The 56,695-nt window shown below is 73.2% G+C and carries 47 protein-coding genes and 1 pseudogene (1 of these 48 only partly in view); 23 read left to right on the forward strand and 25 right to left on the reverse strand.

What is annotated here, in order from left to right:
- Positions 1-48 precede the first annotated feature (48 nt).
- The 4 genes and pseudogenes from ACFY60_RS12560 (at position 49) to ACFY60_RS12575 (ending at position 8,895) form a co-directional block, all read left to right on the forward strand.
- Positions 49-1,143: a LacI family DNA-binding transcriptional regulator gene (locus ACFY60_RS12560; RefSeq protein WP_389458148.1), complete on the forward strand. Its 1,095-nt coding sequence runs from the start codon at positions 49-51 to the stop codon at positions 1,141-1,143.
- Between the two features lie 180 nt (positions 1,144-1,323).
- Positions 1,324-3,021, forward strand: a pseudogene (locus tag ACFY60_RS12565) (carbohydrate-binding module family 20 domain-containing protein).
- Positions 3,022-3,089: 68 nt separating this feature from the next.
- The gene (gene pulA, locus ACFY60_RS12570; RefSeq protein WP_388611127.1) at positions 3,090-8,384 is read left to right on the forward strand and encodes a pullulanase-type alpha-1,6-glucosidase; all 5,295 of its coding nucleotides are present in this window, start codon (positions 3,090-3,092) and stop codon (positions 8,382-8,384) included.
- A gap of 178 nt (positions 8,385-8,562) precedes the next feature.
- Positions 8,563-8,895 carry a 5-carboxymethyl-2-hydroxymuconate Delta-isomerase gene (locus ACFY60_RS12575; RefSeq protein WP_388611129.1) on the forward strand — a complete coding sequence of 111 codons (333 nt, stop codon included), beginning with the start codon at positions 8,563-8,565 and terminating at the stop codon, positions 8,893-8,895.
- Here ACFY60_RS12575 and ACFY60_RS12580 read toward each other — a convergent pair.
- On the reverse strand, positions 8,880-9,593 hold the full coding sequence (locus ACFY60_RS12580; protein ID WP_388611130.1) for a TetR/AcrR family transcriptional regulator: 714 nt from the start codon (positions 9,591-9,593) through the stop codon (positions 8,880-8,882). The two genes, ACFY60_RS12575 and ACFY60_RS12580, sit on opposite strands and share 16 nt — an antisense overlap.
- A gap of 37 nt (positions 9,594-9,630) precedes the next feature.
- Between ACFY60_RS12580 and ACFY60_RS12585 the strand changes: the two genes are divergently transcribed.
- Entirely contained in the window at positions 9,631-10,035 is a 405-nt protein-coding gene (locus tag ACFY60_RS12585; RefSeq protein ID WP_388611132.1) for a hypothetical protein, read from the forward strand.
- Between the two features lie 10 nt (positions 10,036-10,045).
- Here ACFY60_RS12585 and ACFY60_RS12590 read toward each other — a convergent pair whose 3' ends face one another.
- From ACFY60_RS12590 to ACFY60_RS12605, 4 genes are all read right to left on the reverse strand, one after another.
- Entirely contained in the window at positions 10,046-11,107 is a 1,062-nt protein-coding gene (locus tag ACFY60_RS12590) for a PDR/VanB family oxidoreductase (RefSeq protein ID WP_388611133.1), read from the reverse strand.
- On the reverse strand, positions 11,107-11,991 hold the full coding sequence (locus tag ACFY60_RS12595) for a metal-dependent hydrolase (RefSeq protein WP_388611135.1): 885 nt from the start codon (positions 11,989-11,991) through the stop codon (positions 11,107-11,109). The genes ACFY60_RS12590 and ACFY60_RS12595 overlap by 1 nt, the downstream gene beginning before the upstream one ends.
- Before the next feature lie 73 nt (positions 11,992-12,064).
- Positions 12,065-14,041, reverse strand: coding sequence for a hypothetical protein (locus ACFY60_RS12600; protein WP_388611136.1), 1,977 nt, complete (start codon positions 14,039-14,041; stop codon positions 12,065-12,067).
- 82 nt (positions 14,042-14,123) lie between these two features.
- On the reverse strand, positions 14,124-14,924 hold the full coding sequence (locus ACFY60_RS12605) for a tyrosine-protein phosphatase (RefSeq protein ID WP_388611137.1): 801 nt from the start codon (positions 14,922-14,924) through the stop codon (positions 14,124-14,126).
- Between the two features lie 187 nt (positions 14,925-15,111).
- On the opposite strand from ACFY60_RS12605, the gene ACFY60_RS12610 reads away from it, so the two are divergent.
- Both ACFY60_RS12610 and ACFY60_RS12615 read left to right on the forward strand, forming a co-directional pair.
- Positions 15,112-15,789 (forward strand): hypothetical protein, encoded by a 678-nt coding sequence (locus tag ACFY60_RS12610; RefSeq protein ID WP_388611139.1) that lies wholly within the window; start codon positions 15,112-15,114, stop codon positions 15,787-15,789.
- A gap of 92 nt (positions 15,790-15,881) precedes the next feature.
- Positions 15,882-17,366: a PepSY-associated TM helix domain-containing protein gene (locus ACFY60_RS12615; protein ID WP_388611140.1), complete on the forward strand. Its 1,485-nt coding sequence runs from the start codon at positions 15,882-15,884 to the stop codon at positions 17,364-17,366.
- Here the strand turns inward: ACFY60_RS12615 and ACFY60_RS12620 are convergent, their stop codons facing one another.
- From ACFY60_RS12620 to glnII, 3 genes are all read right to left on the reverse strand, one after another.
- Positions 17,367-18,020, reverse strand: a complete 654-nt coding sequence (locus ACFY60_RS12620; protein WP_388611142.1) for a winged helix-turn-helix domain-containing protein — start codon at positions 18,018-18,020, stop codon at positions 17,367-17,369.
- Between the two features lie 105 nt (positions 18,021-18,125).
- A complete protein-coding gene (locus ACFY60_RS12625) occupies positions 18,126-18,248 on the reverse strand; it encodes a hypothetical protein (RefSeq protein ID WP_309049667.1) in 123 nt (40 codons plus the stop codon).
- A 188-nt stretch (positions 18,249-18,436) separates the two neighbouring features.
- Positions 18,437-19,468 (reverse strand): glutamine synthetase, encoded by a 1,032-nt coding sequence (glnII, locus tag ACFY60_RS12630; protein ID WP_388611144.1) that lies wholly within the window; start codon positions 19,466-19,468, stop codon positions 18,437-18,439.
- A gap of 251 nt (positions 19,469-19,719) precedes the next feature.
- On the opposite strand from glnII, the gene ACFY60_RS12635 reads away from it, so the two are divergent.
- On the forward strand, positions 19,720-20,625 hold the full coding sequence (locus ACFY60_RS12635) for a Gfo/Idh/MocA family protein (protein ID WP_388611145.1): 906 nt from the start codon (positions 19,720-19,722) through the stop codon (positions 20,623-20,625).
- A gap of 25 nt (positions 20,626-20,650) precedes the next feature.
- On the opposite strand, the gene ACFY60_RS12640 is transcribed toward ACFY60_RS12635, so the two are convergent.
- The gene (locus ACFY60_RS12640) at positions 20,651-21,010 is read right to left on the reverse strand and encodes an ArsC/Spx/MgsR family protein (protein WP_388611147.1); all 360 of its coding nucleotides are present in this window, start codon (positions 21,008-21,010) and stop codon (positions 20,651-20,653) included.
- Positions 21,011-21,157: 147 nt separating this feature from the next.
- Here ACFY60_RS12640 and ACFY60_RS12645 point away from each other — a divergent pair, with 147 nt between their 5' ends.
- From ACFY60_RS12645 to ACFY60_RS12665, 5 genes are all read left to right on the forward strand, one after another.
- A complete protein-coding gene (locus ACFY60_RS12645) occupies positions 21,158-21,433 on the forward strand; it encodes a hypothetical protein (RefSeq protein WP_388611149.1) in 276 nt (91 codons plus the stop codon).
- A gap of 267 nt (positions 21,434-21,700) precedes the next feature.
- The gene (locus ACFY60_RS12650; RefSeq protein WP_388611150.1) at positions 21,701-22,399 is read left to right on the forward strand and encodes a Crp/Fnr family transcriptional regulator; all 699 of its coding nucleotides are present in this window, start codon (positions 21,701-21,703) and stop codon (positions 22,397-22,399) included.
- 111 nt (positions 22,400-22,510) lie between these two features.
- A complete protein-coding gene (locus ACFY60_RS12655) occupies positions 22,511-23,413 on the forward strand; it encodes a hypothetical protein (protein WP_388611152.1) in 903 nt (300 codons plus the stop codon).
- Positions 23,413-25,515, forward strand: coding sequence for a hypothetical protein (locus ACFY60_RS12660; RefSeq protein WP_388611153.1), 2,103 nt, complete (start codon positions 23,413-23,415; stop codon positions 25,513-25,515). Before ACFY60_RS12655 ends, ACFY60_RS12660 begins: the two co-directional genes overlap by 1 nt.
- Positions 25,512-26,327 (forward strand): hypothetical protein, encoded by an 816-nt coding sequence (locus ACFY60_RS12665; RefSeq protein WP_388611155.1) that lies wholly within the window; start codon positions 25,512-25,514, stop codon positions 26,325-26,327. The genes ACFY60_RS12660 and ACFY60_RS12665 overlap by 4 nt, the downstream gene beginning before the upstream one ends.
- A gap of 135 nt (positions 26,328-26,462) precedes the next feature.
- Here ACFY60_RS12665 and glnA read toward each other — a convergent pair whose 3' ends face one another.
- On the reverse strand, positions 26,463-27,884 hold the full coding sequence (gene glnA, locus ACFY60_RS12670; protein ID WP_388611157.1) for a type I glutamate--ammonia ligase: 1,422 nt from the start codon (positions 27,882-27,884) through the stop codon (positions 26,463-26,465).
- 223 nt (positions 27,885-28,107) lie between these two features.
- Between glnA and ACFY60_RS12675 the strand changes: the two genes are divergently transcribed.
- Complete coding sequence (locus ACFY60_RS12675) at positions 28,108-28,575, forward strand: RDD family protein (RefSeq protein ID WP_388611158.1); 468 nt, start codon at positions 28,108-28,110, stop codon at positions 28,573-28,575.
- Positions 28,576-28,659: 84 nt separating this feature from the next.
- Here ACFY60_RS12675 and ACFY60_RS12680 read toward each other — a convergent pair whose 3' ends face one another.
- From ACFY60_RS12680 to lipB, 4 genes are all read right to left on the reverse strand, one after another.
- On the reverse strand, positions 28,660-29,364 hold the full coding sequence (locus tag ACFY60_RS12680; RefSeq protein WP_345285834.1) for a DUF4191 domain-containing protein: 705 nt from the start codon (positions 29,362-29,364) through the stop codon (positions 28,660-28,662).
- Between the two features lie 10 nt (positions 29,365-29,374).
- Complete coding sequence (locus ACFY60_RS12685) at positions 29,375-29,590, reverse strand: hypothetical protein (RefSeq protein ID WP_309052907.1); 216 nt, start codon at positions 29,588-29,590, stop codon at positions 29,375-29,377.
- Between the two features lie 387 nt (positions 29,591-29,977).
- Positions 29,978-30,946, reverse strand: a complete 969-nt coding sequence (gene lipA / locus ACFY60_RS12690; RefSeq protein WP_309052908.1) for a lipoyl synthase — start codon at positions 30,944-30,946, stop codon at positions 29,978-29,980.
- Between the two features lie 175 nt (positions 30,947-31,121).
- On the reverse strand, positions 31,122-31,919 hold the full coding sequence (lipB, locus tag ACFY60_RS12695) for a lipoyl(octanoyl) transferase LipB (RefSeq protein ID WP_309057296.1): 798 nt from the start codon (positions 31,917-31,919) through the stop codon (positions 31,122-31,124).
- Positions 31,920-32,225: 306 nt separating this feature from the next.
- On the opposite strand from lipB, the gene ACFY60_RS12700 reads away from it, so the two are divergent.
- Complete coding sequence (locus ACFY60_RS12700) at positions 32,226-33,695, forward strand: regulator (protein ID WP_388611161.1); 1,470 nt, start codon at positions 32,226-32,228, stop codon at positions 33,693-33,695.
- A gap of 25 nt (positions 33,696-33,720) precedes the next feature.
- On the opposite strand, the gene ACFY60_RS12705 is transcribed toward ACFY60_RS12700, so the two are convergent.
- Together ACFY60_RS12705 and ACFY60_RS12710 are read right to left on the reverse strand one after the other, a co-directional pair.
- Positions 33,721-35,073, reverse strand: a complete 1,353-nt coding sequence (locus ACFY60_RS12705) for an NAD(P)/FAD-dependent oxidoreductase (RefSeq protein WP_388611163.1) — start codon at positions 35,071-35,073, stop codon at positions 33,721-33,723.
- A 245-nt stretch (positions 35,074-35,318) separates the two neighbouring features.
- Positions 35,319-36,245, reverse strand: coding sequence for a TIGR01777 family oxidoreductase (locus ACFY60_RS12710; RefSeq protein WP_388611165.1), 927 nt, complete (start codon positions 36,243-36,245; stop codon positions 35,319-35,321).
- A gap of 47 nt (positions 36,246-36,292) precedes the next feature.
- Here ACFY60_RS12710 and ACFY60_RS12715 point away from each other — a divergent pair, with 47 nt between their 5' ends.
- On the forward strand, positions 36,293-36,793 hold the full coding sequence (locus ACFY60_RS12715) for a GNAT family N-acetyltransferase (RefSeq protein WP_388611167.1): 501 nt from the start codon (positions 36,293-36,295) through the stop codon (positions 36,791-36,793).
- On the opposite strand, the gene ACFY60_RS12720 is transcribed toward ACFY60_RS12715, so the two are convergent.
- Entirely contained in the window at positions 36,790-37,464 is a 675-nt protein-coding gene (locus ACFY60_RS12720; protein ID WP_388611169.1) for a TetR family transcriptional regulator, read from the reverse strand. The genes ACFY60_RS12715 and ACFY60_RS12720 overlap by 4 nt on opposite strands.
- A gap of 85 nt (positions 37,465-37,549) precedes the next feature.
- On the opposite strand from ACFY60_RS12720, the gene ACFY60_RS12725 reads away from it, so the two are divergent.
- Entirely contained in the window at positions 37,550-38,344 is a 795-nt protein-coding gene (locus ACFY60_RS12725) for an SDR family NAD(P)-dependent oxidoreductase (protein ID WP_388611171.1), read from the forward strand.
- 34 nt (positions 38,345-38,378) lie between these two features.
- Here the strand turns inward: ACFY60_RS12725 and ACFY60_RS12730 are convergent, their stop codons facing one another.
- Positions 38,379-38,900 (reverse strand): DUF4240 domain-containing protein, encoded by a 522-nt coding sequence (locus ACFY60_RS12730; RefSeq protein WP_388611173.1) that lies wholly within the window; start codon positions 38,898-38,900, stop codon positions 38,379-38,381.
- A 99-nt stretch (positions 38,901-38,999) separates the two neighbouring features.
- Here ACFY60_RS12730 and ACFY60_RS12735 point away from each other — a divergent pair, with 99 nt between their 5' ends.
- Entirely contained in the window at positions 39,000-39,929 is a 930-nt protein-coding gene (locus ACFY60_RS12735) for an SDR family oxidoreductase (protein ID WP_388611175.1), read from the forward strand.
- On the opposite strand, the gene ACFY60_RS12740 is transcribed toward ACFY60_RS12735, so the two are convergent.
- The 6 genes from ACFY60_RS12740 to ACFY60_RS12765 all read right to left on the reverse strand — a co-directional run bounded on the left by ACFY60_RS12740 (position 39,920) and on the right by ACFY60_RS12765 (position 49,915).
- Complete coding sequence (locus ACFY60_RS12740; protein ID WP_388611176.1) at positions 39,920-40,885, reverse strand: helix-turn-helix transcriptional regulator; 966 nt, start codon at positions 40,883-40,885, stop codon at positions 39,920-39,922. The genes ACFY60_RS12735 and ACFY60_RS12740 overlap by 10 nt on opposite strands.
- Before the next feature lie 44 nt (positions 40,886-40,929).
- Positions 40,930-43,635 carry a pyruvate dehydrogenase (acetyl-transferring), homodimeric type gene (gene aceE, locus ACFY60_RS12745; RefSeq protein WP_388611178.1) on the reverse strand — a complete coding sequence of 902 codons (2,706 nt, stop codon included), beginning with the start codon at positions 43,633-43,635 and terminating at the stop codon, positions 40,930-40,932.
- A 438-nt stretch (positions 43,636-44,073) separates the two neighbouring features.
- A complete protein-coding gene (locus tag ACFY60_RS12750; protein ID WP_345285809.1) occupies positions 44,074-44,697 on the reverse strand; it encodes a GntR family transcriptional regulator in 624 nt (207 codons plus the stop codon).
- 120 nt (positions 44,698-44,817) lie between these two features.
- Positions 44,818-46,647 (reverse strand): 2-oxoglutarate dehydrogenase, E2 component, dihydrolipoamide succinyltransferase, encoded by a 1,830-nt coding sequence (gene sucB, locus ACFY60_RS12755; protein ID WP_388611180.1) that lies wholly within the window; start codon positions 46,645-46,647, stop codon positions 44,818-44,820.
- Between the two features lie 62 nt (positions 46,648-46,709).
- Positions 46,710-48,098: a dihydrolipoyl dehydrogenase gene (gene lpdA, locus ACFY60_RS12760; RefSeq protein WP_388611182.1), complete on the reverse strand. Its 1,389-nt coding sequence runs from the start codon at positions 48,096-48,098 to the stop codon at positions 46,710-46,712.
- A 302-nt stretch (positions 48,099-48,400) separates the two neighbouring features.
- Complete coding sequence (locus tag ACFY60_RS12765) at positions 48,401-49,915, reverse strand: leucyl aminopeptidase (protein WP_388611184.1); 1,515 nt, start codon at positions 49,913-49,915, stop codon at positions 48,401-48,403.
- A 306-nt stretch (positions 49,916-50,221) separates the two neighbouring features.
- Between ACFY60_RS12765 and ACFY60_RS12770 the strand changes: the two genes are divergently transcribed.
- The 5 genes from ACFY60_RS12770 to ACFY60_RS12790 are packed head-to-tail and all read left to right on the forward strand — an operon-like array spanning position 50,222 to position 56,352.
- Positions 50,222-52,318 (forward strand): hypothetical protein, encoded by a 2,097-nt coding sequence (locus ACFY60_RS12770; protein WP_388611186.1) that lies wholly within the window; start codon positions 50,222-50,224, stop codon positions 52,316-52,318.
- A gap of 26 nt (positions 52,319-52,344) precedes the next feature.
- Positions 52,345-53,892, forward strand: coding sequence for a GT4 family glycosyltransferase PelF (pelF, locus tag ACFY60_RS12775; RefSeq protein ID WP_388611188.1), 1,548 nt, complete (start codon positions 52,345-52,347; stop codon positions 53,890-53,892).
- Entirely contained in the window at positions 53,889-55,313 is a 1,425-nt protein-coding gene (locus ACFY60_RS12780) for a hypothetical protein (RefSeq protein WP_388611189.1), read from the forward strand. Before pelF ends, ACFY60_RS12780 begins: the two co-directional genes overlap by 4 nt.
- 23 nt (positions 55,314-55,336) lie before the next feature.
- Positions 55,337-55,567 carry a hypothetical protein gene (locus ACFY60_RS12785; protein ID WP_388611760.1) on the forward strand — a complete coding sequence of 77 codons (231 nt, stop codon included), beginning with the start codon at positions 55,337-55,339 and terminating at the stop codon, positions 55,565-55,567.
- The gene (locus ACFY60_RS12790; RefSeq protein ID WP_388611191.1) at positions 55,564-56,352 is read left to right on the forward strand and encodes an endo alpha-1,4 polygalactosaminidase; all 789 of its coding nucleotides are present in this window, start codon (positions 55,564-55,566) and stop codon (positions 56,350-56,352) included. Before ACFY60_RS12785 ends, ACFY60_RS12790 begins: the two co-directional genes overlap by 4 nt.
- Positions 56,353-56,557: 205 nt before the next feature.
- Here the strand turns inward: ACFY60_RS12790 and ACFY60_RS12795 are convergent, their stop codons facing one another.
- A protein-coding gene (locus ACFY60_RS12795; RefSeq protein WP_388611193.1) for an adenosylcobinamide-GDP ribazoletransferase crosses the window boundary here: on the reverse strand, positions 56,558-56,695 show its 3' end. Its footprint extends 627 nt past the window's final position; 138 of the gene's 765 nt are visible here — the last part of the coding sequence; the start codon falls outside the window, past its right edge; its stop codon occupies positions 56,558-56,560.

A 56,695-nucleotide genomic window follows, 5' to 3' on the forward strand; every position in this document is an offset into this window, starting at 1 on the left:
TCGCCTCTCCCGCGGGTTGGTCCTTCTCGCCCCGGCGGGGCCCCCGGGGTGGGCCCGCGCCCACCCCGCGGGGGGGGGGGGGGGTTCCCCCCCCCCCCGCGGGGGGGCGCGGGCCCCGGCCCCCCGCGGCTCGCGGACATCGCGGCCCAGTCCGGCGTCAGCGAGGCCACCGTCAGCCGCGTCCTCAACGGCAAGGCGGGCGTGGCCGGCGCGACCCGGCACAAGGTGCTCGCCGCGCTCGACGTGCTCGGCTACGAGCGTCCCGTACGGCTCAGACGCCGCAGCGCCGGGCTCGTCGGCCTCGTCGTGCCCGAGCTGACCAACCCGATCTTCCCGGCCTTCGCGCAGGTCGTCGAGCAGGTCCTGGCCGGGCACGGCTACACCCCCGTGCTCTGCACGCAGATGCCCGGCGGCGCCACCGAGGACGAGCTGGTCGACCAGCTCGTCGAGCGCGGCGTGGCCGGCATCGTCTTCCTCTCCGGGCTCCACGCCGACGCCTCCGCCGACCCCACCCGCTACGCGCGGCTGACCGAGCGGGGCGTGCCGTTCGTCCTCATCAACGGCTACAACGAGCGCATCGACGCCAACTTCGTCTCGCCCGACGACCGGGCCGCCGCCCGCATGGCCGTACGGCACCTGGTCGAACTCGGCCACGAGCGGATCGGGCTCGCCGTCGGCCCCACACGGTACGTGCCCTCGCGCCGCAAGGCCGAGGGTTTCACGGCCGAACTCCACGAACTCCTCGGCATCGAACGGAACGAGGCCGAACGGTTCATCCGGCCCACCCTGTTCGGCGTCGAGGGCGGCCACGCCGCCGCCGACATCCTGCTGCGCGAGGGCTGCACGGGCATCGTCTGCGGCTCCGACCTGATGGCGCTCGGGGTCATCCGGGCGGTCCGGGCCCGCGGCCTCGACGTGCCCCGCGACGTCTCCGTCGTCGGCTTCGACGACTCGCCGCTCATCGCCTTCACCAGCCCGCCGCTCTCCACCGTCCGCCAGCCGGTGCAGGCGATGGCCACGGCCGCCGTCGGCGCGCTCCTGGAGGAGATCGAGGGCAACCCGGTGCAGCGCACGGAGTTCGTGTTCCAGCCGGAGCTGGTGGTGCGCGGGTCCACGGCGCAGCCGCCGCAGCCCGCCGCCTGACGGGGCGTCCGTTCGTAACTCCTTGCGCAACCTTTTGCGTTCGGTTGTTCGATGTATTGACCGCACGCCTGTGCACCCCTACGGTCACGGCTGAAAACAGTTGCTGTCTCTTGCGGCAACTTCTTGCGAACCGCTCCGGCGGATCCGCTCTTGCGACAGGGACGTCGTACAGGAGGAAACATGGCAAGGAAGACCGTGGCCGCTGCCCTCGCCCTTGTGGCAGGAGCCGCTGTGGCCGTCACGGCACCGCCCGCCGCGCAGGCGGCCGCGCCCGGCCCCAAGGACGTCACCGCCGTGATGTTCGAATGGAACTTCGCCTCCGTGGCCAAGGCGTGCACCGACCAGCTGGGCCCCGCCGGCTACGGCTACGTCCAGGTCTCCCCGCCCCAGGAGCGCATCCAGGGCGCCCAGTGGTGGACCGCGTACCAGCCCGTCAGCTACAAGATCGCCGGCCCGCTCGGCGACCGCGCCGCCTTCAAGAGCATGGTCGACACCTGTCACGCCGCCGGCGTGAAGGTGGTCGCCGACACCGTCATCAACCACATGGCGAACGCCTCGGGCACGGGAACGGGCGGGACCTCGTTCTCCAAGTACGCCTACCCGGGCCTCTACTCCGGCGCCGACATGGACGACTGCCGCACGGTCATCTCGAACTACCAGGACCGGGCCAACGTCCAGAACTGCGAGCTGGTCGGCCTGCCCGACCTCGACACCGGCGAGGACTGGGTGCGCGGCCGGATAGCCGCGTACATGAACGACCTCCTGACGCTCGGCGTCGACGGCTTCCGCGTCGACGCCGCCAAGCACATGCCGGCCGCCGACCTCGCCGCCATCAAGTCCCGGCTGACGAACCCTTCCGTCTACTGAAAGCAGGAGGCCATCTTCGGCGCGGGCGAGGCCGTCTCGCCGAGCGAGTACCTCGGCAACGGCGACGTCCAGGAGTTCCGCTACGCCCGCGACCTCAAGCGGGTCCTGCAGAACGAGAAGCTCGCCCACCTCAAGAACTTCGGCGAGGCCTGGGGCTACATGCCCTCCGGCCAGGCCGGCGTCTTCGTCGACAACCACGACACCGAGCGCGGCGGCGACACCCTCACCTACAAGGACGGCGCGAACTACACCCTCGCCTCCGTCTTCATGCTCGCCTGGCCGTACGGCTCCCCGGACGTCCACTCCGGCTACGAGTGGACCGACAAGGACGCCGGCGCCCCGAACGGCAACCGGGTCGACGCCTGCTACAGCAACGGCTGGAAGTGCCAGCACGCCTGGCGCGAGATCGCCTCCATGGTCGGCTTCCGCAACACCGCCCGCGGCCAGGGCGTCATCGACTGGTGGGACAACGGCAACAACGCGATCGCGTTCGGCCGCGGCTCCAAGGCGTACGTGGTGATCAACCGCGAGTCCTCGGCCCTCGGCCGCACCTTCCAGACCTCGCTGCCCGCCGGCACCTACTGCGACGTCCAGTCCGGCAACCCCGTCACGGTGAACGCCGCCGGCCAGTTCACCGCCACCCTCGGCGCCCACACCGCGCTCGCCCTGCACACCGGCGCCACCGGCTGCGGCAGCGGCACCACCCCGCCCCCGGCCACCGCCGGAGCCTCCTTCAACGTCACCGCCACCACGGTGCCCGGCCAGAACATCCACGTCACCGGCAACCGTGCCGAGCTCGGCAACTGGAACCCGGCCGCCGCCCCGAAGCTCGACCCGGCCGCGTACCCCGTGTGGAAGCTCGCCGTGAACCTGCCCGCCGGCACGGTCTTCGAGTACAAGTACGTCCGCAAGGACGCGGCCGGGAACGTGACCTGGGAGTCCGGTGCCAACCGCACCGCGACCGTCCCCGCCTCCGGCCAGGTCGTCCTGAACGACACCTTCCGCAACTGAGCCGTCCACCCCAGGGGCCGCCCCGCCGGGGCGGCCCCCCTCTTCCCGTACCTCCAGGGAGCTTCCCCGTGATACGCAAGAGAACGGCGGTCGCCCTGGCCGCCGCCCTGTGCGCGGCCCTCGTGCCCGCCCTCCCGGCCGGCGCGGCCCCCCGCCCGCCCGCCCCGCCCTCCGACCGGGCCCTCGCGGCGCAGCCCGCCCGCCAGGACCTCACCCGCGAGCAGTTCTACTTCGTCCTGCCCGACCGCTTCGCCAACGGCTCCACCGCCAACGACCGCGGCGGACTGACCGGCGGACGCCTGGAGACCGGCTTCGACCCGTCCGACAAGGGCTTCTACCAGGGCGGCGACCTCAAGGGCCTCACCCGGCGCCTCGACTACATCAAGGGCCTGGGCACCACCGCCATCTGGATGGCGCCGATCTTCAAGAACCGGCCCGTGCAGGGCACCGGCAAGGACGCCTCGGCCGGCTACCACGGCTACTGGATCACCGACTTCACCCAGGTCGACCCGCACTTCGGCACCAACGAGGACCTGGAGAGGCTGATCGAGGCCGCCCACGCCAAGGGCATGAAGGTCTTCTTCGACGTCATCACCAACCACACCGCCGACACCGTCGACTACGCCGAGAAGAAGTACGGCTACCGGCCCAAGGGCGCCTACCCGTACCTCGACGAGGACGGCCGCCCCTTCGACGACCGCACGGCCGTCGGCCGGGTCGACGCCGACTCCTTCCCCTACACCCCGGTCGAGAAGGCGAACACCAAGGTCCCGGCCTGGCTCAACGACCCCGCGATGTACCACAACCGGGGCGACTCCACCTGGGCCGGCGAATCCGCCGAGTACGGCGACTTCGTCGGCCTGGACGACCTGTGGACCGAGCGCCCCGAGGTCGTCGAGGGCATGAAGCGGATCTACGAGAAGTGGGTCCACGACTTCAAGATCGACGGTTTCCGCATCGACACCGTCAAACACGTGGACCTGGACTTCTGGACCCAGTGGGCCACCGCGCTCGACGCCTACGCGAAGAAGCGGGGCCGCGAGGACTTCTTCATGTTCGGCGAGGTCTACTCCGCCGACCCCGCCGTCACCGCCCCCTACGTCACCCGCGGCCGGCTCGACTCCACCCTGGACTTCCCCTTCCAGGACGCCGCCCGCGCCTTCGCCTCCCAGGGCGCCGGCGCCGACCGGCTCGCCCGGGTCTTCGCCCAGGACTACCGCTACACCACCGACAAGGCCAACGCCTACGAGCAGGTCACCTTCCTCGGCAACCACGACATGGGCCGCTTCGGAGGCTTCCTCGAACAGGACAACCCGAACGCCTCCGACGCCGAACTCGTCCGCAGGGCCACCCTCGCCAACGAGCTGATGTTCTTCTCGCGCGGCAACCCGGTGATCTACTACGGCGACGAGCAGGGCTTCACCGGACCCGGCGGTGACAAGGACGCCCGCCAGACCCTCTTCGCCTCGAAGACCGCCGACTACCTCGACGACGACCAGCTCGGCACCGACCGCACGCACGCCACCGACGCGTACGACACCGGACACCCCCTCTACCGGTCCATCGCCGCCCTGTCGAAGCTCACCAAGGCGCACCCCGCCCTGCGCGACGGCATCCAGCGGGAGCGGTACGCCGAGGGCTCCGTGTACGCCTTCACCCGCACCGACGCCGGGGACCGCACCGAGTACCTGGTCGCCGCCAACAGCTCCACCGCGCCCAGGACCGTCACCGTCCCCGTCGACGCCACCGCCTTCACCACCCTGTACGGCGGCCGGGGCGCCGTCACCACGAAGGACGGGGCGGTCACCGTCACCGTCCCCGCCCTCTCCTCCCTGGTCCTGCGGGCCGACGCCCCGCTCCCGGCCCCGGCCACCGGCCCGTCGGTCGCCCTCAAGGCCCCGGCCGCCGGCGCCACCGGCACCGTCGAGGTCACCGCCGACGTCGACGGCGGCGGCCTCAACCGGGTCGTCTTCGCCGCGCAGACCGGAGACGGCCGCTGGCAGACGCTCGGCACCGCCGACCACGCCCCCTACAAGGTCACCCACCACGTCACCGCGCCCGCCGGCACCCCGCTCCGCTACAAGGCCGTCGCCGTCGACGCCGCCGGACGCACCGCGAGCGCCACCGCCGCCACCACGGCCGGCGCGCCCCCCGCCCCCGAGAAGCCCGTGGCCGTCGAGCGGCCCTACGCCGTCGTCCACTACCAGCGGCCGGACGGCGACTACGACGGCTGGAAGCTGAAGGCGGCCGGCCAGGAAGCCGCCTTCACCGGACGGGACGCCCACGGCGCCTTCGCCTGGGTGAAGGTCCCCGAGGGCGCCTCCTCGATCCCGTACACCGTCGAGAAGGACGGCACCGCCGACGGCCCGCAGCGCAGCATCACCCTCGGCCGCACCGGCGAGGTCTGGATCACGCAGGGCCGCGACGGCCAGTCCGACACCGCCCCCGCCCCGGCGCCCCAGGACAGGACCAAGGCCGTCCTCCACTACCAGCGGCCCGACGGGAACTACGACGGCTGGGGCCTCCACACCTGGACCGGCGCCGCCCGGCCCACCGACTGGTCCAAGCCCCTCATGCCCACCCGTGTCGACACCTACGGCGCCGTCTTCGAGGTCCCGCTCGCCGAGGGCGCGCGCTCCCTCTCGTACATCCTCCACAAGGGCGACGAGAAGGACCTCCCCACCGACCAGTCCCTCGACCTCGCCACCCACGGCCACGAGGTCTGGCTGCTCGGCGGACAGCAGCAGTACCTCCTGCCGATGGCCGGCGGCACCCCGAACCTCGACCTCACCAAGGCCGAGGCCCAGTGGATCGACCGGGACACCGTCGTGTGGAAGGTCAAGGCCACCGACGCCACCAGCCAGCAGCTCGTGTACGCGAAGGACGGCGGGATCACCGTCACCGACGGGGCCCTGAGCACCGAGGGCCAGTGGCTCCGGCTCACCCCCTCCGCTCTCAGCGACGCCCAGAAGGCGAAGTTCCCGCACCTCAAGGAGTACCCGGCCTTCACCGTCGACCCGCGGGACAGGGACCGGGTCCGCTCCTCCCTGCGCGGCCAGCTCGTCGCCACCCAGCGGGCCGCCAACGGCGCCCTGCTCGCCGCCACCGGCGTGCAGACCGCGGGCGTCCTCGACGACCTGTACGCGCCGAAGGCGACGAGGACCGCCCTCGGCCCCGTCTTCCGCGACGGCCGCGTCACCCTCTCCGTCTGGGCCCCCACCGCCCAGTCCGTCGCCCTCGAACTCGACGGCAGGACCGTGCCCATGCGGCGCGACGAGGCCGCCGGCGTCTGGTCCGTCACCGGCCCGAAGTCCTGGTCCGGCAAGCCGTACCGGTACGCGGTGAAGGTCTGGGCGCCCACCGTCGGGAAGGTCGTCCTCAACAAGGTCACCGACCCCTACTCCACCGCCCTCACCACCGACTCCACCCACAGCCTCGCCGTCGACCTCACCTCCCCGGCGCTGGCCCCCCAGGGCTGGAAGGACCTGCGCAAGCCGGCCCCCGTGCCGCTGCGCGACGCCCAGATCCAGGAGCTGCACGTCCGCGACTTCTCGATCGCGGACCGTACGGCGAACCCGGCGCACCGCGGCACCTACCTGGCCTTCACCGACAAGGACAGCAAGGGCTCGAAGCACCTCAAGGCGCTCGCCGACTCCGGCACCTCCCACGTCCACCTGCTGCCGGTCTTCGACATCGGCACCGTCCCCGAGAAGAAGTCCGCGCAGACCGCCCCCGCCTGCGACCTGAAGGTCTACGCCCCCGACTCCGAGGAGCAGCAGGCCTGCGTGGCCGCCGCCGCGGCCAAGGACGCCTACAACTGGGGCTACGACCCGCTGCACTACACGGTCCCCGAGGGCTCCTACGCCACCGACCCGAACGGCACCCGCCGCACGGTCGAGTTCCGGCGGATGGTCCAGGCCCTCAACGGCCAGGGCCTGCGCACCGTCATGGACGTCGTCTACAACCACACCGTCGCCGCCGGGCAGTCGGACAAGTCCGTCCTCGACCGGATCGTGCCCGGTTACTACCAGCGCCTCCAGGCCGACGGCACCGTCGCCACCTCCACCTGCTGCGCCAACACCGCGCCCGAGAACGCGATGATGGGCAAGCTCGTCGTCGACTCGGTCGTCACCTGGGCCAGGCAGTACAAGGTCGACGGCTTCCGCTTCGACCTCATGGGTCACCACCCGAAGGAGAACATCCTCGCCGTCCGCAAGGCGCTCGACGCGCTCACCGTCGAGAAGGACGGCGTCGACGGCAAGGCGATCATCCTCTACGGCGAGGGCTGGAACTTCGGCGAGATCGCCGACGACGCCCGCTTCGTCCAGGCCACCCAGAAGAACATGGCCGGCACCGGCATCGCCACCTTCTCCGACCGGGCCCGCGACGCCGTCCGCGGCGGCGGCCCCTTCGACGAGGACCCCGGCGTCCAGGGCTTCGCCTCCGGCCTCTTCACCGACCCCAACCCCTCGGCGGCCAACGGCTCCCCGGAGCAGCAGAAGGCCCGCCTCCTGCACTACCAGGACCTCATCAAGGTCGGCCTGGCCGGCAACCTCGCCTCCTACACCTTCACCGACACCTCCGGGCGTACGGTCAAGGGCTCCGAGGTCGACTACAACGGCGCCCCGGCCGGCTACGCCGCCGCCCCCGGGGAGGCCCTCGCCTACGCCGACGCGCACGACAACGAGACCCTGTACGACGCGCTCGCCTTCAAGCTCCCGGCGGACACCTCCCCGGCGGAGCGGGCCCGCGCCCAGGTCCTCGCCATGGCGACGGCCACTCTCTCGCAGGGCCCGGCGCTCTCCCAGGCCGGTTCGGACCTGCTGCGCTCCAAGTCCCTCGACCGCAACTCCTACGACAGCGGCGACTGGTTCAACGCCGTCCACTGGGACTGCCGGGACGGCAACGGCTTCGGCCGCGGCCTCCCGCCGGCCGCCGACAACAAGGCCAAGTGGCCCTACGGCAAGCCGCTGCTCACCCACCCGTCCCTGACGGTCGGCTGCGCCGAGATCGACGGCGCCTCCGCCGCCTACCGGGACCTCCAGAAGATCCGTACCGGCGAGCCGGCGTTCTCCCTGGCCACGGCGGACCAGGTGCAGGAGTCCCTGTCCTTCCCGCTCTCCGGGCCCGCCGAGACCCCGGGCGTGATCACCATGCGCCTCGGTGACCTCGTGGTCGTCCTCAACGCCGCCCCGCGGGCCCATGCGCAGACGGTCCCCGGCCTCGCCGGGAAGGCGTACGCGCTCCACCCGGTCCAGGCGAACGGCTCCGACCCGGTGGTCAGGTCCGCCTCGTACGCGGCCGGTTCCGGCACCTTCACGGTCCCGGCCCGGACGGTCGCGGTCTTCAAGGCCACGGGCTGACCGGCACCCCGCCCGAGACCGCCGCCCCGGCACCGGAACCCTCCGGTGCCGGGGCGGCGGAGCGCCGGGCGGGCGCCCCGGGCCCCCGCGGGTGTCCGTCCGTCGGAAGGTCACTTGTGCGGTCGGGGCGATCCCCGTCAGGGTGTGGCCCGACACCGACCTCACCCGGGAGTGACCCATGCCGCAGATCACCGTCGACTACTCCGCGCCCCTCGACCGGCGCGGCTTCGCGCTCGCCCTGCACCCGCTCGTCGTGGAGACCGTCGACACGAAGCCCGAGGCCTGCAAGACCCGCTTCCGCGAGGTGGAGGAGGCGGTCGTCGGGGACGGCTCCACCGAGGACGCCGTCGTCCACGTCGAGATCGCCCTGCTGGCCGGCCGCACGGACGAGGTCAAGGCACGGCTCTCGGAGGCCGTGCTCGACCTGCTGCCCCGCCACGTGAAGACGACCGACGGGGTACGGCTCTCGGTCGAGGTCCGCGACCTCGAACCGTCCTATCGCAAGCGCTGATCCGGCACCCGGGGCAGCAGCGCGGAGAGCCGCGTCACCAGGTCCGCGAAGGGCCCGTCGGCCGGCTCCCCGGCGAGGATGCCGATCAGGAGGTCCGCCACCTCCGCGTCGTACGCGGCGCTCACCGCGGCCAGCGCCGCGAAGTCGTGCACGAGCTGGAGCTCCAGCTCCTCGCGCGGCACCCGGCGGCCGTCCAGCCACAGCAGGGCCGTCGACTCGGCGAGCGACACCCAGGAGCGGACGACCAGTTCGAGCCGGGGCGAGGGGTCGCCGACCTCCAGGTGCGCGAGGATCTGCTCGTAGGCGGCCTGCCGCACCTCGTCGATCATCGCGTTCGTCGTGGACGAGCCCACGGCCGGGCCGCCGCGCATCAGCGCCGCGAACCCCGGCCCGTGGTCGTCCACGAAGTCGAAGAACCGGCCCATCACCCGCAGCAGCCGCGCCCCCAGCGGGCCCTGCGGGGGCTCCAGGAAGCGGGCGGCGAGCTCGTCGGCCGCGCGCCGCAGCGCCGCCTCGTACAGGCTCTGCTTGCCGGGGAAGTAGTGGTACACCAGGGGGCGCGAGATGCCGGCGGCCGCCGCGATCTCGTCGATGGACACCTCGTCGGGGGAGCGGTGGCTGAAGAGTTCGAGGGCCACCCCGATCAGCTGCTGCTTGCGCTCCTCGACGCCCATCCTGCGGCGTACCCCGGTCGTCATGCGAACAGCCTAACGGGGTCCGTTACGCTCCTGGTCCATGAGCGCTTCCGAGCAGGACACCCCGGCAGCCGAGGCCCCGGAGGACGACGACCGGAGCCGGAGCCGGGGCGAGGACCAGGACCGGGAACCGGAGCGGGACGAGGTTCAGGACCCGGAGCGGGGCGCGGACGCGGCCGGCGCGGGCGGCGGGCTCACCCCGAAGCAGGCCCGGCGGCTGCGCGTCGCCGCCGCCTCGGTCCTGCTGGTCGCGATGGCCGTCGTCCTGGCCGTCCGGCTGGCGAGCCGCACCTCCGTGCTGGTCGTCGGCGTGTACGGCCTGGCGATGATCCTCTGCGGTGTGGTGATCGAGCTCTCCCGCAACGGGCGTACGCGTCTGGGCACCTGGCTCCTGGTCGGCGGCCTCCTCGCCGCGCTCGCCTTCGACTGGCTGATACTCCCGTAGGGCAGCGGGGCTACAGGTCGAGCACGAGTCGCCCGCCCGCCGACCGGGACACGCAGATCAGCATCGAGTCCTTCCGCTCCGCGTCGGTGAGCAGCTCGTCCCGGTGGTCGACCTCGCCCGCCAGGACCCGCTGCCGGCAGCTGCCGCAGAAGCCCTGCCGGCAGGAGTACGCCACGTCCGGCAGCTCCTCCCGCACCGCCGCCAGGACCGACCGGTCCGCCGGCACGGTCACCGTCCGCCCGGAGCGCCGCAGTTCGACCTCGAAGGCGCTGCCGCCGGCCGGCGCGGAGGCCGTGAAGCGCTCCAGGCGCGGCTCCCGGCCCTCCGGCATCGCCGCCGCCACGGCCGCCATCAGCCCGTCGGGCCCGCAGCAGTACACGGCCGTCTCGGGCGGCAGCTGGGCGAGGAACGCGAGATCGGGCCGGCCCGACTCGTCCTCGGCCGCCACCGTCACCCGGTCGCCGCCGAGCCGTTCGAGCTCCGCCAGGTACGGCATGGTGGCCCGGCTCCGGCCGCCGTACACCAGCCGCCAGTCCGCCCCCGCCGCCTCGGCGGCGCGCACCATCGGCAGGAGCGGGGTGATGCCGATGCCGCCGGCGACGAAGACGTACGAGGGGGCGGCGGCGAGCGGGAAGCGGTCGCGGGGCCCCCGGATCTCGACCTCCGCGCCCGGGTGCAGCTGCTCGTGCACCTCGCGCGAGCCGCCCCGGCCGCCCTGTTCCTCCGCGACGAGCCGGGTCGCGATCGTGTACGCGCCGCTGTCGGCCGGGTCGCCGCAGAGCGAGTACTGCCGGACGAGCCCGGAGGGCAGCACCAGGTCGACATGGGCGCCCGGCTGCCAGGAGGGCAGCCGCTCGCCTTCGAGGCGGAGCTCCACGACCCCCTCGGCGGGCGTGGCACGGCCGGTGACCAGGACGCGCCGGGGGACGGTGGCACCGCGCCCGTACCCGGACACCGGCTCGTCCAGGGCCGGCATCGGCCACAGCGGGGCGGTGCCCATCCGGCGGCGCACCGCGCGGCGGACCAGCAGCGCGGCCCCGGCGGCCAGGGCGACGGTGGTGAACCGGGGCATCAGCGGCCTCCGTTGGCGCCGGGGGAGGAGGCGAGGTAGGCCAGGGCCTGCGCGGTGTCGCCCTCCTGGGACGGGTGGTAGGAGCGGCTGAGGTACCGGGGGATCGAGCGCAGCATGGCCGGGGTGGAGGGCAGCACGCCCTCGCGGCCCCGGCGGACGAAGTCCGCGAAGGAGGCCTTCGGGTCGAGCAGGCTCGGGTCGTTCTCCAGGAAGAAGCGGACGCCGCGCTGCCAGAGGAAGACGAGCGCGGAGAAGGCCAGCGCCCAGGTGCGGGCGCGGCGCCGGTAACCGCCGTCCAGGTGCAGGAAGAGTTCGAAGGCGACCGCGCGGTGCTCGACCTCCTCCGCGCCGTGCCAGCGCAGCAGGTCCAGCATCACCGGGTCGGCGCCGCGCCGGTCCAGTTCGTCGGCGTTGAGGACCCAGTCGCCGAGGAAGGCCGTGTAGTGCTCGATGGCGGCGATGAGGGCGACCCGCTCCTTCAGCCACCAGCGGCGCGGCCGGCCGGGCGGCAGCGTGCGGTCGCCGAGGAGCTTCTCGAAGAACCAGTCCACCTGCGCGGTGTACGGGGTGGGGTCGAGGCCCAGCTTCCGCAGGTGCGGGAGGACGTCGTCGTGGGCCTGGGAGTGCACCGCCTCCTGCCCGATGAAGCCGATGACGTCCTCGCGGAGCCGGTCGTCGGTGATGTACGGCAGCGCCTGCTTGTACACGTGCATGAACCACCGCTCCCCGGCCGGGAGCAGCAGGTGCAGCACGTTGATGGTGTGGGTGGTGAAGGGGTCGCCGGGAACCCAGTGCAGCGGGGTCTCCCGCCAGTCGAAGGCGACCTTGCGGGCCTTGAGTCCGACGTGTTCCGACGCCACCGGTGCGGGCTGCGTATTAGACATGGCGTCAATGTACTGAGGGGTAGACGGGCGGCCAAGGGGCGTGCGCGCCCTTTCTGCCCCCCGGCCCCGCCGCTCACCGCAGCGCCGTCACCCGCGTCCCGTCCTCCAGCGTCCCCGTCACCTCCGCCCGGCTCCCCTGCTCCGCCCGTACGGCGAGGAGGTGCCCCTCCGCGTGCCCCCGGACCCCGCCCGACAGGTCCAGCGACGCGATGTCCTCCGTACCCGCCGCCAGCACGTGCCAGGTCCCGCTCGGGGCGCGCCACAGGACGCCGGCCAGCACGCGCGGGTCCCGCACGCCGCAGGCCGGGGAGCCGTCGGAGCGGGCCACCGTCACGGCCGGCGCCCCGGACGGTTTCGCCCCGGCCGGCAGCGGAGGCGCGAACTGGGCCAGGACCCGGGTGCCCGTACCCCGCCACGTCTCCGCCCGGGTGCACACCCAGGACGCCCGCCCCGCTCCCTCCGGCAGCGGCTGCCGGGCGAACCGCCAGGCCTGCACCGACCGCACCCCGTGGCCCCGGACCGCCGCCAGGGCGCAGGCCGTCCGCGCCCACTCCCGCCGCGCCTCCGCACCCGTCGCGTCCACGGGCGCGGCCGGCGGACCCCACAGGAGCCGGGCCGGTGCCACCTCACCCAGGTCCGTGAGGATCCGCCGCCCCGAACCGTCCCCCACCTGAAGGGTGTTCCAGCGGACGCACCCCTGTGCCCGTGCCGGACTCGGCATCGGCTCGGTCACCCCGGACGCGTCCCGCGCGAGCGGCCACGGCTCCTTCGCCGGCATCAGCAGATCCCGTACCGCCGTCTCCCGTACCCACGGCGCCGTCAGATAGCGGACGTCGTCCGCCGTGCGCGAGACGACCAGCGCCGCCGCGCCGACCGCGTCCGCCGCGTCCGTCCGCGCGAAGTCCAGCGCCGCGCCCGCCGTCCCCTCCACCGGCTCCGCGTACCGCACCACCCGCAGCCCGTCGTGGAACAGCACCACCCGGACCCCGTCCAGCACCCCCGCGAACAGCAGCTGCGGAGGCCCCATCGGCGGCCCCACCGGAGTGCCCGGCGTCGCCGCGGAACGGACCGCGCCGCTCGGCCGCGCCCACACGGCGAGGGCGCGCCGCAGCAGCGCCCGGTCCCCGGCCAGCGGGCCCCGCGCGGGCCACACCGAGAAGTCCCGCCGCGTGGAGTCCCGCCAGAGCACCGCCGGGACCCGCTTCACCTGGCCCGGATCGAGTGCCGCCTCCGCCGCCGGGTTGCGGGCGTACGAGGGCGCGGCGGCCCCGTTCCTGCCCCAGCCGTCACCGGGCGGCCCCAGCAGCGTCCCGCACACCACCAGCGCCGCCGCCGCGACCAGCGCCGCCCGGCCGTGCTGGCGCCGCCGCATCAGGTCCGTCGGCCGGGCCTGGAGCGAACACGGGTCGAACTCGGGGGACTCCAGGAGCGCCGCCCCGCCGGCCCGGTCCGCCGCGCCCGTGGCCTGCGCCTCCCCGGCCACCGCGGCGTCCACCCCGTCCGCCTCCGCGAGCGCCGCCGCCGGGTCCGCCACGCCCGCCGCCGCCAGCACCCGCAGCACCTCCGCGTCCCCCTGCCGCTCCAGACCGCGCAGCACGTACGCGGCCCGCCCCGGCCCGGACACCGCCGACAGCAGCTGGTCCAGGGCGAGTTCGTCCGCGCCGCCCACCCGGGGGAAGAGACGGAGCCCCCACACCTGCGGCAGCAGCGGCGGGAACTGCGCCCGGCGCGGCAGGGCCCGCCGCCGCAGCGGCAGTCCGGCCACCAGCGCCTGCCGCAGCACCTCCCCCCGTACGTACGCGTACCCGGGATCGACCGCGTCCTCCGGGCGCCGGGGGCCGGGCACCGCCCCACCCGGCACCCGCCGGCGCGGCAGCGCGCGCTGGACGAGCGCGTGCGCCGTCACCACCCGGCGGTTGCGCCCGAGCGTCGGCGGCAGGACCAGATAGGCGATGCGGACGAGACGCGGATAGCGCTCCACGAGCGCGGCCTCGGCCTGCTCCACGTCGACGGGGCCGATGGACGAGGGGGCGACATCCTGGATGCTCACCTTCAGCAGAACGAGCGATTCTTGCGATGGTCACCTTGGGCGCCCGCCACCGCGGAGCCCCGGGCCGCCGCCCGGCCGTCCCTCAGGCGGCGTGGACCGTGAGCCGCTCCCGGATCAGCTCCGTCACCTCGTCCGGCACGCCGAGCCCGTCCCGTACGTACGCCTCCATCGAGCCGTGCCGCACCGCCACCTCGTCCAGGGCCGCGTCCAGGTACTCCGGCAGCACCCCGATCAGCTCCAGGGCCAGCTCCGGATCGCCGCCCTGGGCGATGAACCCCTCGATCATCGGCGCGAACGCCTGCCGCACCGCCGTGTTCACCGCCAGGTACTCGCCCCGGACGGTCTCCTCGTCCGCGCCGAGGAGCGACAGCAGCACCACCGCCGCCCACCCCGTACGGTCCTTGCCCGCCGTGCAGTGGAACAGCAGCGGCCCGGCGCCGGGCCGGCCCAGCTCACCCAGCAGCGCGCGGTACGAGGCACGCGCCGACGCCCCCGACACGAAGGTCCGGTAGGTGCGCGCGAAGGCCTCGCGGGCCCGGCCCCCGCCGAGGTGCTCCTCCGCGAGGGCGGGATCGGCGAGCAGCTCCTTGAGCCGCGCGGCGGGCGGCAGGCCACTGGTGGCCAGCCGGTCCGCCAGCACGTCCGCGACGAGCAGCCGCGCCCCCTCCGGCAGCCGGTCGGGCCGCTCGGCGCGCTCCGCGTCCGTCCGGAAGTCCACGACGGTACGGATGCCGAGCGCGGCCACCACCGGCTCGGCCGCGTCCAGCCGGTCGAGCTGCGCCGAGCGGAGGGCGAGCCCGGGGCGGACGCTGCGGCCCGGGCCGAGCGGCAGGCCGCCGAGATCGCGGAGATTGGCCACGGAGACGGCGGGAAGGGCGGGCATGGCGTCGGCTCCTCGGGGCGGTGCGTTCGGACGCGTCTCCGCCGACCGTAGTGGACGGAGCGGGTTCGGGCAGGTCAGCGGGACCGGCCGGTGGTGGTCGCCGTTCCCCGGGGGCGGCCCGTCGGGGAGGGATTTCCCGGGGAGGCGGTCTTCAGGGGCCGGCGGCCGGGTGACACCATGGCGGGCGATGACGGATGCCCGGTCGCCGCTGCGCGCCCTGCGAGCCGCACTCTTCGCGGTGGTGTGCGTGGCACTGTCCGCCGTGGGGCATTCGTCCATGTCTGCCCACCCCCTGCCGCCGCTCGCCCTGCTCGCCGCCTTCGCGGTGACCACGGGCGCCGCCTGGGCCGCGGCGGGCCGCCGCCGGGGGCCGGTGACCATCGCCGGCGCGCTGCTCGTCCTCCAGGGCGCGCTGCACCTGACCTTCTCGGCCGTGGGCGGCCACGCGCCGGCCCAGGCCGCCACTCCCACCGCCCACGGCGGTCACGCGCCCGGCCACGGCCACGGCGCGCACACCACCATGGACCTGGCGCACACCGTCCCCGGCGCCGCGCCCGGCCCGGGCGCCGGCATGCTCGCCGCCCACCTCCTCGCCGCGCTCCTCTGCGGCCTCTGGCTCGCCCGGGGCGAGGCCGCCCTCTTCACCCTCGCCCGCGCCGCCCTCGCGTACGCCTTCACCCCGCTGCGCCTGCCGCTCGCCCTCGTCCCGGTGCCGGACGCCCCGCGCGGGCCGGTGCGCCGGACCCGGCGCGACGCGCACCAGCCGCACTCCGTCCTCCTCGCCCACGCCCTCTCGCGGCGCGGCCCGCCCCGGCCGCCGGCACCCCGCGCCACGGCCCTCGGAGCACGCACAGCACACGTCTGACCGGGGGTCGCCCACCCCTGCCGGCGATCACGCCGGCGTCGGACCACCGCACGCGTCGTACACCGACGCGCGCCTGTCTCCAAGGACCGTTCATGACCCTCGACGACCTCGCGCGCCCGGAAACCCCCGGCACGCCACCTCCGGCGGACCCGCACCCGGCCGACGGGCCCGACACCCCCGCCGCCGGGCCCGGGAACCGGCCGGGAACCTGGGCCGCCCTGCGCCCCCTCGTCCTCCGTGTCCACTTCTACGCCGGCGTCCTCATCGCCCCCTTCCTCCTCGTCGCCGCCGTCAGCGGCCTCCTCTACGCCCTCTCGTTCCAGGCCGAGAAGGTGGTGTACGCCCACGAGTTGAAGGTCCCCGTCGGCGCCACCACCCTGCCGCTCGAACAGCAGGCGCACCTCGCCCGCAAGGTCAACCCGAACGGCACCGTCACCGCCGTCCGCCCCGGCGCCGAACCCGGCGCGACCACCCGCGTCCTGATGGCCGACCCCGACGTCCCCGAGGGGACCTCGCTCGCCGTCTTCGTGGACCCGTACACCGGTGACATCCGCGGACAGCTCCCCAGCTACGGCAGCTCCGGCGCGCTCCCGCTGAGGACCTGGATCGACGGACTGCACCGCGATCTGCACCTCGGGGACCTCGGCCGGAACTACAGCGAGCTCGCCGCGAGCTGGCTGTGGGTGGTCGTCCTCGGCGGACTGTTCCTCTGGTTCGGCCGGCGCCGCGCGAAGCGCCGCGCCCTGGTCCTGCCCGAGCGGGGTCCGAAGTCCCGTCGCCGCACCCTCTCCTGGCACGGCTCGGTCGGCCTGTGGGCCGCCCTCGGCCTGCTCCTGCTCTCCGCCACCGGACTGACCTGGTCGCGGTACGCGGGGGAGAACATCGGCTCCGTCCAGGACCGGCTCGGCGGCGCCACCCCCACCCTCGCGGCGGAACTCGCGCCCGCCCGGAGCGCCGGCGGTCCCACGGGGCACGAGGGCCACGAGGGACACGAAGGCCACGGCACGGGCTCGGAAGACCAGGCCCCGGCCACGGACATCGGCATCGACCGGGCGGTCGCCGCGGCCCGCGCCGCCGGCATCGACAGTCCCTCGATATCGGTCGCCCCGCCGGCGGACGGCAAGGGCTACGTCGTCAAGGAGACCGACACGCAGTTCCCGGTCGAGCTGGACGCGGTGGCCCTGGACCCGGCCGACGGCAGGGTCGTCGACCGCCTCCGCTTCGCGGAGTACCCCGTCCTCGCCCAGCTGACCCGGATCGGCATCGACGCCCACACCGGCGTCTTCCTCGGCCTCTTCAACCAACTGGCCCTGGCCGCCCTCGCGCTGGCCCTGATCCTGCTCATCCTGTGGGGCTACCGCATGTGGTGGCTGCGCCGCCCGGGCCGCCCGGTCGCGCGCGGCACCTGGCGGCGGATCCCCGTCACCCTGCTGCTGCCCTGCGCGGCGGCCACCGCCCTGGTGGCCTGGTTCGTCCCGCTGCTCGGCGTCAGCCTGCTGCTGTTCCTCGCCGTCGACCTCGGCCTCGCCCTGAAGGCGAGGCTGAGGTCCCGGTACCGGGCCCGGCGAACGGCCTGATCAGGGCACGTACTTGTAGCCGACCCGCCGTACGGTCTGGATCGTACGGCGGTGCTCGGCGCCCAGCTTGCGGCGCAGCCGCGCCACGTGGACGTCGACCGTACGGCCGTCGCCGACGTGTCCGTACCCCCACACCGTGGTGACCAGCCGGTCCCGGCTGTGCACGCGGTGGGGGTGCGCCACCAGGTGGGCGAGCAGCTCGAACTCCAGGTACGTGAGGTCGAGCGCCCGCCCGTCCACGAGGGCGATCCGCCGCTCGCCGTCGATGACGACGGGGCCCGCCGCCTCCGCCGCCGGGGGCGCGGCCGGCACCGGCCCGGGCTGCGGACGGGCCCCGTACGCCTGCGCGGACGGGAACTCCGCCTTCAGCGGAGCCTGTTCGTCGGCCGGGACGAGGACGAGGTAGCCGACCATCGGCGGGCGGCCCGGCAGGACCGGCAGCGCGTGCGGCGGCGCGGGCAGCAACTGGGCGCCCGGCGGCAGGAAGTCGGCGACCCGGGCGAACCCGGCGGCCTCGTCGGGGTCGACGGCCCGCAGCCGGTGCCGGCCCGGCCGGAGCCCGGCGGACAGCGGGGAACCGGGCAGGGGAGCGGCGGTCGGGGAGGAGGCGACGGGCACGGAGGCGGGGGCGGGTGCGGTCTGGGTGGGGACCATGGGATTCTCAGCTCTTTCGCGCGAAATGACGGACGGTCAGACGTCGTACGTGTCATGCGCGGCGGCCGAAGGCCGAAGGATCGGACCGTTTCCGATCGAAGGCTTTCAGAGGGCCGGCGCGTTCGTCGCGCGGCAACACACCCGGTCGAAATCGTGGTGCTGGCGGGAGGGCCAGAACGGCTGGAGGTCGTAGCGACCCGTCGCGGTGTCGTTCTTCGTGGCGGCCATATCCCTACTCTACTACTGGGGAACCGGATCGGTCCCGGACCGTCCGAAGGACAAGACGCCGAAGGCCACGCGGCGGACACACGGCCGCAACGGACCGGCCACGTACGCCGCCACCCGGCCCCGCGCACGGCGAGAGGGCGCCCGCCGTCACGAACGGCGGACGCCCTCTCCCGTCGGGCGGGTGCGGATCAGACCTGTCCGGCCTTCTCCAGGGCCTCGCAGCAGGTGTCCACCATGAGGCGGGTCACCACGTACGGGTCCACGTTCGCGTTCGGACGGCGGTCCTCGATGTAACCCTTGCCGTCCTGCTCGACCTGCCACGGGATGCGGACCGAGGCACCGCGGTCCGAGACGCCGTAGGAGTACTGGTCCCACGGAGCGGTCTCGTGCAGACCCGTCAGACGGTCGTCGATGCCCGCGCCGTAGTTCTTGACGTGGTCGAGCGGCTTCGAGCCCTCACCGAGTGCCTCGCAGGCGGTGATGATCGCGTCGTAACCCTCGCGCATGGCCTTGGTGGAGAAGTTGGTGTGCGCGCCCGCGCCGTTCCAGTCGCCCTTCACCGGCTTCGGGTCGAGCGTCGCGGCCACGTCGAAGTCCTCGGCCGTGCGGTAGAGCAGCCAGCGGGCCACCCACAGCTGGTCGGCGACCTCCAGCGGCGCCAGCGGACCCACCTGGAACTCCCACTGGCCGGGCATGACCTCGGCGTTGATGCCGGAGATGCCGAGACCGGCCTTCAGGCAGTTCTCCAGGTGCGCCTCGACGACCGGACGGCCGTGGATCTCGTCCACGCCGACGCCGCAGTAGTAGCCGCCCTGCGGGGCCGGGAAGCCGTTGACCGGGAAGCCGAGCGGACGGGTGCCCTCGAAGAAGGTGTACTCCTGCTCGATGCCGAAGATCGGCTCCTGCGCGGCGTAACGGGCGTACGTCTCCGCCAGCGCGGCGCGCGTGTTGGAGGAGTGCGGCGTCATGTCCGTGTTGAGGACCTCGCACAGCACCAGGATGTCGTTGCCGCCGCGGATCGGGTCCGGGCAGGAGAAGACCGGCTTGAGCACGCGGTCCGAGGCGTGGCCCTCGGCCTGGTTCGTGCTGGAACCGTCGAAGCCCCAGATCGGCAGCTCCTCCAGGGCGAGACCCTCACCGGCGATGATCTTCGTCTTCGAGCGAAGCTTGGCGGTCGGCTCGGTGCCGTCGATCCAGATGTACTCAGCCTTGAAGGTCACGGGTCTCATCCTTTGGCGTGCTGCTGCGGGTTCTCGTACTCGCGGCGGCTCGCTGCGCTGCGAGAAGCTGCGGTCTCGTTCTGCGCGCAGCTTGGCAACACCGGATTTCCCTTCGGTTGCCCGTTTGTGAACCCCGTGTTACTCGGCCCTGCCGGCGCCGGCGGCCCCGGAGCGCCGCCGGCGGCCCGCCGGGGGACCCGGGCGCCGACGGCCCCGCGTCCGCTGTCGGCGGGGCACGGCAGACTGGGGGCATGGCGGATCACCTGGGCGCGAAGCCCCGCATCGGACTCCTCGGCACCGGCCCCTGGGCCGCCCGCACCCACGCCCCGGCGCTCGCCGCCCACGAGGGCGTCACCTTCGCGGGCGTGTGGGGCAGACGCCCGGAGGCGGCCCGTGAGCTCGCCGCGGCCTCCGGCACGCGCGCGTACGAGGACGTGGACGCGCTCATCGAGGCCTGCGACGCCGTCGCGCTCGCCCTCCCGCCGGACGTGCAGGCCCCGCTGGCGGCCCGGGCCGCGCGGGCCGGCCGGCACGTCCTCCTCGACAAGCCGGTCGCGACGACGGTGCCGGCGGCCCGCGAGGTCGCCGGGGCGGTGGAGGCCGCCGGGGTCGCCTCGGTGGTCTTCTGCACCCTCCGCTTCGCCGAGCCCACCGCCCGCTGGATCGACGCGCAGGCACGGGCCGGCGGCTGGTTCCTGGGCGAGGCGCACTGGCTCGGCTCCCTCTTCGGGCCGGGGTCCGCGAGCCCGTACGCGGCCTCGCCCTGGCGCCGGACCAGGGGCGGCCTGTGGGACGTGGGCCCGCACGTCCTCTCCGTCCTCCTGCCGGTCCTCGGCGACGTCACCGGTCTCACCGCCGTCCGGGGTCCCGGCGACCTCCACCACCTGGTCCTGCGGCACGCCTCGGGCGCGAGCAGCACCGCCACGCTCACGCTCGGCGCCCCGCCGGAGGCGGCGGAGGCCTCGCTCACCCTGCACGGCACCCGGGGCCGCGCCGAACTGCCCGGCTGGAACGGGGCGGTGGACGCCTTCGGCGCGGCCGTCGACGCCCTCGTCACCTCCGCCCGCACCGGCGTCCCGCACGCCTGCGACGCCCGTTTCGGCCTGCGCCTCACCGAGATCCTGGCCGAGGCGGAGAACGCGGCCCCCGCCCCCTGACCTCGGGCCGGGGCCGGACCGGGCCTCAGCGGGAGAGGGCGTCCCGCACGGCCTCCTCCGACCGGCCGACGACCGCCGTCCCGTCGTCCGCGGTGATGATCGGCCGCTGGATGAGCTTGGGGTGCGCGGACAGCGCCTCCACCCACCGGTCGCGGTGCTCCGCGTCCCGAGGCCACCCCTTCACCCCGAGCTCCTTGGCGACCGGCTCCTGGGTGCGCGTGATGTCCCACGGTTCGAGCCCGAGCCGGTCCAGGACCTCCCGGATCTCGTCGGGCGTCGGTACGTCCTCCAGGTAGCGCCGCACGGTGTACCGGGCGCCCTCCGCGTCGAGCAGACCGAGCGCGCCACGGCACTTGGAACAGGCGGGATTGATCCAGATCTCCATGGGCGTACGGTACCCCCCCGACCGCCTTCCACCACCCCCCCAAACACCCTCTGGCCAGGGGCGATTGTCAGTGGGGGCCACTAAAATGGGGGGTGAGAGCGAGGGCCCCGGGGAGGGCCCCGCCCACCGTTCGCCAGGAGGTAGCCCATGGCTCTCGCCGTGATCCGGACACCGTCCCCCGAACCCTGGACGCCCCCGCACAAGAAGCCGCTTCCCCCGGGCCGCCCCCGCGAGTGGTACGTGACGCACAACCGGCGTCTGAAGGCGATGCGCCTCGCCATCGCCCTGCTGGACTCCGGTGTGTACATCCCGTCGAAGGCGACCGACGCGACCATACGGAACACCGCGCACAGCCTGGGCATCCACCCGCCGTCCGACACCACCTGCCGCATGGTCCGCGCGCTGATCCGCTACGGCCGCTGACCGGGCGCCTCGCCCGACACCGCCCCACGAAGGGGCGGGTCACATCCATGACGCGCTCGTCCGGGCCGTACGCCATTCGGGACGACCCGGCACGGGGCCGCCCCCGCGCGGCGACGGCGGCATGGGCGGCGGCCACCGACGCGTGGTCGCCGCCCCAGTGCTCCAGCACGGCGTGCCAGGTGGCTCGTTGCCGTGCAAGCGGGCTACATCAAGCCAACCAATTCGGATTACCGAGGGGCGGGCGCCGCACAGCGGTAGAACCGGGCCATGACGGTTGATCCCGGGAAACGGCCGGCACGCACCGAGCGGCTTTCCGATGAAGTGTGGCGCGAGTTGTGCGGCCTGGGGGTGGAGCGTCACTTCCGTGCCGGAAGCACGTTGCTGCGCCAGGGCGAAGCGGGCACCTACCTGCTGGCACTTACCCAAGGGCTGGTCAAAGTCATACGTCGGGAGGAGAACGGCGAAACGACGTTGCTCGCTTTTCGAGGCCCGGGGGACCTGCTGGGGGAGGTGGCAGTCTTTGATCTTCAGAAGCGGATCGCGGATGTCGTCGCGCTTCGGCCCTGCAGGGCGGTGAGACTCGAGGCCGAGACGTTCCGTACCTACGTGGAGCGCCGAGGCATGGTCATGGCCTTGATGCGGCAGACCCTTGCTCGCCTTCGTGAGTCCGACATGAGACTTGCCGAACTTCAGCGGCTTCCCGTGCTCACACGTCTTGCCCGCACGCTGGTACGCCTCGCAGACCTGACCGGTCCGGTACCCCCGGGAACGGCCGAGTGGGGGCTGACCGGGCTGACGCAGGAGGAGATTGCGCAGGCCATCGGGGTGACACGTAACGCGGTGGTGACCGGTCTGCAGGAGTTGCGTCAGACCGGAGCCGTGGAGACCGGACGCAGAGTGATCGAGATCCGTGACATGGAGGCTCTACGGGTATGGGCGAAGACGGAGCACGTGGAGGGAATGTGACCGCCGCCACCATGCGGGTGACCACTGGTGGGCATTCGACTCCGCGGCTTCCGCCGACTCTGGGACCACGCCGCGAACCTGCGGTCGCCACCGTTCCGGAGGATCACCCCGATGACCGAGAACCCGCCCGCCCCGTACGCCGAGAGTCGTCCTCTCCCGCCCTACACGGCCCTGCTGGCCGTCGACGCCAAGAACTTCACCGGCCTCCCGGCTGTTCTGCACGCCCCTGTCAGCCAGATGATCCCCGATCTCGTCGACCGGGCTCTGTCCAAGGCCGGCCTTGAGGAGGTCCGGGACGACAAGCGTTTCCCCGCGCATACGGGAGACGGCATCGTGTTCGGCTTCGATCCGGTGCGCCTACCGTTCGTCCTGTGGCCCTTCCTCCCTGCTTTGGACGATGTACTCGCGGAGTACAACACGCTCTCGGTCGGCCCTCGTATCCGTCTCCGCGTCAGCCTGCACCTCGGCCCGCTGCCCGACGCCGGCCAGGCGGGCGACGGAAACGGCACGCCTCGGAACGACACCCATCGCCTGCTGGACTCCCGCCCGGTCAAGGCGGTGCTCGCAGCATCCAGTGAAAGCACCACGCACGTGGCGGCGATCATCTCCGATCGGGTGTACGAGGACGTGGTGCTCGGTGGATACAGTGGGCTGCACCCGGACCGCTGTGTCGAGGTGCCTGCGACGGTCGAGGGCAAGACGTTCGCGCAGCGGGCCTGGCTGTTCATCCCTTCGCCCTCGGGCAATCTCCTGAACTCCGGAATTCTCGCCTCTGACGCCACACCCGATTCCCCTGTGACGGCCGTGCCGCCCGGGGAGACGGACACCGCCCCAAGAGATCGGTACCAGGGCAATACGCAGCACGTGCGGGACGGAATGGCCGTCATGGGTGGCGTCGGTGGGGACATCAGCTATACCGGCGGGGCCACTCACTACAGCGGGACCAATCAGCACTGGGGCAGCGGTGACAACGTCTCCGGAAGCAAGTCCACCGGTGCGGCGAAGGAGCGCTGATGTCCTCCACGGCAACCGACTCGCTCCGCGAAGCGGCCCCGATTCTCGAGCCACCGCCCCAGGAAGACATGACCGTTCCCGCTCCGCCCTCGGCGCCGTCCTGGGCTGCGGTCGCGACCCCGCAGATGTCATTCGATGGCAACCAGCAACGCGTGGACCGCGGGGTCGCGATTCTGGGACCCGCGTACGGCAACATCACCACGTACAACCTCGTCACGGTCGATGACGGTGAAGCCGAGGGAAAGATCGTCAAGCCTCGCTTCCGCGAAGGTCCGTACCCTCCGGACGAGGTCAGGGACCGGCTACGAGGCTTCGTCGAACCGCGGGCACACGCGGTCTGCCGCGAGAAGCTCACCGGGCGACGAGTGCTGCTGTTGCGCGGCGAGGCGGCCAGCGGAACCAGCACCGCCGCGTTCGCGCTGCTTCACGAGGTCACCGCAGGTGGCAGGATCATCGGTCTCAACGCGGCGGAGGATCTGACCCGCTGGGAGCCGTCCTCACCTGGCGGCTACATGGTGCAGGGCATCGTTCCTCAGGCCGCCGACATGCTCGACGAGGTGGCGCTGAACAGCCTCGCAGGTCGACTGGCCGAGACCGATGCCTATGTGGTCGTGATCGTGGACCAGTCGACCCTGCTTCCCCGTTCGCTCTCGCCGTGGTGCCAACAACACATCGCGCCCCTGCCCCGCGACGTGGCCACCGCCCTTCTCAAACGCATGGCGGACGAGGGCGCTCTCGATGCCGAGCAGCTCGACAAGGCCCTGGGATCACTGGACCTTCCGCCCTTCAAGGAATATCTGGCGATCAGCAGGTCGCCCGGCACGGGTGTCGAGGTGGCCGAGGAATTGCGTGAAGTGGCGACCCGACGCCGCACGCCCGAGGCTGCTGCGGACAACCTCCGCCTCGGAACCGTCGAAGCGGCCGGCGAATTGTTGACGCGTGTGGGCGGGGACATCGACGCGCTGGCGTGGACGGCGGCCCTTGCCCTGTTCGAGGAACAGGACCGATCGGTCGTCGAGCAATTCGCCGGCTGCTTGAAGCCGTTGCTGGCGGCGTCGCCCTCCCCCCAGGCGTCCTTGCCGCAGAGTGGCTACCTGCTTGGTCGGGCGATCGAGGACCGGATCGACCAGGTGCAGGCCCGGTTGCTGCCCCGTAGGGCCGAAGCGGCTCGCGGATATCGCTACTGGGTCGAGCCGGTGGCCTTTCGACGGAAACACCTCGCAGAAGAGGTTCTGAGGAGGCTCTGGCTCGATTATGAGGGTTTCTCCGGTGTTCTCCTGACATGGATGCGTGGACTCCCTTACAAGCCCGGGGTGGACAGACTCGCGGGGCGGCGGATCGGCCAGGTCTTATGCCAGGCATCGGGGCCCGACGTGCTGCGTCAGTTGTCCGTGTTCGCGAGCTCCCCCCGGGCCTGGCATCGACGGTTGGCCGCCCATGCTCTTGGCGAAGTGGTCCAGGACTCGGTGTTGTCTGCCGCAGTCCGTTCACAGTTGCGCCAGTGGAGCGATGCGAAGGGCCCTGAGGTCCGCTGCACCGTGGCGGAAACTTGTGCGGGCAGTCTGGGGCTCGCTCTGCCCGACTTCGCGCTCGGTCTGCTCCACACCGTCCTGGGCGGCGGAGAGGATGCGCTGGACGACAACATTCGCAAGGCTGTGTCGACAGCGCTGGGCGTGCTGCTCACCGAGGACGTCAACCGGAGTCCGGTGCTTGCGCAGATCGTCAAGTGGTTGGCGGAGCCCCGAGGTTCCGGCCGGCACATGTACGCCGTTCAATCGGTCCGCGATCTGTGTGCGGAAGGGTTTCCGGCCGTCGGGCGGGCGGGCATCCGCAAGGTGGTGGTCGCTGATCTGTTCGCCGACTCATGGGATCCCCTCGTGCCCCTGGTGCTGGCGGCGCTCGATCATCAGGAATTGCACGACACCATGAAGGCGGCGCTGCTCCGCTTGGACCTTGCTGCGGGGCCGGAGAGCCATGAGCGAATGGTGGCCTTCCTCCAGACCCTTTCGGAGGTGGCCGGAGGGCACCGAGGGCTTCGGTTGCTCCTCATCGCCCGGTTCCGTGACCGACCTCTCGCCCCGGAGGGGGAGGAGGCACGGTGAGCGACGCGCTGGCTTCCGCACTCACCTCTTCGCCGCTGCTCAGTCTGTTCCAGGTGCGATGGGGCAGCCGGGTGGATCGCGCTCTGGTCTTTCTCCGGGAAGATGGTGAAGCCTGCCTCGAGCATCCGCGACGAGGCCAGGCGCCCGTATATCCGTCTCCGCGCTTTGCCGCGGTAGGGCGCAGGATGTTCGACAGTGCGTGGTGGGTCTCACTGGTGGAAAGGAAGGCCGTCGTCCACCTCGCCGCCCCTGGCTCGGCCCACCGTGAGCCGGACCGGGTGATGGTCACCTGGTGGGTATGTGACCCCGTGATCGTCGCCCGGGAACGCCTGTCGGCGCCGGATGCAGCGGCTTGGGTGGCACACGACATCTCCCGGCGTGGCATGCACCCCGTCGTGAACCGGGGTGAGTACGGAGTCCCGGAAGCAGGAATCAGTTACCGGATCGGGCGGTCGGTGCCCCCACCTGAACCCCGGCCGTCGCCGGGCGCGGACATCCCACCGGCATGGGGCGAGGATCGCCGGATCACCTACCGCTTCTACCGAGAGGCACTAGCCGAAGGCCCCCTGAGCCTCGCAGCTCTCTGGCTGCTGCACTACCCGGAGCAGGCGCGTGATGTGCTCGACTGGACGATGGCGAACCGCGGCGCACTCGACCAGCACGCTGAATGGGAGCACTCGCTGGTGACGCTTCTGCAAGGGTTGAGCGCCGAGGAACGGGGCTTCATCGGGGTCAAGATGGCTGAGCTTCTCAGCGGCATGGGTATTCCACACGCCGACGATGCGCTGCATCGTGTGCGAGCGGCTACGTGACCTGAGGGCGTCACCATCCCTGAGTAAGGGCTCCGCGCCGATCCGGTCGCGACACGGCGAAGGCCGCCACCCCCGACTGCGGGGTGGCGGCCTTCGGCGGCTTCAGCGGCCTGCGGCGCGGCTCGGCGGCACGGCTTAGAGGTCGAAGTAGAGCTCGAACTCGTGCGGGTGCGGGCGGAGCTGGATCGGGGCGATCTCGTGGGTGCGCTTGTAGTCGATCCAGGTCTCGATGAGGTCGGAGGTGAAGACACCGCCGGCCTGGAGGTACTCGTTGTCCTCCTCCAGGGCCTTGAGGACGGCCTCGAGGTTGGTCGGGACCTGCGGGACGCTCGCGTGCTCCTCGGGGGCCAGCTCGTAGAGGTCCTTGTCGATCGGCTCCATCGGCTCGATCTTGTTCTTGACGCCGTCGAGGCCCGCGAGGAGCAGGGCGGAGAAGGCGAGGTACGGGTTCGAGGACGGGTCCGGCGCGCGGAACTCGACGCGCTTGGCCTTCGGGTTCGAGCCCGTGATCGGGATGCGCATGGCGGCGGAGCGGTTGCGCTGCGAGTAGACCAGGTTGACCGGCGCCTCGAAGCCCGGGACCAGACGGTGGTAGGAGTTCACCGTCGGGTTGGTGAAGGCGAGCAGCGACGGGGCGTGCTTGAGGATGCCGCCGATGTAGTACCGGGCGGTGTCCGACAGGCCCGCGTAACCGGACTCGTCGTAGAACAGCGGGTCGCCGTTCGACCACAGCGACTGGTGGACGTGCATGCCCGAGCCGTTGTCACCGAAGATCGGCTTCGGCATGAAGGTCGCGGTCTTGCCGTTGCGCCAGGCGACGTTCTTGATGATGTACTTGAACAGCATCAGGTCGTCGGCCGCCGCGAGCAGCGTGTTGAACTTGTAGTTGATCTCCGCCTGACCGGCGGTGCCCACCTCGTGGTGCTGGCGCTCGACCTGCAGGCCGACCTTCTCCAGCTCCAGGGACATCTCCGAGCGCAGGTCGGCGAAGTGGTCGACCGGCGGGGCCGGGAAGTAGCCGCCCTTGTAGCGGACCTTGTAACCCCGGTTGTCCTCCTCCTTGCCGGTGTTCCAGGCGCCGGCCTCGGAGTCGATGTGGTAGAAGCCCTGGTTCGCGGAGGTCTCGAAGCGGACCGAGTCGAACACGTAGAACTCGGCCTCGGGGCCGAAGTAGGCGGTGTCGGCGATGCCGGTGGAGGCCAGGTACGCCTCCGCCTTCTTCGCGATGTTCCGCGGGTCACGGCTGTACTGCTCGCCCGTGATCGGGTCGTGGATGAAGAAGTTGATGTTGAGCGTCTTGTCCCGGCGGAACGGGTCGAGGCGGGCCGTCGACAGGTCGGCGCGCAGCGCCATGTCGGACTCGTGGATGGCCTGGAAGCCGCGGATCGACGAGCCGTCGAAGGCCAGCTCCTCGGACGGGTCGAAGGCGGTCGCCGGGATCGAGAAGTGCTGCATCACGCCGGGCAGGTCGCAGAAGCGGACGTCGACCATCTTGACGTCCTCGTCCTTGATGAACTTTGCGACCTCGTCGGCGTTCTGGAACCCGTGCTTGGACATCCAACTCCTCCTACTCCCGGCCCGGGGAGGGGCGGGGGTTGCAGCTCGGTCGTGCGGCCGGTGCGGTGGCACACGCTCGATCCCGACCATAGGCAGACGGGATTTCTCCAGCATGACCCATTTGTTTCGTCGAAGTTAACCGGGACGGCTCGTACCCCGCCGTGTCGGGTCCCATCCCCACCCGGACCGAAGTGATCGAAAAGGGGCGCAGTACCGTGGTCGGGTGGACAACAGGCAAGCACTCGGATCGTGGCTCTCCGGCCCCCGCGCCGCGGCGGAGCAAGCAGGCGTGGACTTCGGGTACCGGGGGCAGCAGCTCGGCCTGCCCGAGGAGGGATCCGGTTCGATTGCCCGCCCCGGGCGGCGGCTCGGCGCCCTCGCCGTGGACTGGGGCCTGTGCCTCCTGATCGCATACGGTCTGATCACCGACGGCTACAGCCAGGCCACCGGCAACTGGGCGCTCGGCATCCTGCTCGTCCTGAGCGTGCTGACCGTCGGCACCATCGGCTCCACCCCGGGAAAGCGGATCTTCGGCCTGCGGGTGGCGTCGGTGCACGGCGGCCGGCTGAGCCTCCCGCGCGTGGCGCTCCGCTCGCTGCTGGTCTGCCTGGCGATCCCCGCCCTCATCTGGGACCGCGACGGACGCGGCCTGCACGACCGCCTCTCCGGCGCCGTCCAGGTCCGCATCTGAGCGACGCCGCCCACGTACCGCACACGCGGAACGGCCCCGGACCTCAGTGGTCCGGGGCCGTTCTCCGTCCGTCCTCCGGGCGGGTCAGCGCATCTTTCCGCCGCGCGGCATCCGCATGCCCTTCGGCATCGGACCCTTGGGCAGGGGCATGTTGCTCATGAGGTCGCCCATCGCGCGCAGCCGGTCGTTGGCCGCGGTGACCTGCGGGCCGGTGAGCACGCGGGGGAGCTTGAGCATGGTGGTGCGGACCTTCTTCAGGGGGACCTGGCCCTCACCGTCACCGACGATGATGTCGTGCACCGGCACGTCCACCACGATGCGGTTCATCTTCTTCTTCTCGGCCGCCAGCAGGCTCTTGACCCGGTTCGGGTTGCCCTCGGCGACGAGCACGATGCCCGCGCGGCCCACCGCGCGGTGCACCACGTCCTGGCTGCGGTTCATCGCGACGGCCGGGGTGGTGGTCCAGCCCCGTCCGACGTTCTGCAGTACCGCCGCCGCCGCGCCCGGCTGGCCCTCCATCTGCCCGAAGGCGGCGCTCTCCGCGCGCCGCCCGAAGACGATGGCCATCGCCAGGAGCGCCAGGACGAAGCCCAGGATGCCCAGGTAGACCGGGTGTCCGATCAGGAAGCCGATACCGAGGAGGACACCGAGAACGACGATGCCCACGCCCGCGACGACGAGTCCGACCTTCGGGTCGGCCTTCCGGGTCATCTGGTACGTGAGGGCGATCTGCTTCAGTCGCCCGGGGTTCGCGGCGTCAGCGCCGCCCGTGTTTGCCTTCCTCGCCATGTCCTGAAGTTTACGTGGCCCGGGACGTCCGGCCCGACACGGCCTCCAGCACGTGCTGGGCCTCCACGCGGTCCTTGGCGCGCCGGCGGTCCTCCAGGACGGAGGTCCAGGCGTTGCGCCGGGCGGTGCGCTGTCCCGCGCCGAGGAGAAGGGACTCCACGGCCTTCAGGGCGTCGGTGACGGACGGGATCGCGGTGACGCGAAGATGCGTCGGTGCGGCCGGCATCTCGGGGTCCTCCCTCGATAGGGGTGAGAGACGGGAAGGGGGGTAGGAGCGGTGGTGGCGGTGCGTGAAACCAGGCTCACTCACTGGTGTTACCAGGGCATGGCCGGGCGGTCAAACACTGATGAAACGCCGATGCGGCCATGCGGCCCAGCCCCCGGAACGGCCGCGCGGCCCGCACGCCCCGCTGAGCTGCGGAGGGCGTGCGGGCCGCGCGGAACCGGCCCTGAGCGGCCGGTCGGGACGTGTGCGGCGACTCACACGGTCACCGGGCCGGCCTCGTACGGCGCTCAAGCGCGCCTCAAGCGGAAGCGCGCTCCGGGGCGGGGCCGCGTGCCGCCCCGGAGGGCCGTACGGACCCGGCCCCGGCGAGGGGGGACCGGACGGGCGTCAGACCGCCTGCGAGGCGTCGACCGCCGTGCCGCGCTTCTCGATCGCCTGCTGGTAGAGGCGGCCCGCGCGGTACGAGGAGCGGACCAGCGGGCCCGACATGACGCCGGAGAAGCCGATCTCGTCGGCCTCCTCCTTCAGCTCCACGAACTCCTGCGGCTTGACCCAGCGCTCCACGGGGTGGTGCCGGACCGAGGGGCGCAGGTACTGCGTGATGGTGATGAGCTCGCAGCCCGCGTCGTGCAGCTGCTGGAGCGCCTCGCTGATCTCCTCGCGGGTCTCGCCCATGCCGAGGATCAGGTTCGACTTCGTGACCAGACCGTAGTCACGGGCCTTGGTGATGACGTCGAGCGAGCGCTCGTAGCGGAAGCCCGGGCGGATCCGCTTGAAGATCCGCGGCACGGTCTCGACGTTGTGCGCGAAGACCTCGGGGCGGGAGGCGAAGACCTCCTCCAGGAGCTCCGGCACCGCGTTGAAGTCGGGGGCGAGCAGCTCGACCTTGGTACGGCCGTCGGCGCGGCCGGCGGTCTGCTGGTGGATCTGGCGCACGGTCTCGGCGTACAGCCAGGCGCCGCCGTCCTCCAGGTCGTCGCGGGCGACGCCGGTGATCGTGGCGTAGTTCAGGTCCATCGTGACGACGGACTCGCCCACGCGGCGCGGCTCGTCACGGTCGAGGGCCTGCGGCTTGCCGGTGTCGATCTGGCAGAAGTCGCAGCGCCGGGTGCACTGGTCACCGCCGATGAGGAAGGTCGCCTCGCGGTCCTCCCAGCACTCGAAGATGTTGGGACAGCCCGCCTCCTGGCAGACCGTGTGCAGGCCCTCGCTCTTCACGAGTCCCTGCATCTTCGTGTACTCGGGCCCCATCTTCGCCCGGGTCTTGATCCACTCGGGCTTGCGCTCGATGGGGGTCTGGGCGTTCCGGACCTCCAGGCGCAGCATCTTGCGTCCGTCGGGTGCGACTGCGGACACATCGGCTCCTGTAGCTTCGATTCTTCGGCGCACACCAGGGTACGCCCGTTGCTTCTCATGCCTCACCTGTGGCCAACCCATGGCCAAGGCCCTGCATTCCTGAGGCGCCGGTGGTGTGTCGGTGCCCCGTCCCCGGGGCGGTGGGCGCCGTCCGGCGACCGCCGCCCGCGCTCCGTCAGGCGGAGGCGGTCTCGATCTCGCGCGGCTTGAGTTCCGCGTTCTCCAGCACGTCCCGCAGGTGCCGCTCCACGACCGGGAGGACCTCCCCGACCGTGACGTCGCGGCCCAGCTCGTTGGCGAAGGAGGTCACGCCCGCGTCGCGGATGCCGCACGGGATGATCCGGTCGAACCAGGCGTTGTCCGGGTTCACGTTGAGCGAGAAGCCGTGCATGGTGACGCCCTTGGCGACCCGGATGCCGATCGCCGCGAGCTTGCGGTCCTCGCGGCGCTGGCCGGCGTTGGAGGGCGCGTACTCGGGCCCGTTCAGGCGGGGGTCGAACTCCTCGTCCTGGAGGCGGGGGTCGAAGTCCAGCGACAGGCCGCCGATCCGGGGGCGCTGCTCGACCGGGTCGCCCAGCACCCACACACCGCTGCGGCCCTCGATCCGGGTGGTCTCCAGGCCGAAGTCGGCGGCGGTGCGGATGAGGGCCTCCTCCAGCCGGCGCACGTGCGCGACCACGTCGACCGGGCGGGGCAGCTTCATGATCGGGTAGCCGACCAGCTGGCCGGGCCCGTGCCAGGTGATCTTGCCGCCGCGGTCCACGTCGACCACCGGCGTCCCGTCGAGCGGGCGCTCGCTGTCCAGGGTGCGCCGGCCGGCCGTGTAGACCGGCGGGTGCTCCAGGAGCAGACAGGTGTCGGGGATCTCGTCGGCGAACCGTGCGGAGTGCACCTCGCGCTGCTTGTCCCAGGCCACCTGGTAGTCGACGGCGTCCGCGCCGAATCCCAGGCGGACGAATCGCAGCTCACTCACGGCCATGCCTCCTCCTGGGTGCCGCGAGCCGGGTTCCGGGGATCGTCCCGGGGTGGGAGCCGGCCCGGCACCCTGCGTTGTACGCGCCCATGCCACTGTACGGCGGAGCCGCCAAAGTCCTTCCGGCAGGTGGACGGGGGCCTCGGCGGGGCGGCGCGTCAGCAGCGCCTGCCAATCCTCACACGATCGGATGAATGTGGGGCGAAGCCGACGGTGCGGGCCGTGCGGACCGCTACATTCACGCCGTCCCTTGAGGGTCCGAACGGGCTGCCACGTGGGCCCGGAAGCCAGGAGACCGCACAGCCGATGACGGAACGACCACCGCAGCGCATCCCGAACCGCCGGCTCGCCGCGCTCATCGCCGAAGCCGGGTTCTCCCATGCCGGCCTCGCCCGACGCGTCGACCAGCTCGGCCTCGAGCACGGCCTCGACCTGCGGTACGACAAGACCTCCGTGACCCGCTGGCTGCGCGGCCAGCAGCCGCGCGGCACCACTCCCGCCCTCATCGCCGAGGTCTTCACCCGCCGCCTCGGCCGCCGCCTCTCCGCCCAGGACCTCGGCCTGGACGCCTGCGCGCCGGTCTACGCGGGCCTGGAGTTCGCCGCCACCCCCGAGGAGGCCGTCGACATCGTCAGCGGCCTCTGGCGCAAGGACTCCGGCAGCCACGCCGAGCTGCGCAAGATCGCCTTCACCCCGGCGGGCCTCGTCGTGCCCAGCCGGGACTGGCTCATCGGCCGCTCCGACGAGCGGGTCGCCCGGGGCGAGCCGCCGCACGGCCCCCCGCTGCGGGGGACGGCCGCGCGGGACCCGAGGGTCCCGCCCCAGGGCCGCTTCACCGTCCCGCGCCAGCGCGGTACCGACCGGGGGCCCGGCCAGCGGGTCTCCGGCGGCGACATCGCCGCGCTCCGCTCCGTCGGCGAACTCTTCCGCACCCTCGACCACGCCTACGGCGGCGGCCACGCACGCCAGGCCCTCGTCCGCTACCTGGAGCACGAGACCGAGCCCATGCTCCGCGGCACCTACGGGGAGGCCACCGGGCGCCGCCTCTTCGCCGCCGCCGCCGACCTCACCCGGCTCGCCGGCTGGACCTCGTACGACATCGCCGCGCACGGCCTCGCCCAGCGGTACTTCGTCCAGGCACTGCGGCTCGCCCAGGCCGCGGGGGACCGGGCCTACGGCTCGTACGTGCTCCTCACCATGAGCTGCCAGGCCGTCTATCTCGGCCACGGGCGGGAGGCCGTGCAGCTCGCCCGGGTCGCCCAGCAGGGCGTCGGCCCCGCCGCGCCGCCCGTCGTCCAGGCGATGCTCCACGCCGTCGAGGCCCGCGGCCACGCCGTCCTCGGCGAGGCACGGGCGTGCAGCGCCTCCCTGATGCGCGCCGAGCGCGCGCTCGACGGCGCCCGGCCCGGCGACGAGGTGCCCTACTGGGCCCGCACCTTCGACGAGGCGCAGCTCGCCGACGAGCTCGGCCACTGCCACCGCGACCTCCAGCAGTACCGGCCCGCCGCCCAGCACGCCGAGCGCGCCCTCCAGCTGCGCGCCCCCGGCTTCGCCCGCAGCCGCCTCTTCTGCCGGGTCGTGCTCGCCACCGCCCGGCTCGCCCTCGGCGAGCTGGAGCAGGCCTGCGCACTGGGTGCCGAGGCGGCCCAGCAGGCCTCGGAGATGCGTTCCGCCCGGGCCCTGGAGTACGTCAGGGACTTCGAGCGCCGCCTGGAGCCGTACCGCGACGCCGCTCCCGTCCGCACCTACCGGGACCGCGTCTCCGCGCTCCTCTGACCTCGCCCCCGGCCCGACCGCCCGGTCAGGCCGCCTCCTCCTCCGTCGTCCGGGCCCCGCCCGGGAGGCGGACACCCAGGTCCGACAGGAGGGCGTCGGCCGCCCGGTGGGCCGAGGCGAGCGCGCCCTGCGGGGTCGCGGTGGCCCGGTGGTCACCGCACACGTACAGCCCCGCCAGCAGCCGGACCGAGCGGCGCACGTCGTGCGGCGGGCGCATCGCCGGCGCCGCGTCGGGGGTGTGGTGCAGGGCCAGCAGCTCCCACTCGTCGGTGGACGTGCCGTACAGCGTCGCCAGGTGCTTGCGCACCCGGCGCTCCGCGTCGTCCGGCGGCGTACCGAGCACCGTCGAGGTGATCAGCGGCCGACCGGCGGGCGCGCGGCTCGGGTCGACCGCGCTCATCACCACGGTGTGGGCCACCGGTCCGCCCGGGTCGGACTCCAGGAGCAGCGTCGGGTCCTCGGTGGGCGCCGCGGGCGCCGTGTGGTGCAGGACCGTGACCGCGTGGAAGTCCGGCACCCGCAGCCCCGGCAGCAGCTCCGCCGCCGTCCGCGCCCCGGTCGCCAGCAGCACCGAGCGGCAGCCGAAGACCCCGTGCTCCGCCGTGGCGACCCGGGCGACGGACACGTCCGTGACGCGGACGCCGGTACGGACCGTGCCGGGCGGCAACGCGTCCACGAGCCGCTCCGGCAGCGCGGCCGACCCGCCCTCCGGCACCGCGAGCCGTCCCCGGGCGAAGGCCCGCAGGGCCAGGTCCGCCTGCCGGCTCGACATGCCGAGGTCCGGGTCGGACAGGAGCGCGGCGAGCAGGGGCCGCAGCACGCCCTGCACGGTCCGGGCGGGCAGCCGGGCGTTCAGCGCCTCCCGCGCGGTCCGCTCGGGCCGGGCCAGCAGCCGGGGCGACGGGGTGGTGGCGAGCCGGACCAGGGAGGCGCCGAGCCGTGCCTGGTCGAGCGAGACGGCCGGATTTCGCGGGGCGCTCGCGAGGGCGCGCGCCATGCTGAACGCTCCCCCCACGCTCCGGTGCCCGCCGCTCCGGCGCGGATGGGGGGCGCCCCACCGCCCGTAGCGCCCGTCGCTGTGGACGAGCACCCCGGGCGCGAAGGACCGCAGCGGGAGGCCGTCCAGGCCGGGTGTGGCGCGCAGCTGTCCCGGCGAGAGGGTGAGCGGCGAACCCACCCGGTCGAGCCGGAAGCCGTCGACCGTGTCGGTGGCCAGCCGTCCGCCGGCCCTCGGCTCCGCCTCCAGGACGGCGACGGTGAGCCCGGCGCCGGTCAGCCGGCGGGCCGCCGCGAGACCGGCGATCCCGGCCCCCACGACGACGACGTCGACCTCCTCCACGACGTCCCCCCGCTGTGCGCTGTTCGCGGTACTGAGCACGTGCCCCTCCCCAGGTCGCGGCCACCGGTGGGAGGCCTTATGCCCTCAACGGGCCTGCGGAATGCCCGCGTTCGCCGTCGTTTCGAGCGGTGGACGCCGGGCGGTGGGCATCGAGCCTAGGCAGCGCTCCCACGGCCGGCGCCCGCGCGTGCCGGGGTGCGCGGTGCACGGGGGAGCACACGGCGCGCGCCGGGGGAGCACGGGGCGGGCGGCGCCGGGGCCGGCTCCCGCCGCGGGCCGCCGGATCAGTGCGCGGCTGCCCGGATCGCGTCGTCGATCGACGGGAAGGCGAAGGCGAAGCCGGACTCCACCAGGCGCCCGGGCAGCACCCGCTGACTGCCCAGCACGTCCCCCGCGAAGTCGCCGAGGACCAGCCTCAGCGCCGGGGCCGGAACGGTGAGGAGGGCGGGCCGCTTCAGAACGCGGCTCATCGCCGCCGTCACCTCGCGGTTGGTGACCGGGTCGGGGGCGGTGAGGTTCACCGGGCCCGACAGGGACGGGGTGTCGACGAGGTGGCGCAGGGCGGCCACCTCGTCGTGCAGGGAGATGAAGGACCAGTACTGCCGGCCGTCGCCCATCCGGCCGCCGAGTCCGGCGCGGAAGATCGGGAACAGCCGCCCCCACGCCCCGCCCTCGCGCGCCACCACCAGTCCGGTACGGGCGTACGCGACGCGGATGCCGGCCTCCTCGGCGGGGGCCGCCGCGGCCTCCCACTCCACGCACACCGAGGGCAGGAAGCCGCTGCCCGCCGGGGCGCTCTCGTCCACCGCCCGGCTGCCGGTGTCCCCGTACCAGCCGAGCGCCGTCCCGCAGACCAGCACCTCCGGCGGGTCCGCGAGCGAGGCGAGGGCCTGGGAGATCGCCCTCGTACCGAGGACCCGGCTGTCGCGGATCTCCTTCTTGTACGCCTCGTTCCACCGGCGCTCGCCGACCCCGGCGCCCGCCAGGTGCACCACGGCGTCCACGCCGACGAGGCCGGCGGCGTCCACGTACAGCCGCTTCGGGTCCCACTCCACCTCGTCGGCGGTCCGGGCGGGCCGCCGGACCAGGCGGAGGACGTCGTGGCCGTCGGCGCGCAGGGAGCGGACCAGGGCCGAACCGATGAGACCGGAGGCGCCGGTGACGGCGACGCGCCTGCGGGTGGCGGGGGTGCGGGGAGCGGATCGCTGCATGCGCCCATCCTGCCCCTCCCGCCCCGGACCGTGGCACAGTGACCGGCATGATCACGCAGGAAACGCGGATACGCCCCGCCGTCGACGCGGACGGCGACGCCCTCGGCCGGCTGGACCGGGACACCTGGTCCCCCCTCCACGCGGTGCTGCCCCGGCCCACGGAGCCGTACGCACCCTTCTTCGACGAGCGGTACCGGCCCGAGGACCACCTCGTCGCCGTGCGCGGGGAGGAGATCCTCGGCTACGTGCGGGTGGTGCCGCCGACCCGGCTGCCCTCCAACGCCCACGTCCGCCAGATCCAGGGCCTCGCCGTCGCCGACGCGGCCCGCGGGCAGGGCGTGGCCCGGGCACTGCTGCGGGCCGCCATGGACCGGGCGCGCGCGGAGGGCGCCGTCCGCCTCACCCTGCGCGTCCTCGGCCACAACGCGCCGGCCCGCGCCCTGTACGCCTCCGAGGGCTTCGCGGTGGAGGGCGTGCTGCCGGGGGAGTTCCTGATCGACGGGAACTCGATCGACGACGTCCTGATGGGCCGCTCGCTGGCTTCCTAAGGGGTGTCCTGCCGCCGCCCCAAAAGGAGCGTGCCGCCGGTCAGTTCGCGCAGGCAGCGGACGGCGAGGGCGGCCGGGGAGCCCTCGCCGCGCAGGGGAGCGTCCGTCTCGGCCCAGGTCTCCAGGGCGATCCGGATGGCGTCGGTGGCGGCGGCCGCCGTCAGGCGGACCTCCAAGAGGTCGGCGTCCGGCCCGGCGAGCCCGGCGACGGTGTCGCGCAGCCGCTCCTCCGACTCCTGGTTGACCCGGTACCAGACCGCCCGCAGGGCCGGGTCCCCGGCGGCGGCCCGCAGCAGGCCCCGGGTCCGGCGCAGCCCCTCCTCGTCCGCCTCGGTCGCGGGGGTCAGCGACTCGGCGACCGAACGCTCCAGGGCCTCGGGCACGGCGGTGCCGGGCCGGGTCTCCGCGAGCCGTTCGCGCCAGCGGTCGGCGCCGGCCGACAGGAGGGGGGCCACCGCGTCCTGCTTGGAGCGGAAGTAGCGGTAGAAGGTGCGCAGGGCGACCCCGGCCCGTTCGGCGATGTCCTCGGCCGTGGTCCCGTCGGGGCCGTGCTCGGTGAAGAGTTCGGCGGCGGCGCGGGCGATGTCCAGCTGCGTGGCCGCCTTGCGGCGCTCGGTCAGGGAGGGCTTGGTGCTCACCGTACGAAGCGTACGCCTGCGGGCGCCGCGCATGCATGCTCTGTCATGGTGGCAAAACGTGCCATCCGGGCGTACGGTGGCAGGCGCCCCGCCCCGTCCGCCATCGAGAGGTCTCACCATGAACCAGCTGACCCGCTACACCGGCCGCCGCGCCCTCGTCACCGGCGGCGGCTCCGGCATCGGTCAGGCCACCGTCCTGCGCATGCTCGCCGAGGGCGGCCGCGTCGTCGCCGCCGACATCAGCGAAGAGGGCCTGAAGGACACCGCCGCCCGCGCCGGAGCGGCCGCCGACCGCCTCACCACCGTGGTCCTGGACGTCTCCGACGAGGCCTCCGTACGGAGCGGGGTCGCCGCCGCCGTCGAGGCGCTCGGCGGCCTGGACGTCCTGGTCAACGCCGCCGGCGTGCTGCGTTCCTCGCACACCCACGAGACGACCCTCGACGCCTTCGAGCAGATCCTCCGGATCAACCTCACCGGCACGTTCCTCGTCATCCGCGAGGCGATACCCGCCCTCCTGGAGGGCCACGGCCCCGCCGTCGTGAACTTCTCGTCCACCTCCGCGATGTTCGCCCACCCCTACATGGCGGCCTACGCGGCCAGCAAGGGCGGCATCCAGTCCATGACCCACGCGCTCGCCGCCGAGTACGCCGGGCGGGGCATCCGCTTCACCGCGGTCCAGCCGGGCTCCATCTCCTCCGGCATGACGGACGGCAGCGGCGTCAGCCGCCGGTCGGTCGGCCCCGGCCTGCCCGCCGACGCCGACATGTCCCTCTTCGTGAAGCTCGCCCCGGCCCTCGGTCAGGGCTTCGCCGGGCCCGAGACCGTCGCGGGCGTCGTCGCGATGCTCGCCTCCGAGGACGGCGCGTTCATCACCGGCACCGAGATCCGTGTCGACGGCGGCACCCACTTCTGACGGACACGGCGCGCCGGCCGGCGCGCCCGGTTCCTCAGGCGCCGCCGAAGCGGGCCCACAGCCGGGGGAAGCGGGAGGCCAGGACCGCGTCGTCCGACAGGTCGAACGGGGAGCCCAGGGGCTCCCCGCCCGGCATGGGGACACCCAGGTCCGGCGTCTCGGCGCCGGTCAGCGTCTCGTACGCCTCGTCCGCCGCGAAGCCGATCTCCTCGCCGTCCCCGTCGATCTCCGGATCGAACTCGTCGAGCAGCTCGGCCAGCGCGTCCGGGTCGTGCACCGCACCCTCGTACACCTCCCGGCCCTGCCCGATCAGCCAGCACCGGAAGGAGTCGAAGGTCTCCTCGCCCGCCCCGTCGAACAGCACGGCCGCGGCCCCCCACAGGTCCCAGAGGTACGCGCGGTTGAAGCGGGCCTCGAAGTGGCGCGCGTAATCGAGCACGGAGTCGGGGTCCAGCCGGGTCAGCCGCTCCACGAGCAGCTCCGCCTGCTCCTCGGGGTCGCCCTCGGCCTCCGCGCGGGTGGCGTCGATGATCTCCCAGAACTCGGTCTCGTCCATCACCGCTCCAGCATCACGGTTCGGCCGGTGCGACGCACCCGGAATGCCCGCTGTGAAACCGGACAGAAGATGTCGCCTTTCCCTGTCAGCCTGGGGACCATGACGACAGAGAACACACCCCTGCGCGGACGCGTCTGCCTGGTGGCCGGGGCCACCCGCGGCGCCGGACGGGCCATCGCCGTCCAGCTCGGGACCGCCGGAGCCACCGTCTACGTCACCGGCCGCACCACCCGCGACCGGATCAGCGAGGTCGGCCGGTCCACCGAGACCATCGAGGAGACCGCCGAACTGGTGACGGCCGCCGGCGGCGAGGGCATCGCGGTCCCCACCGACCACCTGGAACCCGCCCAGGTGCGGGCCCTGGTCGAGCGGATCGACCGGGACCACGGCCGCCTCGACGTCCTCGTCAACGACGTGTGGGGCGGCGAACACCTCCTCGTCGCGACCTTCGGCAGGAAGACCTGGGACATCGACCTCGCCGACGGCCTGCGCATGCTGGAACTCGGGGTCCGCACCCACCTCGTCACCGCGCACGCGGCCCTGCCGCTTCTCGCCCGCCACCCCGGCGGCCTCGTCGTGGAGGTCACCGACGGCACCACCGCCTACAACGGCACCCACTACCGGGAGAACCTCTTCTACGACCTGGCGAAGAACGCCCCGATCCGGATCGCCTTCGGCCTCGCCCGCGAACTCGCCGACGCCGGCGGCACCGCCGTCTCCGTCAGCCCCGGCTGGCTCCGGTCCGAGCAGATGCTCGCCCACTTCGGCGTCACCGAGGAGAACTGGCGCGACGCGACGGAGCAGCTCCCCGACTTCGCCGTCTCGGAGTCGCCGGTGTACGTCGGCCGGGCGATCGCCGCCCTCGCCGCCGACCCCGAGCGGGCCCGCTGGAACGGGCAATCGCTCGACAGCGGGCAGCTCGCCCGGGAGTACGGCTTCACCGACGCCGACGGCTCCCGCCCCGACTCCTGGGGGTTCATGGCGGCCAAGGAGGCCGACCCGGACACCCGCCCGGAGGGCTACCGGTAGAGCTCCGCCAGGCCCCGGGCCGCCGCCGCGAACCGGGCGCGCAGCGACTCCGGGGCCAGCACCTCGGCCTCGGGGCCCAGACCGAGCAGCTGGCCGAAGGCCACGTCCTCGTTCTCGGTCCTGAGCGTCACCGTCAGCCGGCCGCCGACGTCCCGTTCCCCGGCCGCCAGGGCCTCCTCGGCCGCCACCCGGTCCGTCACGTACGGCAGCCGGCGCGCCCCCGCCTCGGTCAGCCGCAGCACGACCTCCGCGCGCAGCAGCGAGCGCGCGAACTCGGCCGCGCGCTCGGTCCAGAACGCCGCCAGGTCGAACTCCGGATCCCGTACGAAACGCTCCTCGCCGACCGCCACCCCGGTGAACCGGTCCACCCGGTAGGTGCGGTACGAGGAGCCGGCCAGGGCGCACACGTACCAGACGCCCGCCTTCAGGACGAGCCCGTACGGCTCCAGGTCCCGCTCCACCTCCGTACCGTCCCCGCGCCGGTAGCGGGCCGCGACGCGGCGGTCGTCCCAGACGGCCTCGGCCAGCGGGGCGAGCAGCTCGGGCGTCTCCGGCTCCTGGTACCAGCCGGGCGCGTCCAGGTGGAAGCGGCGGGCCGCCGAGGCGGGCGCGTCCCGCAGCGAGGGCAGCAGCGCCGCCGACACCTTCAGCCGGGCCGCCGAGGCCGCGTCCTCCAGGCCCATGTCCCGCAGCGCGCCCGGCAGACCCGACAGGAAGAGGGCCTCCGCCTCACCGCGGGCCAGCCCGGTCAGCCGGGTGCGGTACCCGCCGACCAGCCGGTACCCGCCGTTCCTGCCCCGGTCCGCATACACCGGAACCCCCGCCTCCGAGAGGGCGAGGGCATCACGGGTGACGGTCCGCTCCGACACCTCCAGCTCGGCGGCGAGCTCGGCTGCGGTCATGGCGGGACGCGACTGGAGCAGCAGGACCATCTTGATGAGACGAGCGGCACGCATGACCCCATCATGCGTGCCGCTCGATCGGCCTCGTTCCGTGGCCCTTACAGGCCGTAGCGCTCGCGCGCCTCCTTCACGGCCGTCGCCGCGACCTCGCCGCGCCGCGCCAGCTGCGCCAGCGCCGCCACGACGATCGACTGCGCGTCGACACCGAAGTGCCGGCGGGCCGCGTCACGGGTGTCCGACAGGCCGAAGCCGTCGGCGCCCAGCGAGGACCAGTCCTGCTCGACCCACTGCGCGATCTGGTCCGGGACCTGGCGCATGTAGTCGGAGACCGCGAGGACCGGGGACTCGACGCCCTCCAGGGCCTTGCGGACGTACGGCACCCGCTCCTCACCGCGCAGCAGCGCCGCGTCGGCCTCCAGCGCGTCGCGCCGCAGCTCCGTCCAGGAGGTCGCGGACCACACGTCGGCGCCCACGCCCCACTCCTCGGCGAGCAGCTTCTGCGCCTGCAGGGCCCAGTGGATGGCCGTGCCGGAGGAGAGCAGCTGGATGCGCGAGGCGTTGGCGGGCAGCTCCAGACCGGCCGACTCGGCCGTGTTGAAGCGGTACAGGCCCTTGATGATGCCCTCGTCGACACCGGCCGGCTTGGCCGGCTGCGGCATCGGCTCGTTGTAGACGGTGAGGTAGTAGAAGACGTCCCGGTCCTCGCCCTCGGCCGCCTCGCCGTACATGCGGCGCAGGCCCTCCTTGACGATGGCCGCGACCTCGTAGGCGAACGCCGGGTCGTACGTCAGCGCCGCCGGGTTGGTGGCCGCGATGACGGGGGAGTGGCCGTCGGCGTGCTGGAGGCCCTCACCGGTCAGGGTGGTGCGGCCGGCGGTCGCGCCGACGAGGAAGCCGCGGCCGAGCTGGTCGCCGAGCTGCCACATCTGGTCGGCGGTCCGCTGCCAGCCGAACATCGAGTAGAAGATGTAGAACGGGATCATCGCCTCGCCGTGCGTCGCGTACGACGTCGAAGCGGCGATGAAGTCGGCCATGGAGCCGGCCTCGGTGATGCCCTCGTTCAGGATCTGGCCGTTGACGGCCTCCTTGTAGTACATCAGCTGGTCGCGGTCGACCGGCTCGTACGTCTGGCCCTTCGGCGAGTAGATGCCGAGCGAGGGGAACAGCGACTCCATGCCGAAGGTGCGGGCCTCGTCCGGGACGATCGGCACCCAGCGCTTGCCGGTCTCCTTGTCGCGGACCAGGTCCTTGATCAGGCGCACGAAGGCCATGGTGGTCGCGACCGACTGGGAGCCGGAGCCCTTGTCGAAGGCGGTGAAGGCCTTCTCGGCCGGGGCCGGCAGCGGGGCGAGCGGGTGCACGCGGCGGGCCGGGGCGGGACCGCCGAGGGCCGCGCGGCGCTCCTGGAGGTAGCGGACCTCGGGGGAGTCGGCGCCGGGGTGGCCGTAGGGGACCACGCCGTCGACGAACTGGCTGTCGGAGATCGGCAGCTCGAGAAGGTCGCGCATGTTCTTGAACTCGTCCGTGGAGAGCTTCTTCATCTGGTGGTTCGCGTTCTTCGACGCGAAGCCCTCACCGAGGGTGAAGCCCTTGACGGTCTGCGCGAGGATGACCGTCGGTGCGCCCTTGAACTCCAGGGCGGCCTTGTAGGCGGCGTACACCTTGCGCGGCTCGTGGCCACCGCGGGAGAGGTGGAAGCACTCGAGGATCTTGTCGTCGCTCAGCAGCTTCGCCATCTCGGCGAGCGCCGGGTCCTTGCCGAAGAAGTCCTCGCGGATGTAGGCGGCGTCGCGGGTCTGGTACGTCTGGACCTGCGCGTCCGGCACCTCGCGGAGGCGGCGGACGAGGGCGCCGGTGGTGTCGAGCGCGAACAGCTCGTCCCAGGCGTTGCCCCACAGCGACTTCACGACGTTCCAGCCGGCGCCGCGGAACTGGGCCTCCAGCTCCTGGACGATCTTGAAGTTGGCGCGGACCGGGCCGTCGAGGCGCTGCAGGTTGCAGTTGATGACGAAGGTCAGGTTGTCGAGACCCTCGCGGGCGGCGAGCGCGAGGGCCGCCGTCGACTCGGGCTCGTCCATCTCGCCGTCGCCGAGGAAGGCCCAGACGTGCGAGGAGGAGACGTCCTTGATGCCGCGGTTGGTCAGGTAGCGGTTGAAGCGCGCCTGGTAGATCGCGGAGAGCGGGCCGAGGCCCATGGAGACGGTCGGGAACTCCCACAGCCAGGGCAGGCGGCGCGGGTGCGGGTAGGAGGGCAGGCCGTTGCCGCCGGACTCCTGCCGGAAGTTGTCGAGGTGGGTCTCGTTCAGCCGGCCGTCGAGGAAGGCGCGGGCGTAGATGCCGGGGGAGGCGTGGCCCTGGATGTAGAGCTGGTCGCCGGAACCGGCGGCGTCCCCGGACTCCTTGCCCTTGAAGAAGTGGTTGAAGCCGGTCTCGTAGAGCCAGGCCGCGGAGGCGAAGGTGGCGATGTGGCCGCCGACGCCGTACTTGGAGCCGCGGGTGACCATCGCGGCCGCGTTCCAGCGGTTCCAGGCGGTGATCTTCCGCTCCATCTCCTCGTCGCCGTCGATGACCGGCTCGGCGGAGGTGGGGATGGAGTTGACGTAGTCCGTCTCCAGGAGCTTGGGGAGGGCCAGGCCCGCACCCTCGGCGTGCTGGAGCGTGCGGCGCATCAGGTAGGCGGCCCGGTGCGGGCCGGCGGCCTTGGTGACGGCGTCCAGGGAGGCCGCCCACTCGGCGGTCTCCTCGGTGTCACGGTCCGGGAGCTGGTCGAGCTCGCTCGGAATCTTGCCTACGGGATCGGTCATGATCGCCGCCTTCCGGACAGGTGGGGGTGGAGATGGGGGGCCTTGTCTGGCAGGACAGGGCGAAGGCCGGGGTACGGCCCGCCGACGACTGTAAACCGCCGATCGATGATCGATCAAAGGGTGGAGCGAGGAAAGTTCCGTCGAACGGGAAAGTCGGCACAGGGTGCCGCGCATCGGGGCACCCGGTGCCTTGTTTTCGCAGGTGAGGAGGGGTTCCGAGAGCGTCGGATGAGGACCGTGACGCACGGATGAGCGGAGCCCCGCGAGGGCGGGGCTCCGGGGGTATTAGCGAGGTCCACCCGGCAAACGGACGTTTCCTGGCCGGGGGAGGGGCGCTTTTCGGCCACTCACGGCCGGAGCGTCAGGCGGTTTTCCAGGCCGCGGGGGGAGGGGCGTCGCCGCCGGGCGTACGGGGCGAGGGGTGCCGAACCGGATGCGTCAGGCGCGCGGGGCGCAGCCGAGGACGTGGGCCTTCACCAGGTTCCCGATGTTCGGATCGCCCCGGCGGAAGGCCTCCACCAGCTCCTGGTGCTCCTCCGCGTACGACTTCTGCACCGTCCCGAGCCAGCGGATCGACAGGGCCGTGAACACCTCGATCCCGAGCCCCTCCCAGGTGTGCAGCAGCACGCTGTTGCCGGCCGCCTTCACCAGCTCCCGGTGGAAGGCCACCGTGTGCCGCACCTGGGCGGTCCCGTCCGAGGTGGCGTCCGCCCGGTACAGGGCCTCCACGTGCGGCTCCAGCGCCGAGCAGTCGGCCGACAGGCGGGGCGCCGCGAGTTCGGCGGCGATCTGCTCCAGGCCGGCCCGCACCGGGTAGCTCTCCTCCAGGTCGGCCGCGGTCAGGTTCCGCACCCGGACACCCTTGTTGGGGGCCGATTCGATCAGCCGCAGCGACTCCAGCTCGCGCAGCGCCTCCCGTACCGGCGTCTGGCTGACCTCCAGCTCCGTGGCGATCCGGCGCTCCACGATCCGCTCGCCCGGCTTCCAGCGGCCGCTGACGATCCCCTCCACGATGTGCTCGCGGATCTGCTCGCGCAGCGAGTGGACGACGGGGACGGTCATGAAGCGGCTCCTCCGGGAGTTCTAGACCCTTAGACAATACGGCGGTGTCCCCGCCCGGAAACACATCCGGACGGGGACACCGCAGGTGAGGCTTGTTACGTTGCCTTTCGGCCCCGTGCCTTACAGACCGAGGTCGACCTCGAACTCGCCGGCCTCCAGGATCGCCTTGACGGCCGTCAGGTAGCGGGCGGCGTCGGCGCCGTCCACCAGACGGTGGTCGTACGACAGGGCCAGGTAGGTCATGTCGCGGATGCCGATCACGGTGCCCTCGGGGGTCTCGATGACCGCCGGACGCTTCACGGTGGCGCCGATGCCCAGGATGGCGACCTGGTTCGGCGGCACGATGACGGTGTCGAACAGCGCACCGCGCGAACCGGTGTTGCTGATGGTGAAGGTCGCGCCCGAGAGCTCGTCCGGCGTGATCTTGGAGGCGCGCACCTTGCCCGCCAGGTCCGCCGTGGCCTTGGAGATGCCGGCGATGTTGAGGTCGCCCGCACCCTTGATGACCGGGGTCATCAGGCCCTTCTCGGAGTCCACCGCGATACCGATGTTCTCGGTGTCGAAGTAGGTGATCGTGCCCTCGTCCTCGTTGATCCGGGCGTTGATGACCGGGTGGGCCTTCAGCGCCTGGGCCGCCGCCTTCACGAAGAACGGCATCGGGGAGAGCTTGACGCCCTCACGGGCGGCGAAGGCGTCCTTCGCCCGCGCGCGCAGCTGCATCAGCTTGGTGATGTCGACCTCGACCACCGTGGTGAGCTGGGCCTGGCCGTGCAGCGCCTTCATCATGTTGTCGCCGATGACCTTGCGCATGCGGGTCATCTTGACGGTCTGGCCGCGCAGCGGGGAGGCCTCCAGCGCGGGAGCCTTCGGCGCGGCGCTCGCGGCGGCCGGAGCCGCGGCGGGGGCCGGGGCGGCCTTCTTGGCCTCGGCGGCCGCGAGGACGTCCTGCTTGCGGATGCGGCCGCCGACACCGGAGCCCTTGACCTGGGCCAGGTCGACACCGTTCTCGTTGGCCAGCTTGCGGACCAGCGGGGTGACGTACGCGCCGTCCTCCGCCGGAGCCGGGGCCTGAGCCGGGGCCTGAGCCGGAGCGGCCGGGGCCTGCGGGGCCGGAGCCTGAGCGGCCGGCGCCGGGGTCTGGGCGGCGGGCGCCTGCGCGGCCGGAGCCGGAGCGGCGGGCGCGGGCGCCGGGGCGGCGGGGGCCTGAGCCTGCGGCGCCGGGGCCGGAGCGGCCTCGGGAGCCGGGGCGGCCTGGGGAGCCGGGGCGGCGGCCGGGGCCTGGGCGGCCGGGGCGGCACCCGCGGCACCGATGACGGCCAGCTTGGCGCCGACCTCGGCGGTCTCGTCCTCGCCGACGACGATCTCCAGGAGGACGCCGGAGGCCGGCGCCGGGATCTCGGTGTCGACCTTGTCCGTGGAGACCTCGAGCAGCGGCTCGTCGGCCTCGACGCTCTCGCCGACCGACTTCAGCCAGCGGGTGACGGTGCCCTCGGTGACGGACTCGCCGAGCGCGGGCAGGACGACGTCGGTGCCCTCGGCGGAACCGCCGCCGGCGGCGGCCTCGGCCGTCGGGGCCGGAGCCGGCTCCTGGACCTCGGTGGACGGGGTGGCCTGCGGCGCCGGGGCGGCCGGGGCCTCCGCGGCGGGGGCCTCGGGCGCGGGGGCCGGGGCGGCCTCGGCGGCGGGCGCCTCGGCGGCGGCCGGGGCACCGGAGCCGTCGTCGATGACGGCGAGCTCGGCGCCGACCTCGACGGTCTCGTCCTCGGCGACCTTGATGGAGGCGAGGACGCCCGACGCGGGGGAGGGGATCTCGGTGTCGACCTTGTCGGTCGAGACCTCGAGCAGCGGCTCGTCGGCCTCGACACGCTCACCCTCGGCCTTGAGCCAGCGGGTGACGGTGCCCTCGGTGACGCTCTCGCCGAGCGCCGGCAGGGTTACGGAAACCGACATGGTTTCAGTTGCTCCTAACGAATTGCGGAAGTTGGTCGTCGCGCCCGTGGATGCCGTGAGCGTCAGTCGTGGGAGTGCAGAGGCTTGCCGGCCAGGGCCAGGTGGGCCTCGCCGAGCGCCTCGTTCTGCGTCGGGTGGGCGTGGATGAGCTGCGCGACCTCGGCCGGCAGCGCCTCCCAGTTGTAGATCAGCTGCGCTTCGCCGACCTGCTCGCCCATGCGGTCACCGACCATGTGGACGCCGACCACGGCACCGTCCTTGACCTGGACGAGCTTGATCTCGCCCGCGGTCTTCAGGATCTTGCTCTTGCCGTTGCCCGCGAGGTTGTACTTGAGGGCGACGACCTTGTCCGCGCCGTAGATCTCCTTGGCCTTGGCCTCGGTGATGCCGACGGAGGCGACCTCGGGGTGGCAGTACGTCACCCGCGGCACGCCGTCGTAGTCGATCGGAACGGGCTTGAGGCCCGCGAGCCGCTCCGCGACGAGGATGCCCTCGGCGAAGCCGACGTGCGCGAGCTGGAGGGTCGGGACGAGGTCGCCCACGGCCGAGATCGTCGGCACGTTGGTACGCATGTACTCGTCGACCAGGACGTAGCCGCGGTCCATGGCGACGCCCTGCTCCTCGTAACCGAGACCGGCCGAGACCGGGCCGCGGCCGATGGCGACGAGCAGCACCTCGGCCTCGAAGGTCTTGCCGTCGGCGAGGGTGACCTTGACGCCGTTGTCGGTGTACTCGGCGCTCTGGAAGAAGGTGCCGAGGTTGAACTTGATGCCGCGCTTGCGGAAGGCGCGCTCAAGAAGCTTCGAGCTGTTCTCGTCCTCGACGGGGACGAGGTGCTTCATGCCCTCGATGACCGTCACGTCGGTACCGAAGGACTTCCACGCGGAGGCGAACTCGACGCCGATGACACCGCCGCCGAGGATGATCGCGGACTCCGGCACCCGGTCCAGCGTCAGCGCGTGGTCCGAGGTGATGATCCGGTTGCCGTCGATCTCCAGGCCGGGCAGGGACTTCGGCACGGAACCGGTGGCGAGGAGGATGTGACGTCCCTCGACGCGACGGCCGTCCACGTCGACGGAGGTGGGGGAGGACAGGTGCCCGGTGCCCTCGATGTAGGTCACCTTGCGGGAGGCCACGAGACCCTGCAGACCCTTGTAGAGGCCCGAGATCACGTCGTCCTTGTACTTGTGCACGGCCTTGATGTCGATGCCCTCGAAGGAGGCCTTGACACCGAACTGCTCCGCCTCGCGCGCCTGGTCGGCGATCTCGCCGGCGTGGAGCAGGGCCTTCGTCGGGATGCAGCCGTTGTGCAGGCAGGTGCCGCCGAGCTTGTTCTTCTCGATCAGTGCGACGTCCAGGCCCAGCTGCGCTCCGCGCAGCGCCGCGGCGTAACCGCCGCTACCGCCGCCGAGGATCACTAGGTCGAAAACGGTGCTGGCGTCGTTCGCCACGTCACGTCCTCCATGCATGTGCGCTCGTCGCCGGTCGTCGGTGACCGGGCGGCGGCTGGTGTTCGGCCGCTTATTTTCGGCCCTGTGGTGGGGGCCCTGTCCTGCCGAGAACCCATCTTCGCACTTGTTGGCGGATGGCGGGACGCGGGGCCGGTGGATGAGACCGGGTGATCGTCCGGACGGACGGCCGCGGAGGCGTACGAACCTACGGATTTCGTCGCGGACCGGCGACGGCGAAGGCCCCGGGCGGACAGCCCGGGGCCCGGCCGCGGGGCCGGCCGGCCCCTGGCGGAAGGGGAGGCTCAGACCTCGCCGGCGGCGGTCAGCTCGGCGAGCCGCACCAGCGTGCGCACCGAGGAGCCGGTGCCGCCCTTCGGGGTGTAGCCGTACGGGGCGCCCTCGTGGAAGGCCGGGCCCGCGATGTCCAGGTGCGCCCAGGTGATGCCCTCGCCGATGAACTCCTGGAGGAAGAGACCGGCGACCAGACCGCCGCCCATTCGCTCGCCCATGTTGGCGATGTCGGCGGTGGGGGAGTCCATGCCCTTGCGCAGGTCCGCGGGGAGCGGCATCGGCCAGGACTGCTCGCCGACCTCCTCGGCGATCTCGTGGATCGCCGTGCGGTAGTCGTCGTCGTTGGCCATGATGCCGAAGGTGCGGTTGCCCAGCGCCAGGACCATCGCGCCGGTCAGCGTCGCCACGTCGACGATCGCGTCCGGGTGCTCCTCGGAGGCCTTGGTGAGCGCGTCGGCGAGGACCAGGCGGCCCTCGGCGTCGGTGTTGAGGACCTCGACGGTCTTGCCGCTGTACATGCGCAGGACGTCACCGGGGCGGGTGGCCGAGCCGGACGGCATGTTCTCGGCGAGCGCCAGCCAGCCGGTGACGTTGACCTCCAGGCCGAGGCGGGCCGCGGCGACGACGGCGGCGAACACGGCGGCGGCACCGCTCATGTCGCACTTCATCGTCTCGTTGTGGCCGGCCGGCTTCAGGGAGATGCCGCCCGAGTCGTAGGTGATGCCCTTGCCGACCAGGGCGAGGGTCTTCTCCGCCTTCGCGTGCGTGTAGGCGACGCGGACCAGGCGCGGCGGGTTCTCCGAGCCGGCGCCGACGCCCAGGATGCCGCCGTAGCCGCCCTTGGTCAGGGCCCGCTCGTCGAGGACCTGGACCTTCAGGCCGTGCTCCTTGCCGGCGGTCTGCACGGCGGCGGCGAAGGCGGCCGGGGTCAGGTCGTTCGGCGGCATGTTGATCAGGTCACGGGCGCGGTTGGTCTCCTCGGCCACGGCCTGGGCGCGCTCGGCGGCGGTCTTGTAGGCCTTGTCGCGCGGCTTGGCGCCGAGGAGGGCGACCTCCGCCAGCGGCTTCCTCGCGTCCTTGGCGTCCTGCCCGGCCTGGTACGCGGTGAAGGCGTAGGCGCCGAGCAGCGCGCCCTCGGCGACGGCCCCGGCGTCCTCGGGGGCGGCGACGGGAAGCGCGAACGCGGCCTTCTTCGTCCCGTGCAGGAGACGGGCGGCGGTACCGGCGGCACGGCGCAGCGCCTCCGCGCCGTAGGCCTCGCCGTCCTCGGGAGCGGCGCCCAGGCCGACGGCCACGACGAGCGGGGCCTTCAGACCGGCGGGGGCGGGCACCTTGGTGGCCTCACCCTCGGCACCGGTGGCGCCCAGGGTCTCCAGGACGGCGGCGAGCCGACCGTCGAACGCCTTGTCGACGGCCTCGGCACCCGGGGCGACGACCAGGGTCTTACCGGACTTCGCGACGCCGACGACGAGGGCGTCGGCGCGGAGCGTCGCCGCACCGGCAGTGCTGAGAGTGAGAGCAGTCACGGTGGTGAAATCTCGCTTCCATTGAGTTCTGTGGCGGTCGAGGGATGGGCCGACCGTGCCCGCCGCATCGTATTTCGGCCCGGAGAGCGCCGGGAACGAGCCTACGCTCGCCCGTCCGGTTCGCTCACGGCGGCCGCAATTCACTCATCCGTGGTGTCTCTTTGATGTTTACCTTCCCGGACCCCGCGGCACCGCCACACTCGCCTCGTCACGCAAGGGCGACGCTCCGCCCGCCCTTGCGCCATCCGCGTCATCGCCACAGGCCTCCCCCTGCCCGGGGCGGGCCCACCGAGGGGGACACCAGCCGTGGAATCCGGCCGCATCCGCACGTCCGCACCGAGAACGGCGCCCCGCGCCGTCCTGCTCGCCACCGCCGCCGCGCTCCTCGCCACCAGCGTGCCGCAGGCCGTGGCCGCCCACCCGGCGCTGCCCGGACACCCCGCCCGGACGGCGGCCCCCGCGCCCCGCGTCGACCTGACCGTCCTCGTCGTCGACGACGGCGGCGGTGCCGTGGACGCGATCCTCGCCGAGCTGAAGGGCTCCGGCGTCCCGTACCGCAGGGTCGACCTCGCCGACCCGAACCGTCCGGTCGTCGACGCCGCCTTCCTCAGCGACCCGGCCGACGCCGCCACCGGCCGGCCCCGCGCCAAGTACCAGGGCGTCGTCCTGCCCCACGAGAGCGCCTTCGGACCCGACTCCGCCGAGCACCGGGCCCTCCAGGCGTACGAACGGACCTTCGGCATCCCGCAGGTCGACGCCTACACCTGGTCCCACCCCGGCGTCGGCCTCGAGTACCCGAGCGAGGGCGGCTACTCCGGCGTCCTCGACGGCGCGACCACCACGGTCACCGCCGCCGGCAAGGCCGGCCCCTTCCGCCACCTCGCGGGACCGCTCGTCTTCGAGGACAACGATCCGGCCGTCTCCGAGAGTTACGGCTACGCGGGACGCCCCCGCCCCGGCTACACCAGCTATCTCGACCTCCCCGTCGAGGGCGGCGGCCGGGCCAGCCTCGTCGGCGAGTACGCCGCCGACGGGCGGCGCGAACTCGTCGTCACCTTCGCCCACAACCGGCACCAGCGGCAGTTCCGCGCCCTCGCCCGGGGCATCGTCGACTGGCTCACCCAGGGCGTCCACCTCGGCCGCAGCCGCCACTACTTCTCGGTCCACGTCGACGACGTCCTCGCCCCCGACGCCCGCTGGGACCCCGTCCGGAACTGCACCCCCGGCGACCTGGACTGCGCCGGCGGCGACGGCACGGCCGGCAACCCCATCCGCATGACCGCCGCCGACGCCACGTACGCCGCCGCCTGGCAGAAAGCTTCCGGCTTCACCCTCGACATGGTCTACAACGGCGGCCAGGGCGAGCAGTGGAAGACCGCGCACGGCGGCACCGACCCGCTCGCCGCCCGGCTGATCGCCGACCGCGCCCAGTACCGGTGGATCAACCACACCTACACCCACCCCTTCCTCGGCTGCGTCCAGGACAACAGCGTCGTCCCCTGGCGGTGCGCCGAGGACGCCGCCGGCAACACCCTGTGGGTCGGCCGCTCCCAGCTCTCCGCCGAGATCAGGAACAACCTCACCTGGGCCGCCGGCAAGGGCATCTCCGTCGACCGCTCCGAACTGGTCACCGGCGAGCACTCCGGCCTGCGCACCCTGCCCCAGCAGCCCGTCGACAACCCGCACCTCGCCGGGGCCCTCGCCGACAACGGCGTGCGGTGGATCGCGAGCGACAACTCCCGTGAACCGGGCCAGCGGGCCGCCGGCGCCGCGCTCACCGTGCCCCGCCATCCCATGAACGTGTACTACAACGTCGGCACCGCCGCCGAGATGACCGACGAGTACAACTGGATCTACACCTCCCGGGCCGACGGCGGCAGCGGCGTCTGCGAGACCGACCCGGCCTCCACCTGCCTGCCGGCGCCCCTCGACACCGCCACCGGCTACGCCACCCACATCGCCCCCCGGGAAGCGCGCACCGCCTTCTCCCACGTCCTCGCCAACGACCCGCGCCCGCACTACGCGCACCAGTCCAACCTGGCCGAGGAGCGCCTCCTCTACCCCGTCCTGGACCGGGTCCTCGCCGACCACCGGGCCCTCTTCGCCGCCAACACGCCCCTGGTGAACCCGCGTCAACGGGACGTCGGCGCCGAGCTGAACCGCCGCGCCGCCTGGGACCGGGCCCTCGCCGCGGGCCAGGTCACCGCCTACCGGGTGGGCTCCACCGTCACCGTGCAGGCCCCCGCCGGCGTCGCCGTCCCCGTCACCGCCCCCGAGGGCACCCGCAAGCAACTCGTCCTCGGCTCCGCCCCCTTCGGCGAGCCCTACGCCGGCAGCCGCTCCGCCTGGACCGCACCGGAACTGCTCCGCACCTCCGTCACGCTCACGCTCCCGACCGCCTGACCCGCACGTCCTGGGGGGACACCCACATGTCGAGCAGTGGCCGTCACGTCACCATGCTCACCGAAGGCACCTACCCGCACGTCCACGGCGGCGTCAGCACCTGGTGCGACCAGCTCGTCCGGGGCATGCCCGAGGTCACCTTCGAGATCCTCGCCCTCACCGGCAACGGCCGTGAACCCGTCACCTGGGAGCTGCCGCCCAACGTCACCCGGCACACCGCGTTCCCCCTCTGGGGCCACCCGCGCGGACCGGCCGCGCCCCGCCGCGCGCGCCGGACCCCGCGGGCCCGCGCACGCCGCCGCTTCCTCGACACGTACGAACGCTTCCTCCTCGCCCTCCTCGACCCCGGAGCGGGCTACGACTTCGGCACCGGCCTCTACGAGCTCGCCGTCCTCGCCCGGCAGGGCCACCTCACCGCGGCCCTGCGCTCCGAAGCCGCCCTCCGCTCCCTCATGTGGATCTGGAGCATGCCCCACCTGCCGACCCTCGCGGCCCGGCCCACCGTCCACGACGCGCTCACCGCCACCGACCTGCTGGAACACGCCCTGCGCCCGCTCGCCGCCCGGATATCCGGCGGCAGCGTGGCCCACGCCGTCTCCAGCGGTCTCGCCACACTGCCCGCCCTCGCCGCGCAGCACTTCGAAGGGGCGCCCTTCCTGCTCACCGAACACGGCATCTACCTCCGCGAGCGGTACCTCGGCCACCGCACGGAGACCCAGCGCCGGCCCGTCAAGGCCCTCATGCTCGGCTTCCACCGCGAACTCAACACCCTCGGCTACCGCAAGGCCGACCTCATCACCCCCTGCAACGAGTACAACCGGCGCTGGGAGGAACGCGGCGGAGCCCCCGCCGACCGCATCCGCACCGTCCACAACGGCGTCGACCCCGCCCTCTTCCCCGAGGCCGGCCCCGAACCCAAGATCCCCACCCTCAGCTGGTGCGGCCGCGTCGACCCCATCAAGGACCTGGAGACCCTCATCCGGGCCTACGCCATCTGCCGCGCCGAACTCCCCGCGCTGCGCCTGCGGTTGTTCGGCCCCGTCCCCGCCGGCAACGAGGACTACCGCACCCGCCTGGAGAAGCTCGCCGCCGAACTCGGCGTCGGCGACGGCGTCTCCTTCGAGGGCCGGGTCTCCGACGTCCCCTCCGCCTACGCCGCCGGCAGCGTCGTCATGCTCTCCTCCATCAGCGAGGGCTTCCCCTTCTCCCTCATCGAGGCCATGTCCTGCGGCCGGGCCACCGTCTCCACCGACGTCGGCGGCGTCCGCGAGGCCGTCGGCGACACCGGCGTCGTCGTCCCGCCCCGCGAGCCGGCCGTCATGGCCGCCGCCGTCACCGCGCTCCTGCGCGACGGCGCCCGCCGCGCCGAACTCGGCCGCCGCGCCCGGCAGCGCGTCATCGACCGCTTCACCCTGAACCGCTCGGTCGACGGCTTCCGCCGCATCTACCGCGAACTCGCCGCCGCCCGCCCCGAGCCGGCCGCCACCGTGCCCGCGCCCCTACTCCCGAGCCCGAGCGTCCCCGCCCCCCGCCGCACCCGCGCGGCCCTCCTCGCGGGAGGCACCCCGGTATGAGCGGTTTCCCCCGGCCGAGAACCCCGGCCGGCCCCGGCACCCTCCCGGCCGCCCCCCGCCCCCGGCGCGAGCGCGCCCCCGCGGGCGCCGCGTGCCTCGCCCCCGACCCGCTCGACGAGCTCGCCGAGCGCCTCGACGGGTTCGTCGCCGCCGCCGTGCACCCCGACGAGGTGGCCGCCCTCCTGGAGTCCGACGGCATGACCGACGACCACATCCGGCTCACCTACGGCCGCGCCGACTCCTTCGCCCTCGCCGAGGACCTGTACGCACGCGTCGAGCGCCGCCACCCCGAACCCCAGGCCCCGCCCGCGCCCCCCTGGCACACCGGGCTCGCCGGCTGCCTCCTGCGCGGCCTCGTCTTCACCCTCCCCGGGCTCGCCCACGTCCTCGCCGCACCCCTGCTCGCCGGGGAACCCGGCCGGTACGGCCTCCCCGCCGGCACCGTCCCGCTGCTCGCGGGCGCCCTCACCGGCTGGATGTGGAACCAGGCCCTCGCCCACCGCGCGTACACCTGGCTCGGCCTCGGCGACCGGCCCGCCGCCGCCCGCGCCCTGCTCACCGGCGCCCCCGCCGGCGCCCTCGCCGGAACGGCCGTCGCCCTCGCGGCCGCCGCGCCCGGCGAGGCCCCCGCCGCCGTCTTCGCCGCCGGACAGTCCCTCTACCTCGCCGCCGCCACCGTCCTGCTGGTCCTCGGCCGCGAACGGGCCCTCCTCCACGCCCTCCTGCCGCTCGCCGGCGCCGTCCCCGCCCTCCGCTGGGACCTGCCCGGCCCCCTGCGGGCCGCGCTCCTGACCGGCTCGCTCACCGCCGCCCTCACCTTCGCCGCGCTCGTCCTGCGGCCCGGCGCGCGGCGCGGAGCGCGGGGCCGCGGCGGACCGCCGCTCGCCGCCTCCCTCCCGTACGGCCTCTTCGGGCTCGGCAGCGGCCTCCTCGTCCTCCACGCCGGCCTCGGCGACCCGCCGGCCGGCGGCGCCGCGGCGGTCCTCGCCCTCACCCTCTCCATGGGGCCCGCCGAATGGCTGCTGCACCGCTTCCGCGGCGGCAGTCTCCACCGGCTCCACACCCTCGGCACCATCCGCGCCTTCCGCCGGGCCGTGACGGGCGTGCTCGCCCTCTGCCTCGGCGCCTACCTCACCGTCCTGACCGCGCTCACCCTCGCCGTCACCGCCCTGTGGCCCGGTGCCTCCTGGCCGCCCGTCCCCCGTCTCGCCACCCTGCTCCTCATCGGCGCGGTGCTCTGGCTCGGCCTGCTCCTCCAGGCCTTCGGCGCGGTCCTGGGCGCCGCGGCCGTGTGCCTGCTCGCCGCCGCGGCGGCCACGGCCGCGCCCGCCGCGGGCCCGGCCGCCACCGGGGGAGCGGCCGCCGTGCTGGCCGCCCTCACCTGTGCTCTGCTGGTACGGCCCACCGCCCACCGCCCCTGACCCCGCACCCCGGCAGACGGACCATGACGCCCTCTCTCCTCGTGCCCTTCTCCGAGCACCCCGCCGACCGCCCCGACGCCTGGGCGGCCCTGCTCGCCGCCGCCCCCGCCCTGTACGGCGTCGTCCTCAATCCGGCCGGCGGCCCGGGCACGGCACCCGACCCCGCCTTCGCCGAGGTCGCGGACGGCGCCTTCCTCGACCAGGTGGCGACCGCGCGCGCCGCCCTGCCCCACCTCCCGGAGCCCGCCCGATGAGACGTCCCCTTCCGCTGCTCGCGGTCCTGCTGCTCCTCCTCGCCGCGTGCACGGCGGGCCCCGACCCCGACCCCAAGCGCCCGGGGGAGCGGTGGCGGCCGAAACCCGGCCTCGCCTGGCAATGGCAGCTCAGCGGCCGGCTCGACCTCGCCGTCGACGTCCCTGTGTACGACATCGACGGCTTCGAACACCCGGCCGCCACGGTCACCGACCTGCACCGCAGGGGCCGCAAGGTCATCTGCTACCTGTCCACCGGCGCCTGGGAGGACTTCCGCCCCGACGCCGGCCGCTTCCCCCGCTCCGTCCTCGGCGAGGGCAACGGCTGGCCGGGGGAGCGCTGGCTCGACATCCGCCGAACCGACGTCCTCGAACCCCTCATGGCCGCCCGCCTCGACATGTGCCGCGACAAGGGCTTCGACGCCGTCGAACCCGACAACATGGACGGCTACCTCAACCGCACCGGCTTCCCCCTCACCGCCGCCGACCAGCTCCGCTACAACCGCCTGATCGCCCGCCTGGCCCACGACCGGGGCCTCGCCGTCGGCCTCAAGAACGACCTGGACCAGATCCCGGAGCTGCTCCCGGACTTCGACTTCGCGGTCAACGAACAGTGCGCCCAGTACGAGGAGTGCGATCTGCTCACCCCGTTCGTGAAGGCGGGCAAGCCGGTCTTCCACGTCGAGTACGAGCTGAAGACCTCACAGTTCTGCCCTGAGGCCCGCGAGCTGGGCCTCGGTTCGATGCGGAAGCGGTACGAGCTGGACGCCTGGCGCCAGCCCTGCTGAGCGGACCGGCCTGGGCCGTGTCTTTCGGATCTTGCCGGGCTCGCGGCGTCTGGCACCGCGCCCCTCCCCCGTGGCCCTTCGGGCACGGGAGGTGCCCCCAGCGTTGTCGTCGGTCGCCGATGCTCCGCATGGACTCCCTCCTCCGCCTTGCGACGCACGGCGCCAGACGCCGCTCCCTGATCCGGCCTGATCCAAAAGACACGGCCTAACCCAGCGTCAGCGCCACCAGCGTCACGGTCACGGCCGTCTCCTCCAGCGCGCCGAAGACGTCGCCCGTCACCCCGCCGAAGCGCCGGACGCAGCGGCGCAGCAGGAGGGCCGCCGCGGCGAGGCCGGCTCCTGC

It is taken from the genome of Streptomyces sp. NPDC012827 (assembly GCF_042900905.1).
GTDB classification, from domain to species: domain Bacteria; phylum Actinomycetota; class Actinomycetes; order Streptomycetales; family Streptomycetaceae; genus Streptomyces; species Streptomyces gulbargensis.

Bases quoted from the DNA above. Each gene is read 5' to 3' on its own strand.
- ACFY60_RS12575 (WP_388611129.1), top strand. From the start codon at position 8,563: ATGCCGCAGATCACCGTCGACTACTCCGCGCCCCTCGACCGGCGCGGC.
- ACFY60_RS12580 (WP_388611130.1), bottom strand. From the start codon at position 9,593: ATGACGACCGGGGTACGCCGCAGGATGGGCGTCGAGGAGCGCAAGCAG.
- ACFY60_RS12585 (WP_388611132.1), top strand. From the start codon at position 9,631: ATGAGCGCTTCCGAGCAGGACACCCCGGCAGCCGAGGCCCCGGAGGAC.
- ACFY60_RS12590 (WP_388611133.1), bottom strand. From the start codon at position 11,107: ATGCCCCGGTTCACCACCGTCGCCCTGGCCGCCGGGGCCGCGCTGCTG.
- ACFY60_RS12595 (WP_388611135.1), bottom strand. From the start codon at position 11,991: ATGTCTAATACGCAGCCCGCACCGGTGGCGTCGGAACACGTCGGACTC.
- ACFY60_RS12605 (WP_388611137.1), bottom strand. From the start codon at position 14,924: ATGCCCGCCCTTCCCGCCGTCTCCGTGGCCAATCTCCGCGATCTCGGC.
- ACFY60_RS12610 (WP_388611139.1), top strand. From the start codon at position 15,112: ATGACGGATGCCCGGTCGCCGCTGCGCGCCCTGCGAGCCGCACTCTTC.
- ACFY60_RS12615 (WP_388611140.1), top strand. From the start codon at position 15,882: ATGACCCTCGACGACCTCGCGCGCCCGGAAACCCCCGGCACGCCACCT.
- ACFY60_RS12620 (WP_388611142.1), bottom strand. From the start codon at position 18,020: ATGGTCCCCACCCAGACCGCACCCGCCCCCGCCTCCGTGCCCGTCGCC.
- ACFY60_RS12625 (WP_309049667.1), bottom strand. From the start codon at position 18,248: ATGGCCGCCACGAAGAACGACACCGCGACGGGTCGCTACGACCTCCAG.
- ACFY60_RS12635 (WP_388611145.1), top strand. From the start codon at position 19,720: ATGGCGGATCACCTGGGCGCGAAGCCCCGCATCGGACTCCTCGGCACC.
- ACFY60_RS12640 (WP_388611147.1), bottom strand. From the start codon at position 21,010: ATGGAGATCTGGATCAATCCCGCCTGTTCCAAGTGCCGTGGCGCGCTC.
- ACFY60_RS12645 (WP_388611149.1), top strand. From the start codon at position 21,158: ATGGCTCTCGCCGTGATCCGGACACCGTCCCCCGAACCCTGGACGCCC.
- ACFY60_RS12650 (WP_388611150.1), top strand. From the start codon at position 21,701: ATGACGGTTGATCCCGGGAAACGGCCGGCACGCACCGAGCGGCTTTCC.
- ACFY60_RS12655 (WP_388611152.1), top strand. From the start codon at position 22,511: ATGACCGAGAACCCGCCCGCCCCGTACGCCGAGAGTCGTCCTCTCCCG.
- ACFY60_RS12660 (WP_388611153.1), top strand. From the start codon at position 23,413: ATGTCCTCCACGGCAACCGACTCGCTCCGCGAAGCGGCCCCGATTCTC.
- glnA (WP_388611157.1), bottom strand. From the start codon at position 27,884: ATGTCCAAGCACGGGTTCCAGAACGCCGACGAGGTCGCAAAGTTCATC.
- ACFY60_RS12680 (WP_345285834.1), bottom strand. From the start codon at position 29,364: ATGGCGAGGAAGGCAAACACGGGCGGCGCTGACGCCGCGAACCCCGGG.
- ACFY60_RS12685 (WP_309052907.1), bottom strand. From the start codon at position 29,590: ATGCCGGCCGCACCGACGCATCTTCGCGTCACCGCGATCCCGTCCGTC.
- ACFY60_RS12700 (WP_388611161.1), top strand. From the start codon at position 32,226: ATGACGGAACGACCACCGCAGCGCATCCCGAACCGCCGGCTCGCCGCG.
- ACFY60_RS12710 (WP_388611165.1), bottom strand. From the start codon at position 36,245: ATGCAGCGATCCGCTCCCCGCACCCCCGCCACCCGCAGGCGCGTCGCC.
- ACFY60_RS12715 (WP_388611167.1), top strand. From the start codon at position 36,293: ATGATCACGCAGGAAACGCGGATACGCCCCGCCGTCGACGCGGACGGC.
- ACFY60_RS12720 (WP_388611169.1), bottom strand. From the start codon at position 37,464: ATGCGCGGCGCCCGCAGGCGTACGCTTCGTACGGTGAGCACCAAGCCC.
- ACFY60_RS12725 (WP_388611171.1), top strand. From the start codon at position 37,550: ATGAACCAGCTGACCCGCTACACCGGCCGCCGCGCCCTCGTCACCGGC.
- ACFY60_RS12730 (WP_388611173.1), bottom strand. From the start codon at position 38,900: ATGGACGAGACCGAGTTCTGGGAGATCATCGACGCCACCCGCGCGGAG.
- ACFY60_RS12735 (WP_388611175.1), top strand. From the start codon at position 39,000: ATGACGACAGAGAACACACCCCTGCGCGGACGCGTCTGCCTGGTGGCC.
- ACFY60_RS12740 (WP_388611176.1), bottom strand. From the start codon at position 40,885: ATGCGTGCCGCTCGTCTCATCAAGATGGTCCTGCTGCTCCAGTCGCGT.
- aceE (WP_388611178.1), bottom strand. From the start codon at position 43,635: ATGACCGATCCCGTAGGCAAGATTCCGAGCGAGCTCGACCAGCTCCCG.
- ACFY60_RS12750 (WP_345285809.1), bottom strand. From the start codon at position 44,697: ATGACCGTCCCCGTCGTCCACTCGCTGCGCGAGCAGATCCGCGAGCAC.
- sucB (WP_388611180.1), bottom strand. From the start codon at position 46,647: ATGTCGGTTTCCGTAACCCTGCCGGCGCTCGGCGAGAGCGTCACCGAG.
- pelF (WP_388611188.1), top strand. From the start codon at position 52,345: ATGTCGAGCAGTGGCCGTCACGTCACCATGCTCACCGAAGGCACCTAC.
- ACFY60_RS12780 (WP_388611189.1), top strand. From the start codon at position 53,889: ATGAGCGGTTTCCCCCGGCCGAGAACCCCGGCCGGCCCCGGCACCCTC.
- ACFY60_RS12785 (WP_388611760.1), top strand. From the start codon at position 55,337: ATGACGCCCTCTCTCCTCGTGCCCTTCTCCGAGCACCCCGCCGACCGC.
- ACFY60_RS12790 (WP_388611191.1), top strand. From the start codon at position 55,564: ATGAGACGTCCCCTTCCGCTGCTCGCGGTCCTGCTGCTCCTCCTCGCC.